Here is a 57,671-nt window from a genome sequence, read left to right as displayed (position 1 = left end):
GAGCTCAGGTTTCATTGATACCGGTCTTTTATTTATGCCGTCATCTAAAACCAACTGACCGCTTTCCGAGGAGATAATTTCATCTACCCATTTCTTGATCTGTGGCTTTTGTAGAAGTTCTTTTGACAAATCAATTCGATATAATTGATCAATATCGAGTAAAGACTTAGTCAAATTAGACAGTTCTCTCTTGTTCTCAAAATAGATCTTCTTGTAATTTTTTGCATTATAGATACATCCTCTATCTTGCTTTACCCATAAGAAAGTATCCGGGTATAAAATCAACCAATATTTTTTCATATTATTATCATCTTACTACAACGTTTTTTAAAATTTTGTTATAAAGCTCTGGATGTTTGTCCAAATAGTCTAAGCAATATTCTTTATGCTTTTCATGTTGCTTAGTCGAGCAATAACTGTTACATTTGGAGGTTTTATCATGTATATCGTCTATTTGGTATACACATTGCATACACATCTGCTTAACTCCACAAGTCTTGCATTGATTGATATATTGGAATATATATTCATTATGTTGTTGGGCTGCTTGCTCCAGATCTAGCTCCACTTTTTTATCAGTAATCTGTCCTAATGCAAATTCATGATTTATTTTTTCACATTGAAGAATACGCCCTTTTACAGTAATAAACATTTTTTTTGAAAAGGGAGGGCAAGTACCGGATGGTGGGTTTGGAATACCTGTTCTGCCTAGTATTAAATCATTGCAATTGTCAAATACGTTTCCTGTCATGTAGTGAATGTAATTAAGAAGTGCACTAGTTTCTGGCTCTTTAATAAATAATTCTTTTTTTAAAGCTTCGCAATTAGTTGCTTTTTTTATGCTCTCAGACATATTCTGATAAGTTTGATAAAACTCTTTCACTTTATCCTTGCGAATACCTGAGTTGTTTAATGGTGAAATTGCAGGTTCTTTTCCAAACTCATCTTTAATGAAACGATAAGCCGATTCCACTCCATTTCGATTATGTAGAACAGAATTAAACATCACCAAATGATCGAAATATGCAGGATACTTAGAACGCAATAACTGTATATTAGTAAAAACTTTATTGAATGAATTCTGACCTTTTGCATCTATGCGATAACTTTGACCTTTTTCGTCTCCATCTAAACTAATCAATAAACGGAATTCTTTTTCAACCAAAAAATCCATGTATTTATCGAGTAGCATTGCATTAGTAGTCATATTATAATGAAATTTTTTACCTATAGGATTTAAACTCTCCAGATAATCAATAACCTGTTGGATAAAGGGCACATTTAGCAATGGCTCTCCACCATAAAATCCTATTGAGATCGGCTTATTCACGTCAGCGCAATACTGTTTTTTCCAATATTCATAAAGATAATCAATGATTAGTTTTGCTTTGTGAAAAGGAAATTTCAAATTTTCTCTTTGATCGTAACCTTCATATAAATCTGCGTATCCACAGTATTTACAACGTAAATTACAGGCATCCGTTACTTCAAAGATCAACTGATTTAAGTTCATTAAATTATATTCTATATCCATCAGGGATATTCTTCTAAATTTATCCATTGTCTTATTCTTTGATTTTAACTAACATTAATATAGGATTGTCATCTTCTTTTAGCTTTGAGGCAATTTCTTTTAATTCTCCCTCTAATTTGCCAGTTTCATAATCTTTAAGTATTCTTTCAGCGCTTCTAAAAACAATACCTGTATTATGAGGTAAAGTAGTCTTATTGCCTTTCATAGGGAAGGATATAGGAAGACGTGTACCAAGCCGATAGAAATTGTTGGATTTTATGTCGTAAATTATACAAGTACCTATTGGGAATTCTTCAACGAATTCCTTTTTATATGCCATCATGAAAATGTATCTATCAGTGAATATATCAACTCCTACCAACATTGGGGGATTCATCTTATGTGCAGATGGCTTTTTTATCATTATTGGTGATAATTTTCCATCTTTTAAAGAATAAAGAGTGTCATCTGCAAATTCTGTGATCATAATATTATGAGTGTTTTGCGCTAAAGGAAATATGCTTATTTCGTGAGTCATTGTAATCTCCCCATTTTTTATTGTATAGGCTTGATTCCCCATTCTATTTGGTATGGTATAATTGAAAGGGGTCACTTTTCCTGTCTGTTTTGAAATAAAGAAATAAGGATTATCTCTGTTTTTGATATTTTCTTGATTCATATTTTCCTTTGGCATATTTTCTGTTTTATCCTCAAAATAACAATTATAACAAAAAAGATAATCTTTATCATAATTCATTAAACATTCAGGAATAAACATTCGAGGTAAGACTAACCTACGTTTAAATTTCCCATCGATCGAATAAACAAAAATCTTACTTGTGAAAATATCTTGAATATATAATTCATTTTTTTCTTCATCTAGAATGATGTTATGTATATGACTATACTCTTCCTGACTTCCTCCTCTACGGTTGAAAGAATATAGACTTTTTCCTTTGCGGGTGAAAATATTAATTTGACCGTTTGCATTATAATAAATAATATAACGGTCTGAAACAACATTTGGTTTCCCATCAACTAAAATACTATCATTCGTTTCTAATGGGATATATTCTATATTTTCGATGATATTCTCAAGAGCAATTTGCTTTTCAGGACGCTTCGTAATGTCAAGAACCGCAAGGGCTTTATTTGTAGGCTCATTAGAACAGTTTGTTGTAGATTTGGTAGAACAGCCTATAAATGCTAATATACATGTTATAATAATTGGATATTTCATGATACTTTATATAATAAAATTTAAGGATAAAGTAATTATTACCATATGAATACCTCTGAGAAGGTATGAATTTAAGACCTTCTTTTAAATGGGTTCATAAAATGATTAATAAGAGACAAGATAACTCTCTCTACAATATTGTAGAGAGAGTTAAAAAAATGTGCTCTAATTTATTGATTCATTAATAATCAAGTGGCTTGTTGGCTTATCACTTGCTAATAGCATTTCTTTCATTTGAGTCATGCGTGCTAGTTTTAGAACCGCCTTGATTCGCACTATTATTATCAGTTGTACTAGAACCTCCATAATACGTATCATCAGGACCTTGTTGTGAACCTTCGTATTTGCATCCACAAGTAGCGGAAGGACAACTGCATGTACAACCACAAATGTAAACTTCAGGTAAATCATAAGGACCATAAGTGCCATCACCACCTGTCAAAGCATTCATTTCCTTTCTTGTCATCTCGGCCTGACCAAGACGATGTAAATTCAAACTTTTTAAATTTTTCATCTTTAATTAGTTTTAAAAGATTAATAATAAGAAAAACTGTCGCAATACAATATCTTTCATTTCTCACTTCTTAATATTTGTCAATATCTTTTCAGCAATAAAATAGATGATTTAATTGATAAATACTAATACATAATTAGTTGTCAATAATGCACACACAGTGCGGTAATTGTGAAAACATCAACTAAATATCATCGGTAAAGTCATAAAAGAGATTGCTTTTTATATATCACCGACATATAGTCGGCTGCGAGAGTCAAACTTCCCTGTAAAGATTCAACATCTTTTCTCGGAAAATAGTCAGATCATATTTTTCCAGAAACCTGCTTCGAGCGTTTTCTGCTAGAATCTTTGCAAAGTCGGGGTGCTCAATCAGTTGTATCATTTTAGCAGACAATGCATCAACGTCAATAACCTGTTGTTTACTATCATTCATAACAGGTACTTTCAATCCTGAAATGCCATCTTCTACAATCTCGGATAAACCTCCTGTATCTGATACAATAACAGGTAGTTGATTCATCATCATTTCAATAGCAACGAATCCAAACTCCTCATGGAGAGAACTCATAATCCCTATATCTGCTATATGATAAAGTTCATATAGAACTTCCTTCTCTATTCTTCCGGTAAAAATTATTTGTGACCAGATATCTTTGGCTTCTTTCAGCCATCGATTAAAACTTCCATCGCCTGCTATCAGTAATCTGGCATTAGTATATGTTTCCAGCACTTTCCTGAATGCCTGAATAAGAAAAGCGATACCTTTCACTTCATCCAGACGCCCGGCAAAAATCAGTAGAGGGATTCCTTCCTGAATGTAATATTTATGTCTAAGGATTCGTTTGTGCTCTTCATCTACAGGTATATAGCAATCCTTTAGTGCGTTGTTTATTAATACGGTTTTCTTTGCATCTATCCGGCAGATACTTGTAAATGAGTCCATAGAATGACGTGCAATGCAAACAAACTTATCACATTGGGCAATCATTTTAGCATTTTCTTTCACGTCTTTGACAATGCTCTGCTCGCTATAATCGCGTTTTTTAGGCCTTTTTGCGAGAATCCGCTTGAGCTTGAGATTATCTCCCAACAAAGTAAAACTCCAATTGGAATAATGCGCGACTAATATGACTTTGCATCTAAACATTTTTTTTAGGTTGCTAACTAATGCCGGATTACCCATAAAATTCAGATGGAAGATATATTCAACGCCTTTCTCTACAGGAATGAATTCTTTTAGCAAATAAGCAATGTTTCGTGCATAATACTCACGACCTTGGGGATTACTGTAACTCGTACTCGGAATAGAGATTAATTGATATCCTTCTTGTTCTGTTACCGTCACTTCCTCCCCTTCTACATGAATATAGATGAGGCCAAATTCAATCTCTTCCTCTTTCAGACAATCGGTCAGTTGTGCAATATACGTTCCAATCCCATATACGGCAGCACGCGAACTACTGTTGAATATATAAACTTTCTTTTTCGTCATAAATTTTCCTCCTGCATCATTTTAAGTCCTATTCCTGCATGACCTCCTCTGATTCCTAAATTTCTTCCTACAATAAAATTGAGGGGATCTTTTATACGAATTTTAGCTATAAATCTGTCCAGAAAATCCGTTTCGTTGGATGTTTCATTCTTATTGATAATATCCTGTAGAATACCGGCGAGACGAAAACTTTCTTTATCATCTGGAGTGCTTGCTTGTAGAGCTTGTGCTAAATCAATGATATATCTTCGAAAATACATGAGTACTCTCTGCCTGCACAACGACTAATTACATAGGTTGCAATTCCTTTCAATCCATTTTCCATCGAAAAGTCCTTCACTCTCCTGACATCTCTCTCTAAAATTTGGTTATCCAATGCCTTCAGCACTTCGTCCGGATCTGCTTTTACGAAATGGTTTCTAATTAAATATTCCATTCCCCAGCCAATGCCAGCCAATCCATTCCCGAAATTAGGGGAACAGTCGATGTGTATTTCTGCATAAATTTCATCAATGAGTTCTCCCGCAAATTTTTCATATCTTTTGCACTTCGTATATCTGGAATAATTCATGAAAAATAAAATAATTCCCATTTTACCTTCAAACAGCCCGATATTGCTAGTAAAGCTACTGTGTAGCATTAAATACCTGGCGGTACGTTGTAATACTTCGTGTTTATTCATAAGCTTTCATTTAATATTTTCTTCATAGGTAATAATATACGTTCCAGCAGAGACAGATCATTTGTGATGATATCTGCCTGACCTTCCATTCCCGAGACGAAAGGCAGTACTTTGTCATAAGTAGTCGTTAGCCCATCCGGCAAATCGATTTCAACTACATAATGATTTTTAGCCTCTACCTTGACCGAAATGAGAGAGATATTTTGTATCTTTCCTTTTACCAGACCGAATTCGTTATCCGGGTAATTGCTGAATCTAATATTTACCTTCTGACCTACTTTTACCTTTCCTGATCGTTCGGCAGGAAGCAGGGCTTTTCCAATCAATTTATTGTTGGATGAAGGAATAACACTAAATGCGATATCACCTGAAATGATATTTTGGTTCTCAATCCAATAATTAGTGAATGTAACTTTTCCGGGTATGGGCGCAATCAATGCATAGCTTATTTCCCATGCTTGTATTTCTGTTAATAGCTGAATGGTCAATGACTTCAGCTGAGTGGTCAGTGTGCTCTCTTTATCGATGTATTGATATTCAGTATCCAGTAAATTTTCTTTCATTTCTGCTAATTGAATATGCAGATTCTCAAGTGTAGAATGCATATTCTCCATAGAAAGCTGTCCTCCGATATATTGATTGTAAGTAGTTTCCAATGATTTGCCCGAGACTGCCCCCTTTATGTGTAGAGTCGAATCTCTTTGATATTGTTTATATGCGATTGCCAGTTGTTGGCTCACCAGTTCTTCCTGATACAACATATCCCGGTAGCGTTTTTTATTTCTGCTGATCCGATCTTTCATTATATCTATCTTGTCCTGATAGTACCCTAGTTTTCTGAACTGAATATATTGGGATAATGCCAGGTAATAGGATGAATAAAGTGCTTGACAGAGCCCCAGATTCATATCTTTTAGTGGCAATGAAACGATTGAATCGGGATATGACATATATTTATGCAAGAATTTCTTCAGATAAAGAATGTCTGCTGTTTTAGCCGGATTCTCTATGACTGCAAGATAATCTCCTGTCTGTACAAGTTGATTGTCCTGTACAAATAACTCTTGTAGCTTACCAGATGACTTTGCTACGATGTTTGCAGCAGGCTTGCTTCCGGTAAGTGTAATGGTAGATGTGATGGTATCCGGGTATTTGAATATGCTACTGCCGATTAATAAAATAACGACGATGATAGCAACAGTGGTAATACCCCAGCGTAGTATCCATGGGGGGATACCACTCAGAACTTCTTGGAATTCTTCACTTCTGAGTTCTATTATATCTTCTTCTTTTTTTTCTTGCTCTTTCATCATATTATACTCCCAACTCTAACTGGTTTCTCACTAAGGTATAATAAGCTCCTTTCTTCTCAGTCAGTTCTTTATGTGTTCCTTCTTCGATTACTTTACCTTCATCCAGTACAATAATATTATCTGCATTCTGCACAGTACTAAGCCTGTGTGCTACAATTACTACCGTTCTCCCTTTATAGAATTCCTTTAGATTATCTAATATGATTCGTTCGTTGTTGGCATCCAGTGCATTGGTCGCTTCGTCAAAGAACAGAAACATCGGATTTTTATAAATAGTCCGCGCAATCAATAGACGCTGTTTTTGTCCTTGACTGACACCGCTTCCTTCCATACCGATTTTACTATTGTATTTTAAAGGGAGTGATTCAATAAACTCTTTGATATTGGCTGTTTCTACGGCATACAATAGTTTCTTTTGGTCAACAGTTTCTTCACTCAGTGCAATGTTATTTGCAATGGTATCGGAGAAAAGGAACCCTTCTTGCATCACAGCACCTGTATTCTGCCTCCATGAGTGGGGATTGATGTCTGTAAGCGAATAGTTGCCTACTTTTATTTTACCTTTTAGCGGTTCGTAAAAGCCTAATAATAACTTTATGATAGTTGTTTTTCCACTACCACTGGCCCCTACAATCGCTGTTACTTTATTTTGGGGTATAGTCAGGTTCAGATTTTCCAGTACATATTCCCTTTCAGCACCGTCATAACTAAAGCAAACATCTTCCAGTTTGATTGTTTTATCTTCCGGGAGTGTGTTTATTTTGCTTTCCACAGTTACAATCTCATCTTCTTTATTATTGATCTCATTCAGTCGCTCCAAACTGATTTTAGCATCTTGCAAGGATTGGCTGAAACCAATCACCTGACCGATCGGACCGGATAGCTGACCAATGATATAACTGATAGACATCATCATACCCAACGTGATTTCTCCGTCTACAACAGCTTTGGCTGCCAGGAATGAAATAAGAAGCGAAGTAGTCCGGCTGAAAAAGAGAGAACCCACTTGTTGAATTTGGCCCAAAGCAGTTCCTTGGATACTGATTTTAAACAGTTTTACCTGGATAGATTCCCATTTCCAGCGTTGCTGCTTCTCACAATTATTCAGTTTAATTTCCTGCATACCGGTAATGAGTTGTACCATATTGCTTTGATTGGCGGAAGCTTGGGCAAAACGGGCATTATCCAATTTGCGGCGATAACGCATAAAAGATAAAATCCAGGTGACATACAACGCATTTCCCACTAAAAAGACTACCAATATGGTCAGGTTATAATAGGCCATAATAAAGGCAAAAATAAAGAAATTGAAGAATGAGAATATAGTGGTTAGAGTGGTTCCTGTCATAAATGACTGGATGCGTCCGTGGTCTCCAATACGTTGCATGATATCTCCAATGTTCTTTGCGTCGAAAAAGCGGATAGGTAGCCTCATCAGTTTGGCAAGGAAATCGGAGATTAGAGTAATACTTATTCGGGTATTCATGTGCAGGCTGATCCAGCTTTGAATGAAGCCGACTCCCATTTGAGTGAATGATAAAACTAATTGAGCAATTAGTATCAGAGTGATAAAGTTAAGATTACGGTTCCCTATACCTTGATCGACCATTGCTTGCGTAAGAAAGGGAAGAATGAGTGAAAATACACTTCCCAATAGCATCCCGACTACAAGCTGGAAAAGCTGTGACCTGTAAGGAAACAAATAGCGGAGATAAAAGGATAAGTTCCTTTTCTGTTGCTCCTGGTCATCGATTCGCTCGTAGAAATCCGGCGTTGGAGTTAATACCAAAGCAGTACCGGAATCTTTTCCATCCTTTCGGGTGCTGATCCAACATTTCTCAATTCCGGATATGTCCATATCATACTTTCCTTTTCCCGGATCAGAGATTTTGAAAGTAGCTCCCGACTTTCTCTTTTTGATGTTATACAGTACCACAAAATGATTCTGATTCCAGTGTAGGATACAGGGTAAAGGTACATCTTCGATAAGTTGTTCCAAGCTGATTCGTACCCCTTGCGTCCTGAAACCGATACTTTCAGCAGCGTCACTAATACCTAACATGGAAACTCCTTGCCGGGTAATAAAGCTCCTTTCCCTCAAATTCTGTAGGGAATAACTACGACCATAGTATTTAGCAATCATGCGTAAACAGGATGGACCACAGTCCATGGAGTCAAGTTGCTGATAGTGAGGAAAGGGCTTAATCATCTCTTTTACTTTTTTAGCTATTCTAAAATAGTATAATGCTAAACTTTCTTATCTTTTATACCCAAGCATTAAAGAAATAATGAATGGAATATGCTTCATCTAATTTATTTTCTAATTCTTCAGATTCATATCCTTGCCTTATCAGCGAAACTTCGTTAGCAGTAAAAGGGGATACGTATTTCGAAGGAATTAGGTAGATAGAATCCTTATCGGGATATTCTTCATATAGTTTTATTATTTGAAGAGGACCAGTGGTATAAAAGATTTCTAATACTCTATTTTTTCGTGACAAATCATTCGGATCTGGTTTCTTATATTGAAAAACGGTATCTACAATTTTCTTCATAAAAGGATGTCCTGGTACGCATGTCATCATGGCATTATTAAAAAAAAGTTCACGCCCAAACCGTTTGCCATGTTCTTTAGGTTCCATTGAGAAACAACAGGTTTTACCTTTAAATAAATCGTTATGAGAAGCTAGACATTCTGTGTCAAAATCAACATACATTCCCCCTATCTTATCTAAAATAAGATAACGTATAGCGTCCCATCGCTGTATATTATATTGAAAACTACAATATATATCCCAATAGTTGGGATAATACTGTTTAATAAAAGATTTGATTCGATTATTGTCCCAGAATTCATAACTCCAGTCAGGATGACATTCTTTCCAAGTTTCACTTAATATTTTAAGATCTTCAGGTAAGGGTCTTTCTTCTCCAGACCATAATTGGTGAATTATTTTCGGAATGTTATTCATCGTATTAAGTTTTTCATATTAACAAAGTAGCTTTGTAAAAATGGTGTTTTTATATTTGATAAAGTAATTTATAAAATTGAGCTATCCGAAAGATACAAGAACTTTTGTTTGTTTCGATGCTGCAAGGTAAAGAGTTTGGGTAATTAAAACAAATAAAATGGCTGACCATTTCGGACCAGCATCGCTTTTGTTAAAAATAGCCCATTTCATCGAAGATTTTTTTTGAATTTCTCCTGTTTTTTTTATTTTTTAGGAATTTGATAAGTGTTTCTACAGTAAAATAAGAATGTATTATGAGTAATTTGTTGAATAGGTTCTGATTTTTACGGAAAATGGTGACCCTATCCGGTAATGATAGTGATGGTATCATAATCATATACTGTCACTATCTTGTGCATATAGCGTCACTCTTTTTTTATGATCCAAAATAAAAGTCGGCTTACAAACGTGAAAATGTTCACAATGTAAGCGACTATATTTATATAAGTCTTAGTTTTTTTCTATTATACGTTCTTCACTTTAATTAGGTACTCTGCAATCTGCACCGCATTCAGCGCGGCACCTTTTTTTATCTGATCACCTACAATCCAGAAAGTCAATCCGTTTTCGTTGGTCAGATCTTTGCGGATACGTCCTACATAAACAGGATCTTTACCTGCAAGAAATAAAGGCATCGGATATTCTTTTTCAGCCGGATTATCCTGAAGAACCAAACCTTCACCTTTTGCGAATGCTTCACGAGCTTCTTCTACAGAGACCGGACGTTCGGTTTCCACCCAGATACTTTCGGAGTGAGCACGTAATGCAGGGACGCGAACGCAAGTAGCACTAACTTTGATATCAGAGTGCATAATCTTACGAGTTTCGTTAAACATCTTCATCTCTTCTTTCGTGTAACCGTTTTCAGTAAACACATCAATCTGAGGAATCAGGTTAAATGCCAACTGATAAGCGAACTTCTCTACAGTAACAGGCTCGTTAGCCAATACCTGACGATATTGTTCGTACAGTTCGTCCATGGCAGCAGCACCAGCACCGCTAGCAGCTTGGTAAGTAGAAACGTGTACCGTTTTTATATGAGAAAGCTGTTCGATGGCTTTCAGTGCAACTACCATTTGGATAGTTGTACAGTTCGGGTTGGCAATGACACCACGTGGACGCTCCAATGCGTCGGCGGCATTCACTTCGGGTACTACCAAAGGTACATCAGCATCCATACGGAAAGCACTAGAGTTATCAATCATCACAGCACCATATTTGGTGATGGTTTTTTCGAACTCTTTAGATGTTCCTGCACCGGCGGAAGTGAAAGCAATGTCTACACCTTTAAAGTCATCGTTGTGTTGTAAGAGTTTGACCTCGATCTGTTTACCGCGGAAAGTATAAGTTGTTCCGGCACTACGTTTAGAACCGAACAAAACCAACTCGTCCAACGGGAAGTTTCTTTCATCGAGCACGCGCAGGAACTCCTGTCCTACGGCTCCGCTTACGCCAACAATAGCTACTTTCATCTTTTTCTTTTGTTAAATGTGAATAATTGGATTATCTCTCTATTCTACCGAATAGTAAAGAATTGGCTGCAAAATTATAACATTTTGCCATATAAACCGCATTTTATTCGAAGAATTATTATGTATTCTCTTTCTGTACGAATTGGAGGTGTGCGAACTTTTTTTGTTCCTTTGCAGTAAAATCCTAAAACCATGGACGTATGAATCTATTTGATTTTGATTTAACCATACCAATCACTGACCCGACCTGGGTGTTTTTTCTTGTATTAATAATCATTCTTTTTGCGCCAATGATTCTGGGACGTCTGCATATTCCTCATATTATCGGAATGATTTTGGCTGGTGTCTTGATTGGCGAACATGGTTTCCATATCTTGGATCGTGATAGTAGTTTCGAACTGTTTGGAAAAGTGGGACTCTATTATATCATGTTTCTTGCCGGATTGGAAATGGATATGGAGGATTTCAAGAAAAACCGGACGAAAGGTGTTGTCTTCGGTTTGTTTACTTTCGTTATCCCGATGCTGCTTGGCGTATGGAGTAGCATGAGTTTTCTCGGTTATGGTTTTACTACAGCCGTTTTATTGGCAAGTATGTATGCTTCCCATACATTGATTGCTTATCCTATTATTAGTAGATACGGGCTTTCCCGACTTCGCTGTGTAAATATTACGATTGGTGGTACTGCTGTAACCGTTACACTTGCTTTGATAATTCTTGCTGTGATCGGTGGAATGTATAAAGGCACAATTGACGGTATGTTTTGGGTGCTGTTGGTGGTGAAAGTTGCCTTCCTGGGTTTCTTGATTATATTTTTCTTCCCACGTATCGGCCGATGGTTTTTCCGGAAGTATGATGACAGTGTGATGCAATTTGTGTTTGTGCTGGCAATGGTCTTTCTGGGAGGTGGTCTGATGGAGTTTGTGGGAATGGAAGGGATTCTCGGAGCGTTCCTGGCTGGTCTTGTCCTGAACCGCTTGATTCCACATGTCTCTCCGCTGATGAACCGATTGGAGTTTGTAGGAAACGCCTTATTTATTCCTTATTTTCTGATTGGAGTGGGAATGATTATCGATATCCGTAGCCTTTTTATGGGAGGAGAAGCATTGAAAGTAGCGTTAGTTATGACAATTGTTGCTACCATTAGTAAATGGTTGGCTGCATGGCTTACTCAGAAGATTTATCATATGCAACCTAACGAACGGAGCATGATGTTCGGACTGAGTAATGCACAGGCGGCGGCTACGTTGGCTGCGGTACTGATTGGACATGAAATCATTATGGAGAACGGGGAACGGCTGCTGAATGATGACGTACTGAACGGTACGGTTGTTATGATACTATTTACATGCATCATCAGTTCTCTGGTGACCGAACGTTCCGCCCGTCGTTTTGCCATTAATGAAAGTGTTCAGGAAGAAGAAGGCGAAAAAAAATTGCAGGAACAGATTCTTATTCCGGTTGCCAATCCTGAAACGATTGAGGACCTGATAAACTTGGCTTTAGTTATAAAGGATGCCAAACAAAAAAATGGACTGATAGCGCTGAATGTGATTAATGACAATAACAGTTCCGAGAATAAAGAATTGCAAGGAAAACGTAATCTTGAAAAAGCGGCTATGATTGCTGCGGCAGCAGATGTACCGGTAACGATGGTGAGCCGTTATGATTTAAATATTGCTTCGGGAATTATACATACTATAAAAGAATATGAAGCTACGGATGTTGTTATCGGGCTGCACCGGAAAGCTAATATAGTCGATTCCTTCTTTGGAAATCTGGCGGAAAATCTGTTGAAAGGTACGCATCGGGAAGTGATGATTGCAAAGTTCTTGATGCCGGTGAATACACTTCGCCGTATCAATATTGCAGTACCGCCAAAAGCGGAATATGAAACCGGATTTCAGAAATGGGTAGAACATTTCTGCCGGATGGGAAGTATGCTGGGATGTCGGGTACATTTCTTTGCCAATGAACATACTTTAATGCGTTTGCAGCAATTGGTGAAAAAGAGACATAACGGTACGCCCACTGAATTTTCGATATTGGAAGAATGGGATGATCTGCTGTTATTGACAGGACAGGTGAATTATGATCATTTGTTGGTTGTAATTAGCGCTCGTCGCGGTTCTATTTCTTATGATCCTTCATTTGAACGTCTGCCGGGACAACTTGGGAAATATTTCGCCAATAATAGTTTGATTATCTTGTATCCGGATCAGTTGGAGAACCGCAGGAGATTGTTTCGTTCTCTGATCCACGCGGATATAATGAATCACAACATTATGATAAGGTAGGCAAATGGTTCTATAAATGGTTAAAGAAAAGTTGATGGAAGAGAGCTGGCAACAACGGACAGAACTCCTGTTGGGAGAAGATAAAATGAGACGCATCCGAGAGTCGCATGTATTGGTCGTAGGTTTGGGTGGAGTAGGGGCTTATGCTGCTGAAATGCTTTGTCGTGCGGGAGTGGGACGGATGACGATTGTGGATGCGGATACTGTACAGCCGACTAATATGAATCGCCAATTACCTGCCATGCACTCTACATTGGGTATGTCGAAAGCGGAGGTGCTTGCAACAAGGTATAAAGATATTAATCCGGAGATAGAGTTGGTGGTAATGTCTGTATATCTGAAAGATGAAAATATTCCGGAACTGTTGGATTCTACAAAGTTTGATTTTATTGTTGATGCAATCGATACCATTAGTCCGAAATGTTTTCTGATATTTGAGGCAATGAAACGTCGTATTAAAATTGTTTCGAGCATGGGTGCCGGAGCAAAAAGCGATATTACACAGGTTCGTTTTGCCGATCTTTGGGAGACTTATCATTGTGGATTGAGCAAAGCCGTTCGAAAAAAAATGCAGAAAATGGGAATGAAACGGAAATTACCTGTAGTATTCAGTACGGAACAGGCGGACCCGAAAGCAGTATGGCTGACGGATGACGAGCAGAATAAGAAGTCCACCTGTGGGACGGTAAGTTATATGCCGGCGGTATTTGGATGTTATCTGGCAGAATATGTTATTAAACGATTATAGAAGGTTATTATGATAAAATTAGAAGGAATAACCAAAAGTTTTGGTTCGTTACAAGTATTAAAAGGAATTGACCTTGAGATTAATAAAGGGGAGATTGTCAGTATTGTAGGACCTAGTGGAGCCGGTAAGACGACTTTATTGCAAATTATGGGAACGCTGGATGAGCCGGATGCGGGTACTGTTGAATTTGATGGTACGGTAGTGAGCCGTATGAAAGAGAAGGAACTCTCTGCTTTTCGTAATAAGAATATCGGTTTTGTATTTCAGTTCCATCAGCTATTGCCGGAGTTTACGGCTTTGGAGAATGTGATGATTCCGGCTTTCATAGCAGGGGTTTCGTCTAAAGAGGCCAATGAACGTGCTTTGGAAATATTAAAGTTCATGGGGCTGACTGAGCGTGCTTGTCATAAACCGAATGAATTGTCTGGTGGAGAGAAACAACGGGTGGCTGTAGCAAGGGCTTTGATTAATCATCCTGCGGTGATTTTGGCCGATGAACCTTCGGGAAGTCTGGATACTCACAATAAAGAAGAATTACACCAGTTGTTCTTCGATTTGAGGGAACGTTTAGGACAAACTTTTGTGATTGTTACTCATGATGAAAACCTGTCGAAGATTACCGACAGAACGGTCAATATGGTGGATGGCATAATTAAAAAAGTTTAATTAAAGAACCAAACTTCTAAAAAGCTATACCAAATGGCTAGAGGATGATCGCTGTTTTATCTTTTAGCTATATCTTTATATCGCTTCTCTACGGAAGTCTGTGAAGATGATAGTAGAGTGTTTGTTTTGTTTGTGTGTGATGCATTCTTATCTGGTGTGATGAGAATGCATCTTTTTTTTATTAATTCAAACAAATATAAGGGGAAATTCGCTCAAAATCTGCCGGAGTGAACTCTTCATATAATGCTAGTTCTTTCAAACTTTTTAAAGTTCCTTTTTTCTTTCTGTGTTCGGAGATGACTCTGGCTTGGTAGTAATTGATATATGGATGGTGCATCATCTGTTCTACACTCGCTTTATTGATATTGATGCGGTGTATATAGGCTGTATCGATGGAGAACCATGGACGGAGCCTCTCTACTTTCAGGTGAATATCCTGCAATTGCTCTATTCGGTAGAAAAAACCTAAACGATTGCGATAGTTTACAATCATCCGGGCAATACTGCTCCCAATTCCCGGAATTTTCTTGAGTTCGGTAGTGTCTGCCTGATTAAGGTCGATGATTGTACCTGACTGGTATTTGAATAATGTGTCTCTTTGTACCTTTTGCATTGTGAGTAGTTGAGCCATATCTTTGGGAATTACTTTTTCAGTAATTTGGATATAGGGAAGAAGTGTTTGATACTGTTCTTCTGTCAGCCCATATATTTTTCGAAAATCTTCGGGACGACGGAATTTACCTTGCCTTTCCCGATAATGTAAAATGTTCTTTGCCATCCACGAAGGTAGACCGAGAGTTAAGAAAGTGATAGAGTCTGCGGTATTGGGATCAAATACCGACAGTTTGATTTCTCTTTTGGGATAGGGAAGAGTGGGCTTTTTAGTGTACTTACTACTGTGCTTTACTTCTTTGAGCGAAGCCATAAATTCATCATATTCCTTTTCAAATTTTTCTTCTTCCGAATTGTACTCTTCAGCGGGAGAAAATAATTGATAGAGTTGGGGAATGGCAAATACCCCAATAATAAGAACGACAAGGACGATAATGCCTTGTCGTTCTGTTTTAGTAAAATAAAAAAAAGTCTTTCCACATTATTATAGTTTGATCAATCCTAATTCATTGATAAATATCAGTGATATGGCGATCGGAGCAATATATTTAAGTATAAAGATAATCAATTTATAGATTGGGACTTTAAGAGTACCATCGTTTGTAATCTCCGACCACACGATTTTCTTGTCCAGATACCAACCGGTAAAGAGAGAGATGAAGAAACCACCGAGAGGTAACATAATCTTAGCTGTAACAAAATCGAAGAGGTTGAACATATTTAATCCGAAGATAGTGAATCCTTTCATGACTCCGAGCGACAATGAACAGATAACTCCGAGACAGATACATCCTCCGGTCACAAATCTGGCTGCTTTTCCACGACTAAATTTGAACTCCTCATGCAGATAGGCAGTTACTACTTCATGCAAAGAGATTGTAGAGGTCAGTGCTGCCATCGCAAGTAATACATAGAACATGACAGAGAATATATAAGCTAGTACCGGTATTCCACTAAATGCCTGCTGGAATACATTAGGAAGTGTAATAAAGATGAGGCTCGGACCTGAATCGGGTTGTATACCTACAGAAAAAGCGGCAGGGAAAATAATGAATCCGGCTAATATGGCTACAAATGTATCAATGATTCCGACGCTAAAAGCTGTTTTTGTAAGGTTTGTTTCTTTACTGAAATAAGAGGCATAAGTACAAAGACAACCCATTCCCAGGCTGAGGGAAAAGAAAGCCTGTCCCATAGCTCCTAGAAATACATTTCCATTTACCTTACTAAAGTCGGGTTTCAACAGAAATTCTATACCTGCACCTGCTCCCGGAAGGGTTACGGAACAGATCACTAATATTAATATAATGATGAATAGGGTAGGCATCATAATTTTAGATGATTTCTCAATCCCTTTTTCCACACCTTTTACAATGATAAAATGAGTTGCCAATAAAAAGAGAACCAACCATAAAACAGGTCTCCATGGATTGCTGGAAAACTGCTCGAACGAAGAGATAAATTCACTCGACGTTTTTCCGGAGAATCCGTTGGTTGCGGCTTCGAAAATATATTCAAGTGTCCATCCGGCTACTACAGAATAGTAACTAAGAATCAGAAATCCTGCCAGAACTCCCATACGACCTACCCAACGCCACCGAGTACCAGGTGCTAATTTTTGATAGGCTCGGGCTGTATTGGCTCTTGAACGTCTTCCGATAAGAAACTCAGCGATCATGATGGGAAGTCCCAGAAGCAGGATACATCCCAAATAGATCAGAATAAAAGCAGCTCCTCCATGATTTCCTGTTTCGTAAGGGAATCGCCAGATGTTACCTAATCCTACTGCTGATCCTGCGGAAGCGAGTATGACACCTAATTTACTGCCGAAGTTCGCTCTATCATTTTTTGTCATAAATCTTGTTTTATCTTACAAATCGTTATAAAATACACATTATAGAATGCAAATATAGAAAATGATACGTATATTTGCACGAAATCTGTAATTTTATTTAGATATGCTATCTTATATTAAGAAATATCCAGTTTCTCTTTTTATTATTCTGGCAGTGATTTATCTGTCGTTCTTTAAACCTCCTCAGACGGATTTGAACGAGATTCCTAATCTTGATAAGCTAGTGCATCTTTGTATGTACTTCGGTATGTCCGGGATGTTGTGGCTAGAGTTTCTGCGTGCACATCGTAGATAATACTCCATTGTGGCACGCATGGGTCGGCGCATTTCTGTGTCCTGTACTTTTTAGTGGCTGTGTAGAATTGCTTCAGGAATATTGTACCGATTATAGAGGAGGGGATTGGTTGGATTTTGCCGCTAATACCACTGGAGCTGTGTTGGCCAGTTTGATTGCGTATTTTGTAGTCAGACCGAGGATGATGAAAAAATAAAATGGTGGATTATAAATAATCCACCACTGTATTAAGTTTAATTCCATTAGATCCTTTGATTAGGATGGTATATCCATTAGGTTCCTTATTTTTTATTTCTTCTATTACTTCTCCTGCATTTGCATAAGTTTTAAAAGAGTGTTGTGCGGCTGTAAACTGATCTCCTACAAGCCATACTTTTTCAAAATTACATTTTTTGATGTAATCCACTATCCTTTGGTGTTCTGCCGGACCTTCAGCCCCCAATTCACGCATATCTCCCAATATAAGCATTTTATGGGAGATAGTCATGTTCCGGAAATTCTCCAAAGCAGCCATCATGCTAGTTGGATTGGCATTGTAGGCATCTATAATAAGGGTATTATTTTCTGTTTTCTTTAGTTGCGACCGATTGTTTTGAGGCGTATATTCGGTTAAGGCTTTGTCAATCTTCTCGGGTTCTACTCCAAAGAAATAACCGATAGTAATAGCAGCTAACGCATTGGGGAAGTTATATTCGCCGATAAGTTGGGTTTCTACTTCGTGTCGTACACCTTCTTGCCCGGCTTTCCACTCAAAAGCAAGATATGGAGAATTTCCGGTCACATGTCCATTCACGTATAAACCTTCCTGACTGCCGTATGTTATTTGCTTTAATCCGTAAGCAATCTTCATTAAATAGGGATTATCATGATGAATGAAAATAGTAGAAGCTTCTTTTTCACGTAAGAAATCATATAATTCACCTTTGGTTTTAATGACTCCTTCGAAAGAACCGAATCCTTCCAAATGGGCTTTCCCGACATTGGTAATGAGACCATAATCCGGTTCCGCAATATCAACTAACTCTTTGATATCTCCGGGATGGCTGGCACCCATTTCAATAACAGCGAGGTCATGCTCGGCTTTCAGACGAAGCAATGTAAGGGGGACGCCGATATGGTTGTTCAGATTCCCCAGCGTATACAGTATCTTGTATGATTGAGACAGTACCGCAGAAATTAATTCTTTAGTAGTAGTCTTGCCGTTGGTCCCGGTAATTCCGATTACCCGCGTACCTAATTGGCGGCGGTGGTAATTGGCGAGTTGTTGCAGAGTTTGTAAACAGTCATCTACAAGTATATATCGTTCATCATCTTTCACGACAAATTCGTCTTCGTCGATAACGGCAAACGCACATCCGGTTTCCAAAGCTTTTCCGGCAAAAGCATTTCCGTTGAATGATTCACCTTTCAAGGCGATAAACAATGACCCTTTCGGACAGTTTCGGCTGTCGGTGGTCACAGATTGACAATCCAGAAAAATCTGGTAAAGCGCAGAAAGTTTCATATCCTGATCCTTTTTAAAATGCTGCAAAGATAGATTATTCTTTCGGATTTATTTCTCAATTTTAATGTGAATACTTGCTTTTTTTCTATACATTTGCAACGATCTAATTGGAATACAATCGATGATGAATCTTACTTCTCCTATTTATATAAATGTAAATGGACATTTGTTAGACCTGGCTACCCCGCAAGTGATGGGGATTCTGAATGTGACTCCCGATTCTTTTTATTCCGGGAGCCGGATGCAAACAGAAGAAGAAATAACAGCCAGAGCCCGTCAGATCATTGATGAAGGTGCATCTATTATTGATATTGGAGCTTATTCGTCGCGTCCCAAAGCTGAGCATATTTCGGCAGAAGAAGAAATGAGACGGCTTCGCACCGGGTTGGAAATTATCAACCGAATTTATCCGGATGCAATAATCTCTGTAGATACTTTTCGTGCGGACGTTGCAGAGCAATGTGTGAAAGAGTTTGGTGTGGCTATTGTGAATGATATATCCGCCGGTGAGTTGGACGAGCGAATGTTTGAGACAGTAGCCCGTCTGGGAGTTCCTTATGTGATGATGCATATGCAGGGTACTCCGCAAAACATGCAGAAGGAGCCTCATTATGAGAATCTGATTAAAGATGTTTTTATGTATTTTGCCCGTAAAGTGCAGCAACTCCGGGATTTGGGTATGAAAGATATCATACTTGATCCGGGATTCGGTTTCGGAAAAACATTGGAACATAATTATGAATTGATGGCACATCTCGAAGAATTCCGTATTTTTGAGTTACCTTTGTTGGTTGGAATTTCCCGGAAGTCGATGATATACAAATTATTGGGGGGTACTCCCCAGGATTCATTGAATGGTACTACCGTATTGGACACGGTTGCATTGATGAAAGGAGCAAACATTTTGCGGGTGCATGATGTTCGTGAAGCTGTAGAGACTGTCCGGATTGTGGAAAAGTTGAAGAATTGGTAATTTATAATACTTGTAGTTATAGTGTTAGAGTTTAGTATAAAAGATTTTATTGATATTTTTCTGGTTGCTCTCTTGTTGTATTATACATACAAATTGATGAAAGCGTCCGGTTCCATCAAGATTTTTACCGGTATTCTGGTCTTTATCTTGATTTGGTTGGTAGTGACTCAGGTCTTGGAGATGAAACTACTGGGCTCTATTTTCGATACGTTAATGAACGTGGGGGTAATCGCTTTGATTGTTCTCTTTCAAGATGAAATACGTCGATTTTTATTGACTTTAGGTTCTCATCGGCATGTCAGTGCTTTGGCTCGTTTTTTCAGTGGTTCTAAAAAAGAGTCGTTGCAACATGATGATATTATGCCTGTGGTGATGGCTTGCCTTAGTATGGGAAAACAAAAAGAGGGCGCATTGATTGTAATTGAACATAATACTCCTTTAGATGAGGTTATTCGTACGGGTGAAATTATTGATGCAGCAGTTAATCAACGATTGATTGAAAATATATTTTTCAAGAATAGTCCTTTGCATGATGGGGCAATGGTAATCAGTAAAAAACGCATTAAAGCAGCCGGATGTATTCTTCCGGTATCCCATGATTTGAATATTCCTAAAGAATTAGGATTACGCCATCGTGCGGCTATGGGGATTTCTCAGCAATCGGATGCACATGCTATTATTGTTTCTGAAGAAACAGGGGCTATTTCCGTTGCTTATCGGGGACAGTTCTATCTTCGTTTGAATGCAGAGGAATTGGAGAGCCTGCTTACAACAGAGAATTGAATCCGTTAAGGATAAAAGTGAAGTTTACATTATCCGATTTTGGTTTTGAGTATCACTTCTACATATTTCTTGATCTATCATTCTTTATGTATAAAGAAGCCATAAACTAAACTTTTACCTTGAATAAAGTAAGATGTTTGAGTGCGAAGATTAACTCGTAGAACTATAGTTCTACGAGTTAAATTATGCAGAGAAAAAGCTTATTCATTGAATCGTTTCAGATGAATTTTAGCTAGTTTAGCATCAAACTCATGTAGGGGTGTAACGGTTGGAGAAGTTTATTGGTTAAATCGCTTATACTCATTCGAATGGATACTTCGGGTAATTGTTCGGTACTAAACTCACACTCCCCTTTCTGTATATGATAATAACCATTGTTTATTGACAACTGGTTATCTGTTAATTCAAATTTCATGTTAAGTTCAGGAAAGGTTGTCGCGTACAGTTGCAGCACCTCTTTGGCATTGATTATTCTTGCCATACCGAATGATTGCTGAGACTGTTCATAATTGAGAGGTAGCAATCTGATTATCTGGTTGCAAACACTATGTTGTTTCAAATAATATAATAGGCTGTTTTCTATGTCATCTGTTTCGGCAAAAAGTTCATTAATAATCAGACTCTCATTCGCATTATATGCAATAGCTAATCCGTTGATTACGTTCTCCTTTTTGGCAATAACCAGAATTCCATCGCTAATGCCCAAATCGGTCATAATCACTCGAAAATCATCAGAGGTATGCTGTATACAGCAAGACCGTTCAGACAGTTTTTTATTTAGATATTGATATACTTCTTCCTGATAATCGGATATGGAGTTCATTTTTATTTCAGAAGAAGGGATATTGGAAGGCAATGTAATTTCTTCTACCGAATGTTGGAAGACAGGAGCATATCCCATTTGGGCGTAATAGTTGAATAACCAAGGTTCAGCCGGTATTAGTGTGCTGAAAGAAATGCCATTTTGAAACATTCGGTCGAAAGCCCGTCTGAGAAGTTCCCGCATAGTGCCTTTCCCACGTAAATCCGGATGGGTGCAAGCACCTGAAATATAAGAGGTTTGCACAGTATGCCCACAAAAAGTCATCGGGTAAGGAAGCATTTGCAGGGCGGAGATTACCTCCGTATCTTTTTGAATGGCAACATTTATTTCATCGGTGTAACGTAATTGAAAGTACATATCAATAAATGCTGCGCTATCATTGAAACATAATTTCCATAATGCCTTTACTTTTTCTCTCATAATGCTCCGTTTTACTGTTTAAACAAACAAAGATAGGTATTCGTTTTCATGTTGCCTAAATAATTTGTGACCAATAAGTAATTATGTAACGTTTATATTTTTATTACTGATATTAAAATGTTATATTTGTGATACTTGAAACATCCATGGTGAAACAACTTGCTAAAATAAATATATTATGAAAACGAAATTATTTTGCCTGATTTTAATTCTATGTGGTTGTTTGCCTGTTTCTGCACAACAGCATAGAAGATCTATGCCGAAGATTGATAAGAACGGAGTTTACTTCGTAGCCGAGAAAATGCCCGAGTTTCCGGGTGGACAAGATGCACTAATGAAATATTTGAGTATGAATGTTCGGTATCCTGCTGAAGCTCAAAAGAACGAAATTGGTGGTCGTGTGATTGTTCAGTTCATAGTAATGGAAGATGGGAGTATAACTCAGGAGAAGGTAGTAAGAGGGGTAGAAGAGTCATTAGATACCGAAGCGCTCCGTGTAGTAAGGCAAATGCCTAAATGGTCACCGGGAATGGAAAAAGGAGAACCGGTGAAAGTACGTTATAATATTCCTATCTTCTTTCGTATAACAGAAGGGAGTACTGCTCCTAAACCAAAACCGGAATTGGTGTTTCCTGTGGGACAGGAAGTGAAAAATACAACATTGGAAGGAGTGTGGCAGTCATGTTCGCTGAAAATGGTGGATGATAAATATCATGTAAGATTAGAACCCGTATTGAAAATATTGTCCTCTGATGGTATATTCATGAATGTCTTTACAGGTGATAATAAAGTTGGTGCAATGATTTCAGCCCAAGGAACTTATAACAAGGAATCGGATGATACTTATGTGGAATCGTTAGAGAAGTCAGCAATAAATCTTTTTAAAGAAGGCTCAAAAAATGCAATTACTTTTAATTTCCTGAATGATAATCTGGTGAAGTTCACGTTTGTAATTCCCGGAAGAGATGCGCTGTGGGAAGAATATTGGTTCAGAGTTCCTCTTCCTGAAATAAAGCTGATGGCAGAATAATTTAAATATGAATCGGAAGAATATGAAATGCATATGTTGGGTCGTCCCACATATGCATTTCGTATTATAAAGTATCTACCACTTCACCATATCCATTGGGTGTTCTTGCAGACAAGCCATGTACTTTTCAAGAATAGTAACCGGTTGATAAGAAAGTTTTGCTTTGCGTAACCCTTCAATTCCTAAATCTTCTTCCCGATTGATATAAATATATTGTTCAGGAATACGATTGGCAAATTCGTAATTGATCATTGCATATGCACCATCAATGTTTGTATCTGCCTTTTCTACATGTACTCCGAATGTTTCGTGATTGATTGGCATGCCAAAGGTGAAGGCAACTATTTTGCTATCTACATGTAGAATGCCACCGGTCAGGCCTAAGGCTTCAAAATTATGGAGCGCATAGATAAGAGCCCGACGTTCGTTGCCGGTTCCTTCCTGTTGGTCACAATTATTCGTTTTACACCATTCAGCTTCCAAATCTAAACATTCTTGAATACGGTCTGGAGTGATTGGCGCATATTCATAATTGGGATAAGTATTGCGGAATCGGTTGATGTGATTTCTTTTAGCCTGGAACTTCTTGCCTTTCAATGTGGCAAGATCACTTCTCAAATAAATATAATCGGCGTAGTCTCGATCTTCCGTAAAGATGAACTGTCCGGGTAGAATTTCTTCAAGATCAGCTCGCGTACAACTGCAAACTCCCAACATACAGAACTGTTGTTTTTCTTTTTGTGCATCCTCTATTAATTTCCAAAGAACAGCTTTCAAATCTCCTGTTCCTATGGGCATCATATAAGCCAGTTGCCCTTCGGCCCAGAATTTAAAAACCAGAAAGTTATCCACCACTGCAAATTGGGTGTCATATAAGAATCTCCAACTACAAAGATTAGAGAAGGAGAGATCGCAGTTCCGGCGATTGCTGTTCATCGTGAATGCGGTAATTGTGTTTTTATCAGCTAGCGTGATGTCTTTAAATGCAATCATGAGGTCGTTTTTTGAGTTTAACTTTAATATAACGGAAAATGGAACGATTTTGTTTTACAAGATTCCTAATAAATGAAGAATCGTTGGTGTTAATAAAGCTGTAAATATTCCATTTAATGTGAGTCCTAAACTCGCATAAGCTCCATATTTGCTACTGATATCCATAGCAGTGGAAGTTCCGACGGCATGAGCGGCTGTTCCCATCGATAGCCCTTGGGCAATCGGACTGCCAACATGCATGATTTTCATTGTTTTGAAACCGCATATGGCTCCAAGCAATCCCACTGCTACTACGACGGCAGCAGTTAATGAAGGAATACCACCAATTGTTTTGGTTACTTCCATTGCAATAGGAGTGGTTACGGATTTGGGAGCTAAGGAAAGAATCACTTCTTGAGAAGCTCCCATTAATTGGGCAATTAATACAACGGAAATTACTCCGACAATACAACCTGCCAGTTGGGAGAGAAGAATAGGTAATAATTGTTTTTTTATCATTTCTAATTGAAGATATAAAGGAACACCTAAAGCTACAACGGCAGGGCGTAACCAAAATTCAATGAGATGTCCTCCTTTGTTGTATGTTTCATAAGATACATTCGTCACCTTTAGAAAAATGATAAGAATCGCGATGGTAAGTAATATAGGGTTTAATAGTAATATTCCTGTTTTCTTCTGAAATATTTTGGTTAAAAAGAATATTCCGAAGGTAATAGCCAACAGGAAAAACTCATTTTCTAAAAAGCTCATTGATTTTTATGTGTTAAGTGGTTTTTTGATTTTCTAACAATCTGGTGAACCCATCCTGTGACGGAAAGAACAAGAATCGTGCTAACGATAGTGGCTACCATTATCGGCCAAAACTCTGCTGCGATCACATCAAAATACAACATTAATGCAACTCCGGGGGGAACGAAAAAGAATCCTAAATTTGCGACTAGGAAGTCGGATAATCCCTGTACCCATTGCAACTTAATCCAACCTATTTTTAAAAAGAGGGTGAGCAGCAGCATGCCTATGATGCTGGAAGGGAGTTTAATGCCCGTAAAATAAACGATTAATTCCCCCAAAGCCAAACAGCCAAATAAAATGGCGCACTGACGTATCATACTAATTACCTATTGATTATTTTGAAAACGGTGCAAAGGTAGGAAAAATAGAAGTACAGTGTTAAATATTATAATAATTTAGACTTGGGAATGAAAATAAGGCTGAATTGTAATGTGGATGTTGCAAAATTGAGTACTTTTGCGGCACTAAAGGCAAACAACTTGAAAGTTCAAAACATATTAGATATATAAATGCTTAATTTAATCAACCAAATTGTGGCGCGTGCGAAAGCCAACCGCCAACGTATCGTCTTCCGGAAGGAACAGAAGAACGTACACTAAAAGCTGCCAATCAGATTTTGACAGATGAAGTTGCTGATCTTATTTTATTGGGCAAGCCAGACGAAATCAATGAGTTGGCTGTAAAATGGGGATTGGGAAATGTCAATAAAGCTACCATTATTGATCCGGAGACTTCTCCAAAACATGAAGAGTATGCACAATTGCTGTGTGAACTTCGCAAGAAGAAAGGGATGACTATAGAAGAGGCTCGTAAATTGACGAGTGATCCTCTGTTTTATGGATGTTTGATGATTAAAAACGGTGATGCAGATGGGCAATTAGCAGGTGCACGCAACACAACTGGTAATGTATTGCGTCCGGCTTTGCAGATTATTAAGACAGCTCCGGGCATTACTTGTGTTTCGGGTGCTATGTTGCTCCTGACTCATGCTCCTGAATGTGGAAAGAATGGCATTCTGGTAATGGGAGACGTTGCTGTAACTCCAGTTCCTGATGCAAATCAATTGGCTCAGATTGCTATCTGTACAGCTCAGACTGCTAAAGCAGTGGCTGGTATAGAAGTTCCTAAAGTAGCTTTATTAAGTTTCTCTACGAAGGGTTCTGCGAAACATGAAGTAGTAGACAAAGTGATAGAAGCGACCAGGCTTGCTAAGGAAATGGCTCCTACATTAGAATTGGATGGTGAAATGCAGGCAGATGCTGCTTTAGTACCGGAAGTGGCTGCAAGCAAAGCTCCCGGATCATCGGTTGCCGGAGAAGCAAATGTATTGATAGTACCTAGTTTGGAAGTCGGTAATATTTCGTATAAGTTGGTTCAACGTTTGGGACATGCTGATGCTATCGGACCGATTCTTCAGGGCATTGCTCGTCCGGTGAACGATTTATCTCGTGGATGCTCTATCGAGGATGTATATCGTATGATTGCAATTACGGCTAATCAGGCTATTGCTGCAAAAGCTAACAAATAATCTTAATCATAAATCAACGAAAAAATGAAAATTCTGGTATTGAACTGTGGTAGTTCATCTATTAAATACAAATTATTTGATATGACCACTAAAGAGGTTATCGCTCAAGGTGGTATCGAAAAAATAGGTTTGAAAGGATCTTTCCTGAAATTGACTTTACCGAATGGTGAAAAGAAAATTCTGGAGAAGGACATTCCGGAACATACTGTAGGCGTAGAGTTTATCCTGAATACGTTGATTAATCCTGAATATGGAGCTATCAAATCTTTAGATGAGATCAATGCAGTAGGTCACCGTATGGTGCATGGAGGTGAACGTTTCAGTGAGTCTGTGTTACTGACAAAAGAAGTGCTGGATGCATTCGCTGCTTGTAATGATTTGGCTCCATTGCATAATCCTGCCAACCTGAAAGGTGTGAATGCTGTGGCTGCTATCCTGCCGAATATACCGCAGATTGGTGTATTCGATACAGCTTTCCATCAGACAATGCCTGACTATGCTTATATGTATGCGATTCCTTATGAACTATATGAGAAATATGGTGTACGCCGTTATGGTTTCCATGGAACTTCTCACCGTTACGTTTCTCAACGGGTGTGTGAATTTCTGGGAGTTAAACCGGATGGACTGAAAATCATTACTTGCCACATTGGTAACGGTGGTTCTATCGCTGCAATAAAAGATGGAAAATGTATAGATACTACGATGGGATTAACCCCGTTGGAAGGTTTGATGATGGGGACTCGTAGCGGTGATATTGATGCGGGTGCTGTTACTTTCATTATGGATAAGGAAGGACTGAATACAACTGGTGTTTCAAACTTGTTGAACAAGAAAAGCGGTGTATTAGGGATATCCGGAGTATCAAGTGATATGCGTGAATTGGATGCTGCTTGTAAAGCAGGAAATCCGAAAGCCCTTTTGGCAGAGAAGATGTATTATTACCGAATTAAAAAATATATTGGTGCTTATGCTGCTGCATTAGGTGGTGTAGATATCGTGTTGTTTACAGGCGGCGTGGGTGAGAATCAGTGTTCATGTCGTGAAGCTGTTTGTGAGAACTTGCAATTTATGGGTATCGAAATAGATAAGGCTGTGAATGCTAAAGTTCGTGGTGAAGAAGCTGTTATTTCTAGTTCTAATTCAAAAGTAAAAGTCGTTGTTATTCCGACAGACGAAGAATTGTTAATTGCATCAGATACAGTTGCTATTCTAGATAGATAACTGATAAATACTATTTGTCATAAAGAAAGGGATGGACTCTGTGTTGAGTTCATCCTTTTTCTCATCATTTAACTCAATAATCACATGAAATTGTCATTCATGTATTTGTTTTATCCTTGCATCACTTTCCTCAGTCATATGAAATGTTTTCTCGATGAAAGGAACATGAATGAGGTTGAGGTAAAAGAGACTTAGGTTAATTTTTCTTGATATTCAGGCGGATGTAGTTGGGGTAATGATCGGAAAGTGCATTCGTTGTCTTTTCACGAAGTATATCCGAATAGGTACAATTATTCGCCAGATTATTGTTCAACATAATATAATCATATCTACATCCCTTATTTTCCGGGAACTCGGTGGTGCTGACCGGAATACTTTGTTTGAAGTGACCATTACTGTACAGTGTAAAGGCATCCTTGAAACCATTTTCCAGCAAGAAATCCGTTACTTCATAGCTGAGAGCAACAGTTGGAGAGAATTTCAGTCTTTCCGTTTCGAATTTCGGGCTATAGGCTTTTGCGTCATAAGCATTGTAAGAGTTAAAGTCTCCTGCTACCAATACTTTTGCGTTTGCTGGTAGCTGCTTAAGCTTTTCATCCACAATGTTTGTGATTTCAGCAATACGATCTTTTAGCTCAAATGGTGAGAGATGGATAACGAATATGTCTATTCTCTGACATTTGGCATGGATAAATTCATGGTAGGTATATATGTTGGGATCGCTGCCTCTAAGAATCTTTTTAACATCAGTAATAGGATATGTGCTACTAAGAAAGTGAATGAGTCTAATATGAGAGGAGAAATGAATGAGTATATGCTTTACCTGCCTCTTTATGATGGAGTGACGGAACTGAAAATAGGAGTAGATGAAAAAGCTGAAATGAAGCAGCCGCAGATTGAATCTCCCGTAACAGACCGTCCGGTTATTTGCTATGGTACTAGTATAACTCAGGGAGGATGTGCTAGGCGTCCGGGAATGGTTTACACAAATATTCTTTCTCGTATGTTGAATCGCGAAGTAGTAAATCTGGGATTTAGTGGATATGGACATTTGGAATATGAGATTGTAGCGTTGATGACACTTAGAAATCCTTCTGTTATCGTGATGGATTTTATTCCGAATGTTAGTGCTGCTATGTTGCGTGAACGTTTTGATTAATTTATGGATATAATTGAGAGTAAAATACCCGGAGTACAAATCTTATTTATTGAACATGTTCCTTTTCCTTTGACAGAGTTTGATCTAAAGAAAGGTAAATGGGTAGACGAAAGTAATGAAGCGTTGCGCGAAGCAGTTCAGAAATTAAAAAAGAAAGGTTATAAGAATTTTCATTATTTGAAAGCAGATGGTTTGATAGGAGAAGATGGAGAAAGTACCGTTGATGGTGAGCATTTTACAGACTTAGGTTTTTATCGGTTTGCCGAAGGGGTATATCCTATGGTAAAGAAACTGATAAAACGTGCTGAAAGATAGTGCCTATAATTTTGATAAACAGATTTCTAGGATTAAGGTAATCATCTGCAAGCTGCTGCTATAAAAACTCTGAAAAAGTTTATGGGGGAGCCGTAAGGCAATGGCAGACAGCCGCAGATGATACTTGTGATAAGTCAGAATTTATCGTTTAATAGTTGAAATATATTGCTCATATAATGTTTGGTAACAACTAACCAAATCCTTAACGTCCGGATATTGGGATTCGTACATGAATGGACCTTTATAGTTGACTTCATTAAGTGCAGAAAGTATATCTATCCAATTATTTTCTCCTTTGCCTGAACAGGGAAAATAATGACACTCTTTCTTCCCATCACCATCAGAAACATGTACAGACTTTAATCGTTTCCCTAAAGCGCGAATCAATTTTTCCGGGTTCTTGATGTGGTTCATATCAACGGCTGCATAAATATTTTTAGGAAGGCGATTCATAATTGTCATCATTTCGTCTACTGTTCTGCAAAGTGGGCGTTCTCGGTTTTTGTCTCTTAAAAGTTCGTATCCTAACATATTCTCGATTACCATTTTAGCTCCGATCTTTTTAACTTCCTTATTCAGTTCGATGGCAGACTGGATCATTTGATTCATTCTGACCCCTCTTTCGTTCAGTCCAAGGTAAAAGCTAGGGTGAAAAAGAATAATTTTAGGCTTTAATATCCGGCAATATTTTAAGACAGACTTATGATATTCAACAACACTTTTTCGTTCATTCTCATCTGCTTTAGACAAATCCCCATCATTTCCGAAAGGCATGTGGATAGACCATATTTGAATGCCGGCTTCATCGGCGATTGCTTTGGCTGCTTTGACACGACGGATGATTTCTTCTTCGCTATATTTCCCCTTTTCTACTATAGCATTGAGTGATGTCTCAATACAAGTAATACCGACTGCTTTTGCATATTTCATTTTTTCAGCCGTGATACCGTTAATTCCTACGGAGTAACCAACTTTTAAAGGTTGGGGAACTTGTTTTGATTTGGACTGAGTACTTTCGGATATTAAAAGTAAACAGAATAATAGCAATGTTTGCAAATAAATCTTTTGTTTCATAGTTATATTGATTTGTTTATACAATATGGACGAAAGGAAAAATCGACTATTCATAATTATTGTTTTATTAAAAAGTAACAAGTCTATCATCTGTTAGTTTCACATTTAGACGACTATAAAAGTCGTCTAAATGTAATTTTAGAAGGATTATTCTTCTGGTGAAGAATTTGAATGGTAGATTTAATAAAATCAGCGTCTTCGCATGTATATATATTCACAAACTGTTGTGGATTACGATCTATGAGAGGAAACCAGGTACTTTGTATTTGTACGACAAGTCGATGTCCCTTTTGGAATGTATGGGCAATATCCGGCATTGTGAAACGTACTTTTGTTGGTTGTCCCGGAACGAAGGCTTCCGGATGTTCAAAGCTGTTTCTGTATCTTCCACGCATGACTTCTCCGCGTACTAACATTTGATAACCGTTCATCAAATAACGGTATCCGCTTCCTTTTCCATCCTTTTGATCGTTGTATGCAAAATCTTCAGGAAATTCGTCGATGACTTTGACGACAAAGTCTGCATCTGTTGTAGTTACAGTTACTTCTAGTTCTACTTCCACTTCACCACCAACTGTCAGAGGCTGTTCCAATGTTTCAGTTTTGAAACAGAGTACGTCAGGACGACGTTCGGCAAAGCGTTGGTCGTCGGTCATATATTCTTTAGCCCGGGCGTATGTTGTTTTGTCCGTATAAGGGACTGGTTTCGCAGGATCGGAAACATATTCCGAATAAGAAATCGTTTTATTGGGAGTATTGGTACTAAGAGTTCCTTTTTCATCTAAATAATAAGATACTGCCTGTGCTTTTTTGTCTGGCCAGGATTCAAATTCTTTCCATTGGTTTTCTCCGGAGAAGAATATATTAGCTTTGCGTGAATCGGTTATTGGAGTCCCTTTCCCATTCAGATAATATTGTAAAAAAGGATATTCTATCTGCTCCTGATAATAAGGTACATTTTTTGAACCGAAGCGGATATTACCTAGATAACTACCGTCGTTCCCTCCCCAGGCACCATGATACCATGGACCTACAATTAAATGCAAGTCAGTATCCGGGCTTTGTTTATGAATAGCTTTGTATAATTCCCAGGCACCGTAGCAATCTTCAGCATCAAACAATCCTCCTACAACTAATATAGCCGGTCGAATATTGTAGCAGGAACGACGTGTGTCTCTTTGTTGCCACCAACTGTCATAATTAGGATGAGCCATTAAGTCATTCCAATAAGCAATACTATCACCTAAAAGGCGAGTGAGATTTTTCAATGCGCCTGCTTTCAGGAAGAAAGAATATTCATCTGTTTGATAATAAGGTTTTGCCGGAGTACTTACTTCAGTTGGTACGGGGCGAGGGCGATTCATAGAAGCTGCAAATCGAAAACCGTCACAAAGCATGAAAGCACCATTGTGGTGGTAATCATCCCCTAAAAACCAGTCTGTAACCGGTGCTTGTGGGACAGCAGCTTTGATCGCAGGATGTGCGCTCAATGCTCCCATGATTGAATAGAAACCAGCATAGGATGAACCGATGATTCCAACATTTCCGTTATTTTTCTTGGTATGTTGCAGAAGCCATTCAGTGGTGTCGTATACATCACTTGCTTCGTCAATGTCTTTTTTCTTTTTCTTATTGATAATAAAAGGACGTATATTTACGAATTCTCCTTCACTTTTCCAGCGTCCACGTACATCTTGAATAACAAAGATATATTTTTCCCGCGCATAATTTTGCCAGGAACCCCAGAGGCGACTATTCATTTTCTTTCCATAAGGAGAAGCTTTGTACGGAGTGCGGGTGAGCAGGATAGGAGATGGCTTTTCTTGATGAACAGGTTCGTAAATTGCAGTATACAGATGTATACCATCCCGCATTGGTATCATTTCCTCTCTTTTGGTGTAGTTTTCTTTTATCCATGCTTCAGTTATCTCCTGTGCCGACAAGCAATTCCCAATAAAAAAGAGATAAAGAAGTGGAACAAAGCAGAAAACTTTGCTCCACTTATTAATATAATAAGTCATTGTGTTTTTCAAATAGAAAGTAAAGAGTTATACGATCATCAGCTCTATACCCATCTCTTCAATGGATTGAGCCATAGATTTAGATATACCGGAGTCAGTTATAATAACGTCTATCCGGTCCAGATTACAGATCTTACCGAAACCTCTACGTCCGAATTTGGAGGAATCTGCAAGAATGATTGTACGGAGAGAAGCTTCGATCATTTTTTTATTAAGAATTGCTTCTTCTATGTTTGAATTGGTGATACCATATTCCAGATCAATGCCGTCTACTCCCAGGAAAAGTTTAGAACAAGTGATTTGTTCAAAGAATTGTGAAGTATAATCACCTATAACGGAGAATGAGTTTTTTCGAACAGTTCCTCCTAGCTGTATGACTTCGATGTTATTGACGGCGTTTAATAATAATGCCGTTTTAAGAGAAGCTGTCACTACTGTCAAATGGCTGGTCGGTACAATTTGCTCAGCGAACATATGTACTGTAGATCCCGAAGCGATAATGATAGAATCATTTTCTTCGACTAATTTAGCCGCTTCAATTGCGATTCTTTTCTTTTCGTCTTTCCGTAGTTTCTCTTTTTCCTGAACATCTATGTCAGAAGTCAGCGGATTAATAGGACTTGCACTTCCGTGAGTGCGGTACAATAGCTTCTTTTCTTCCAGATATTTTAGATCCTTACGGATAGTAACTGGAGTTACATCCAGCTCCTTGGCGATGTCAATCACTTTGATGAAGCCATTCTTGGCTAAACTTTCAAGAATATACTTGTGTCTTTCTGCTATACTTGTCATACTCTCATATTTTTTCTTACAAAGATATATTAAATATTGATATGTGGCAAATGAAAGTCGGAAAAGTTTCATTATATAATGAAAATAGTTGTTTTAGTTAAGGGAATATCTCGTAAAAGAAAAATAAATTGCATATTTTATTGCATTGTATTTCTTTTTATGTATATTTGCGGCAATGTATGATGATAAAGAAAAGAAAACGAAAAGTAAAGAGCGGTAAATTGTTAGTTTTCTTTAGAGGTACGGAAGGAGATGGTTGTTGCTTTGATAAAGAAGCATAAAGCAGGTGAATATGTCATGCAAACTGTTTATGCTGGAGCTATGGCAGAATATGATTGCTTGTGTGAGACCTGTTATCACTCCGGAAAATCAGAAGGTATGTGAAATTCTTCGTGCGCGTGGAGTGCATTGTATGATTAGTGTGGCTTCGACACATGATAAAGTGAAGACGAAGGAAGAACGCGCAGCGAAATATAAAGAAAAGATTAATAAACGACCGGATGTTATAGAATCTGATATACTAACTGAGGTATGAAAGGTTTTACAATCGGGTAAGTAAATTTTGATACTGTGAAAATGTCAAGAGTAGAAGAAGCTTTGAAGGCTGCGAATGAGACACGTGCCCTTCGTATAGGCAATGGAATATTAGAAGAAGTTGCCGAATTATTTAAAGAACAGTTTCCGGGAAAGAAAGCGGTTGTAGTCGCTGATGAAACAACCTATCGAATTGCCGGTAAAAGAGTGGAAGAAGAATTGAAACAAGCAAACATAGAAACTCTTCCTTCCTTTATCTTTACGGATTCTGATTTATATGCAGAGTATTCATATATAGATCAGTTGGTGGATTCATTGAAACAACATGCTGCTATTCCAGTAGCTGTAGGTTCCGGTACAATTAATGATTTGACAAAGTTATCATCTCATCTTACGGGAAGAAGATATATGTGTGTGGCAACAGCTGCATCCATGGATGGATATACCGCTTTTGGTGCATCTATAACAGCAGATGGTGCGAAGCAGACCTTCAGCTGTCCTGCGCCACAGGCTGTTTTGGCGGATACATCGATTATAAGTAAGGCACCCGGTCCTATGACAGCTTCCGGATATGCGGACTTGTTTGCAAAGGTTACTGCCGGTGCAGACTGGATTTTGGCAGACGCGTTAGGAGTGGAAGTTATTGATAAAAAGGCATGGTCTATCGTTCAGGATGGTTTGCATGATGCTTTATCCTCTCCTAAAGAGGCGGCTGAAGGGGAAGAAACAGCGATTTCTCAACTGATTGAAGGGTTGATGTTAGGCGGTTTTGCTATGCAATGGTCGAAATCGAGTCGTCCGGCTTCAGGAGCCGAACATCAGTTCAGTCATCTTTGGAATATGGAACATCATCTGAATAATGGCGAGCATATTTCTCATGGCTTTCAAGTGAGTATAGGTATGTTAGCTATTACAGCGTTTTATGAACAAGTATTGCAGACTTCATTCGAACAGTTGGATGTAGATGCTTGCTGCGCAGCTTGGCCGGAACCTGAAATAGCAGATAAAACAGCCCTTGATATGTTTGTGGGTACTGACTTCCCGAATATCGGTTTACAAGAAACAAAAGCAAAATATGTGAATCGCGAACAGTTAAAAGTTCAGCTTTTACAATTGAAAGAAAACTGGCCGAAGATAAAAGAGCGTTTGTCCGGGCAACTCATTCCTTATAGTGAGGTTAAACAGAGACTTCAATTGGTGGGAGCGCCGACGGAGCCGGAAGAGATTGGTATAACAAGAAAGCGTTTGCGTGAGACATTTATTCGTGCACAATTTATTCGTCGCAGGTTTACTGTTCTTGATCTTGCTGTACGTACAGGGTATATGGAAGACTGGCTGGAAGGACTATTTAGTAAAGGTAAAATCTGGGAAATAACAGACTAAATACGAAAAAGATGGAACTACAAGGAATGGCGCCTGAAGTGGCAAAGAAATTTAAGTATTGGCAGACGCGGACCATTATTGCGAGTATGATAGGATATGCATTATTCTATTTTGTTCGCAAGAATCTTAGTATTGCCATGCCTGCTATGCAGGAGGATTTGGGTATTACAAAAGGAGATCTGGGACTATTTTTAACATTGCATGGCCTGTTGTATGGTGTGTCTAAGTTTGCGAATGGTTTTATAGGTGACCGAGTGAATGCCCGTTATTTTATGGTGACTGGTCTGGTACTTTCCGCTGCCTGTAATATCCTGTTCGGATTTAGTTCGGCAGTGCTAATGTTTGGAATCGTGTGGATGTTGAATGGTTGGTTTCAGGGAATGGGTTTTCCTCCTTGTGCCCGCTTGCTGACACATTGGATTCCTCCTACACAACTGGCTACCAAAATGTCCGTATGGAACACTTCGCACTCCATCGGTGCTGGGCTGGTGGTAATTGTCTGTGGCTATATTGTTAGCATGGGATGGCGTTGGTGTTTCTGGATTCCTTCTATTATAGCTTTGGTAGGTGCTGCCGGATTATGGTTTGCTTTACGCGATACTCCACGTTCGGTAGGTTTGCCGGAGTTAAATCAGAAAACGTCAGGTGATGAGAAAGAGGATACTTCTGCCGAGTTTAAACGATTTGTACGCAAGAAAGTTTTTGGTAATCCTGCTATTTGGGTATTGGCCATTGCTAACTTCTTTGTATATACAGTGCGTTATGCAGTACTCGATTGGGGACCGACCTTGTTGGGAGAATGGAAAGGAATTTCTATCCAGCACGCCGGATGGATGGTTGCAGCTTTTGAAATCTCCGGAATTGTAGGAATGCTTGTAGCCGGATGGGCAACCGACCGTTTCTTCGGTGGACGTGGTCCGCGGGTATGTGTCATTTGCATGGCATTAGCTACGGTCTTCATTGGTTTATTTTGGGGAGTACCTCATCCTCCGATGTGGTTAGCTGCTTTGTTGCTGGGAGCAGCCGGATTCTGTATTTACGGTCCACAGGCGTTGGTCGGTATTGCTGCGGCTAATATTGCAACGAAAAAAGCGGCGGCAACCGCTGTCGGATTTACCGGATTGTTCGGATATGCCAGTACGCTGGTTTCTGGCTGGGGATTAGGACTTCTGGCACAGCATTACGGTTGGGATTATGCAATCGGAGGATTAATTTTGATTGCTATTATGGGAACTTTGATATTTTTAGCTGCATGGTCAGCAAAAGCAAATGGGTATGATAACGATTGAAAATAAGGTAGAAGAGCCATTGAATATGGAGATGGCAACACGTTTAAAACAAATAAAACATATTGCGCTGGATATGGATGGCACAATCTACAATGGAAGTACGCTATTTCCTTTTACTGTCACCTTTTTGAATAAGATGAAGGAATTGGGAATTGGTTATTCATTTCTGACTAATAATCCTTCGCGCAGTACTGCTGATTATTTGTATCACCTGAAAGAAATGGGAATTGAGGCGACGGCTGATGAGTTTTATACTTCTGCGCAAGCGACTATTGATTATATACACACGCATCATCCGGAGTATAAGAGACTCTTTTTGCTGGGTACTCCAAGTATGATCCGGGAGTTTGAAGAAGCGGGCTTTATTTCTACATCAGATGATGCTGAAGATGAACCGGATGCAGTGGTAGTTAGTTTCGATATGTCATTGGTGTATTCAAGATTGTGTCGTGCGGCCTGGTGGGTGAGTCGGAAAAAGTTTTATATAGCAACCAATCCCGACCGGGTTTGTCCTACGGATAAACCGGTTGTACTAGTAGATTGTGGTTCCATTTGTTCTGCATTGGAATATGCTACGGGCCGTAAACCGGATGTGATAGTAGGCAAACCTGATCCGCGTATGTTACATGGAATTATGGAACGTCATGGATTGCGTGCCGAACAGATCGCTATGGTAGGAGACCGTATTTATACGGATATTTTGATGGCTAACAATGCCCAGGCTCTTGGTGTATTGGTATTGTCGGGAGAGACAACTTACGATACAGCCATATCTGTTCAGCCTGGTCCGGATTTAATCCTACGGGATTTGGCTGAACTTCAGGAATTAATTATATTTGCTCAAAATATAAGTTAGTGAATGCGAAAGTTAATTATTTGTGTCCTGCTATTTTTACTTGGTAGTGGTGAAGGTAGCATGTTGCGGGCGACAAAGTCGTCCGCAACAGTTTTTTTGAAAGCTTTGCAGATGAATATCTGGAAGGGAGGTTCCGGAGTGGAAGGTGCTGTCGATATGATTGCGGATGAAATCATTCATTCGGGTGCAGACGTTGTATTTCTCAATGAATTGAGTGATTACAAGGGCGAGAATTTTATTCTTTATATGATAAAAGAGTTGAAGCAACGTGGACATACGTTTTATGGAACGGAGACATCATTGTCTGTAGGTATATTAACTCGTTATCCGATTGAAGAACAACGGATTGTTTGTCCTCCCGGAAAGGGAAGCAATGGAGCCGTTGTGCGTGTACTGTTATCAGTTGCCGGGAGAAAAGTAGCTGCCTATGCTACACACTTAGATTATCGTCATTACGCTTGTTATATGCCTCGTGGTTATAACGGGAGCACATGGAAAAAGATGGATGCTCCGGTGACCGATGAAGCAACTGTTTTGGAGATGAACCGAAAAGCTTATCGTGAAGAAACAATTGCTGATTTTCTGCAGAAAGTACAGCCGGATATCGAACAAGGTTATGCTGTATTGCTAGGAGGGGACTTTAACGAACCTTCTCATTTGGATTGGCAAAACGATACGAAAGACTTATGGAACCATAATGGAGCCGTAGTGAATTGGGATTGTTCCAGATTGCTTTATGAGGGAGGATTTAAAGATGCCTATCGGGTGGTTCATCCTAATCCTGTTACTCATCCGGGTTTTACATTTCCAGCCGGTAATAAAGCCGTCTCGGTGGATAAACTGACATGGGCTCCTGAAGCCGACGAACGTGACCGGATCGATTTTATTTATTATTATCCTACCACTTTTATGACTCCTGAAAAAGCTTGGGTAGTTGGACCTGAATATTCTGTAATAAAGAGTGAGATCAGGAAAGAGAAAACTCGTGACCGTTTTCTTCGTCCGAAGGGTGGGTGGCCGACCGATCATAAAGCGGTAATGGTTTCTTTTAAGTTGAAACCGGATTTGAATGCTGGCAAAGAGAAAACAAAAACTAAACCTCTTACAGCAGGGGCTACTACTTTTAAAGCTAACTATTTCGATAAGTTATCTGCTCCTCTTTCCAATGGATTGCTTTATAGCAAAGCGGTGTACTTAAAGCGAAATAGAATTATTCAGTGTATGGATGTGGCTACAAACGGAGAAATTTATTATGTACAGATTGCCGGAACAGACGAACATCAGCTGAATGTACTGAAAGCTGCTCCTAATGTAACAAAACCGACGAACTATATGGTGCTAGAATATTTCGGACATGGAACCAATATGGCTATTGAAGAAACGGACGGAGAAACCTATGTTTGGATAGGAAGTCATGGGAATAAGGGAAAGGATGGGGCATATGGAGGTTCTCAAACTGTTTCTCGTGTAAAATATGAACCGGGGAAGAAAGTACAATTGGCAGGCGGCGATATCTTTCATTTGAAAGGAACACGTAACATACATCCTGCTGTGAATCCCGGAAAAGATTTGTTAGGTGTGCAATACTCTAAAAATATATCGGGGGTTAATACACGTTTCTTTGTGATATACCGGTTGAGTGAAGCAATGAAACTACCTTTGACAGATGTTAAACTGAGTTCTTTGAAATATGGAGGAGAGCTTTCGGGAGATGTACCTGAAACTTCGATGGAATTAACTGTCAGAGCTAAAGAGTTGTCTCAACTTCAACCATTATATGAGATTTCTGTGCCCGATGGAGAACTTTATTTTCAAGGATATGATATAGACGATCAGTTTGTTTATTATTATGAAGGTATAGGTAATGATAATAAAGTGGATACTCCTTCAAGAGCTTGTGTGAGGGTTTATGATAAAAACGGGCAGTTGTGTGGACAGAGGAAAGTGGCAGCTATCGCAGATGTAAATAAACTCAAAGAACTAGGTCTTGCAGATAGAGGGTACATGGAGGCAGAAGGAATCAAGATTAAAGGAGATGTGATGTATATAGGTTTTGCTTCTAGAAAAATGAATGGTAAGTCGGACGAGCGTTTGGCTAATGTTTTGAGATACACCAATGACTGACTAAAGAAATGCCTCTCAGATCATCATGCGATATGATTTGAGGGATTTTGCTTGTATAACTTTCTTCTATTCCGTTTTTTTATTTTAATTTGCAATCTGAATCTAAAGTGAGGCAAATCATTATGCGTTATTCTGTTATTGTTCCTGTTTACAATCGTCCTGATGAGGTGGATGAATTACTTGAAAGTCTTACCAGACAGCATTTTAAAGATTTTGAAGTGTTGATTGTAGAAGACGGATCTTCCATCCCTTGTAAAGAGGTAGTAGAGCGTTACGCAGACCGATTGAAGATTAGTTACTTCTTTAAATTTAATTCTGGACCGGGGCAGACGCGCAACTATGGTGCGGGGCATAGCGAAGGCGATTATCTTATTATATTAGATTCGGATGTTATTTTACCCGAAGGGTATTTCGAAGCAGTGGAGAAGGAACTCCAGACTTCTCCTGCCGATGCATTTGGCGGTCCCGATCGTGCGCACGATTCATTTACGGATATTCAAAAAGCGATTAATTATTCGATGACCTCTTTCTTCACGACGGGTGGTATTCGTGGTGGAAAAAAGAAAATGGATAAGTTTTATCCTCGTAGTTTCAATATGGGTGTTCGTCGTGAAGTGTACGAAACTTTGGGTGGCTTTTCTAAGATGCGTTTTGGTGAAGATATTGACTTTAGTATTCGAATCTTTCGAGGAGGATACATTTGCCGTCTCTTTCCTGATGCCTGGGTATATCATAAACGTCGTACTGATCTGAAGAAATTCTTTAAGCAAGTTTGCAACTCAGGGATTGCCCGCATTAATCTTTATAAAAAATATCCTGATTCACTGAAACTAGTGCATTTGTTGCCGGCTGTGTTTACATTAGGTGTGGCTCTATTATTGCTTGGTACTCCTTTTTGTCTGTTTAGTTTTATCCCGATTATGATTTATGCATTCTTAGTATGTATCGATTCTACCATTCAAAACCAGAGTTTTAAAATCGGTATATATTCTATAGCTGCTGCTTTTATTCAGTTAATAGGATATGGTACCGGATTTTGGTATGCGTGGTGGCAGCGTTGCATTCGAGGAAAAGATGAAGTTGAGGCTTTCCGTAAGAACTTCTACAAATAAGTCCAACTCTCCCATAGAGATTTTTTTCATAATTTACCGTCACCATCACATAAATGAAGATAATGTATTAATTATAAGTGTATAAACATGTGATGGATAGGTGTGACGGCAGTGTGATGGAAAATTAGTCGTCACACTTTGTATCGTTTTGATATTACTTGTCTGCATTAGATATAAAACTAACATTGGTGGTTGTATTGTTCTTTAGTCAGTCGAGTTGTTTCTATTTCAATATAGCACTAAGATAGTTTCATACTGTGAAACCTTTTGTTTCACCCTATGAAACCAATAGTTTCATGCCTTGAAACCAATAGTTCCGTTCTATTGAAACTAATACTTTAAGCGGTTAGTATCTCCTATGAACCTAAAAAAAAGAGAGACACCTCACGTGCCCCTCTTCCGTTAATGAGAAATTCTATCTTATTTAATACTATTGGATATTATTTATGATGAACACCAATCGGTTGTTTATAATGGGGTGCATAATTCAGATTATAATATCTCCATCTTTCGAACTGTTGTTGCAACCTTTTGGTATAATCTTCCCAACTTCTGTTTTCTAAGAAAGTCCATCCAATCTCGGCCACTGCATTGGCGCGAGGATAAGTCATGTATTCTACCATTTCCGTAGTGCGTAGATATTCACTCCAAACATTGGCTTGTATGCCTTTAATATGTAAAGCCTCTTCAGGAGTCAGTTCATTCGGAATAGGATCGTAACTATATGTCCATTCTAAAGAAGCTACTCGGCCGTTACCTAAAGGAGCTATATCCATATTTGTCTGATAATGATCCAGATATACATGCGTATTGGGAGTCATTATCACAGGATGACCTGATTTGGCTGCTGTGATACCAGCTACAACGCCGCGCCATGACATCAGGGTAGCATTCGGTGCTATTCCACCTTCTAAGATTTCGTCCCAGCCAATCAGTTTCTTTCCGTTATCATTGAGGAATTTTTCCACTCTTCTGATTACATAACTTTGCAGTTCATGTTCATCCTTCAAATTTTCCGTTTTCATCTTAGCCTGACATTTTGGGCATGCCTTCCAACGGGTTTTAGGGCACTCATCGCCTCCGATATGTACATACTCGCAAGGGAACAGTTCGAATACCTCTTTTAATATATCCTCAATAAACGGATATATCTTTTCGTTTCCGGCACAAAGAACATCATCATAAATACCCCATCGGGTTCCTACTTCGTATGGACCTCCTGTACAACCCAATTCAGGGTATGTGGCCAGTGCAGCAAGCATATGACCCGGAAGATCGATCTCAGGAATAACAGTTACATACCTTTCTTTAGCGTATTGAACGATTTCTTTTATTTCCTTTTGGGTATAGAAACCTCCATAAGGTGTATTGTCGAATAGGAGGGGACCCTGAGCTGTATAACGGTTCTTTATCGTTTCTTTTCTTATCGAACCGATTTCCGTTAGTTTAGGATATTTTTTTATTTCGATTCTCCACCCCTGATCATCAGTTAGATGCCAATGGAAACGATTCATTTTCTGCATGGAAAGCAAATCAATATACTTTTTGATAAACTCTACCGGATACAGATGACGACCAACATCCAAATGAAGTCCGCGATATTCAAATCTGGGTACGTCTTTAATCTCTACAGCCGGTACATCCCAGGTACTATAATCTTCCCGTTGAGAAGAGTAAATTTGACTGGGGAGAAGTTGTAATAAGGTTTGGACGGCATAGAAAAAACCGGATGGTTCATTCGCTTCGATTTGTATATTCCGTTTGGTAGCGCGAAGCGAATAACCTTCTTTGCCAAGACCGGGGTCATTGGTCCGACTGAAGATGATGGTATTATTATCATCTTTGGTGGTTTTGGCAACGGGTAGTGTTAAGTTGGCAACTGTTCCTAATCGGTCAGTGAGGAAATGAAGAGGTTCTTTGGCTTTGGGGGTTCTTGCGATAATACGTGTTTGTTTGTCGATGGTGAACCATTCTTCATTTTTAATGGGGGTAATTGAGTTAGGTTGGGGGATAATGGATAATCTATTTGTAGGAATAGTACCTTCCAGATAAAGAGTACCCGGTATCCGGAAAGTGTATGTTAGTTGTTTACCGTCCGTAAGTCGTGTATTCTGTACTTTTGTAGAAATCAAATATTCATATTGGTCGATTGGATTTCCTGTAAAGTAGATGATTGTTTCTTTCTTCCCGTCCAAAGACAGGGTGTTTTGTTCGGTTTGCAATCCGTCTGTCTTTTTGATGGAAAGTGTATATGGAAGACTGCTTTTATTGGTGATGCTGACCATCAATTTACGATTGTTACTGATCAGTCTGGAGTGTATTTCTAAAGAATTATCGATGAGCTTTTTTATCCATTGAGGACTACCATAAAGCGTGTCGCAGGCATACTCAACAAAGCATTGGTCAATAATGGCGTTGCGGGTATAACCATCGCTGCGTTCACGAGCGAATACGAAGGTAGTGATTGGATGATTTTTATAGGGAACGATTGATTTGTATTTTGATAATGTATAGTTACTCAGGGGGATTATTCCTTTACCGTTTGCTTGCTCAACCAATGTACGGTCGTTGGCAGTATAGATAGCATTGAAACCTGATTGAAGTGCATCTTCTATCTGTTGTTTGTCTTTTATTTTAGTATTAAAGTCACACCTCATTAAAGTGAAATCCATCAATTCCGGGATGAGAAGCGGATTATCTTTGGTTTGCGCATTGGCATAGGGAGTGATCAATAAGCAATACATTATAAATAATAATATGCTTTTCCTGCTTGTACTTTTCATATATTAAACTTTTAATGATTGTATTTATTTTGTTTTCTTTCTGTTTGAGTTGCAAATATATTTAAAAAGAAAACAATATGAAATATTATCCTCTTTTATTTTTCTTTTTGTGATAATATTATATTCGTTAAACGAAAGAGAATAAAAAGTTATGTATCAACTCTTCTTTTATAGTACATATTCCTATAATAAAGGTTATCTTTGTAGACCTAATTTTATAAGAATGGAAGTTAAACACAAACTATCCATCAATCAATGGGCACTGGAGGACCGCCCACGTGAGAAAATGATGGAAAAGGGAGCAGCTGCCTTAAGTGATGCCGAGCTACTTGCTATATTGATAGGTTCCGGAAATACTGATGAAAGTGCTGTCGAACTGATGCGCCGAATGTTGCTTTCTTGTGATAACAATCTGAACTCGCTTGCAAAGTGGGAAGTGAAGGATTATTCCCTTTTTAAGGGGATGGGACCGGCAAAGAGTGTGACCTTAATGGCAGCTCTTGAACTCGGTAAACGACGGAAATTGCAAAATATCAAAGAGCGGACTCGAATAACCTGCTCAAAAGACATTTATGCTATTTTTCAACCTATCATGTGTGACCTGGAGCAAGAAGAGTTCTGGGTTTTATTATTAAATCAGGCTACCAAAGTGATAGATAAGGTACGTATTAGCACAGGGGGCATCGACGGAACTTATGCGGACGTGCGTACTATTCTTCGGGAAGCTATTTTGCAAAGAGCTACACAAATAGCAGTTGTACATAATCATCCTTCGGGCAATTCCCGTCCAAGCCAAGCGGATAAAACCTTGACGGAATACATCCATAAGGCAGCCGATACAATGAACATTCGATTGATAGACCATGTTATTGTTTGTGAAGATAAGTTCTATAGTTTTGCTGACGAAGGACTGCTCTGAATAAATTTATTCTTATATTTGCAATGTGTTAAAAAGAAAGCCCTATGGAAAAATTTGAAATAGAAGAAAAGATCGTGGCTATGCTGAAGACTGTATATGACCCGGAGATTCCGGTAAATGTATACGATCTCGGTCTTATTTATAAAATTGATGTAACCGATGACAAAGATACTGTAATTGATATGACTCTGACTGCTCCTAATTGTCCGGCTGCTGATTTTATAATGGAAGATATCCGTCAGAAGGTGGAATCGGTGGAAGGAGTACGTTCTGCAACCATTAATTTGGTGTTTGAACCGGAATGGGATAAAGACATGATGAGTGAAGAAGCCAAATTGGAACTTGGGTTCCTCTAAATAAGTATTATCTTTGAGGAGTAATCCCTTTTGCTGATTGTAATAAGGAAGCGGCAGCTTCTAGATGTTTAGTAACTAGTAATTTGTAAAATTGATGAAGAACGTTTATTTCCTTTCCGATGCTCATCTTGGTTCGCGGGCAATAGCTCATGGACGCACCCAGGAACGACGTCTGGTGAATTTTCTTGATAGTATAAAGCATAAAGCTTCTGCTGTCTATTTATTAGGAGATATGTTCGATTTCTGGTATGAGTTCAAGTTGGTTGTTCCCAAAGGATATACCGTTTTCTTGGAAAAATCTCCGAACTTACAGATATGGGTGTGGAAGTGCACTACTTTATTGGTAATCATGATATCTGGTGTGGTGACTATTTAACCAAAGAATGTGGAGTCATTATTCATCGTGAACCATTGACTACTGAAATTCATGGGAAAGAGTTTTATCTGGCTCATGGCGATGGTCTGGGCGACCCGGATAAGAAGTTTAAAATCCTTCGCAGGATGTTCCACAGCCAAACGTTGCAAACATTATTCTCCGCTATTCATCCTCGATGGAGTGTTGAACTAGGATTGAACTGGGCAAAACATAGTCGTGAGAAACGAATCGATGGGAAAGAGCCTGAATATATGGGAGAAAATAAGGAATTCTTGGTGCTCTACACGAAAGAATATCTGAAAGGTCATCCTAATATCAATTTCTTTATTTACGGGCACCGACATATTGAATTGGATTTAATGCTAAGTGTGACTTCGCGTGTGTTGATTTTGGGAGATTGGATCAATTATTTTTCTTATGCAGTGTTCGATGGTGAGAATCTCTTCTTGGAAGAATATATAGAAGGGGAAACGCAGGTTTGATTTTTACTAATTAATATAGGATGTGCCAATTGTTTGACGGATTTTACCGCGTAACAATTGGCACATTTTTTATAATCTAACGGGACTTGGCCGTAAATTATTTCTTGGATACCATCACTTTGACTTTCACTTTATTAAAGTATAATTTGATGGTGCATATCCTTAAAAAGATTTTGTTATAAATACCTATTGAAAACGTATCTTGTTGAAGAGTTCTATTTATTATAATTTTCTTAGTCCTTTGCTCTCTGAATTATCTTTTACCTCTTTAATACTGATTGCATATCCTCCACCGTTAGCGGCACGCAAGTTCAGTTTGCTCTTACTTGTCAGGATTCCTTTTTTGATGGTGTATGCTTGTGGGTTTTCTTTCCAGTCAGCGTCTTTGGCATCTGCATAAACTGTGGCGATGTACTGTTTACCCGGAGTCAGGAAGTCGAAGACTAGTTCAGAGATATGACCGTTTTCACCCGCTGTACAACCGACATACCAATCGTCAGTATCTTTTGCTTTACGAGCGATAGTGATGTATTCTCCCGGTTCTGCTTCCAGATATTTGCTTTCATCCCAGTCCATAGCAACATCTTTTATAAATTGGAAAGCGTCCATAAAACGTTCGTAGTTTTCGGGAATATCAGCTGCCATTTGCAAAGGGCTGTACATAGTGACGTACAAAGCCAGCTGGCGAGCCAGTGTTGAACGTACCTGGGAATTATTGTCCGGGTTCATCTTGTTACAATGAGTTTCGAAAATACCGGGAGTATAATCCATCGGACCGCCAATCAATCGTGTGAAAGGTAGGATTGTAGTATGATATACTTTATTTCCTCCGAATGATTCATATTCGGTTCCACGTGCCGATTCGTTGCCGATCAGATTGGGATAAGTGCGGCAGATGCCTGTAGGACGAGTTGCTTCGTGTGCATTCACCATAATTTTGTAGTCGGCAGCTTTGGTTACTGCATATAGGTAGTGATTGTTCATCCACTGTCCGTAATGGTGTTCTCCACGAGGGATCATGTTACCGACATAACCGCTTTTTACAGAGTTGTATCCATTGTCTACCATAAACTGATAAGCTTGATCCATGTGACGTTCGTAGTTGCGGACAGATGCGGAGGTTTCGTGGTGCATCATCATCTTGATACCTTTACTTGCGGCATAACGTTGAATTTCCTGTACGTCGAAGTCAGGGTAGGGAGTAACGAAGTCGAAAACATAGTCTTTGCTGTTGCCAAACCAGTCTTCCCATCCTTCATTCCATCCTTCTACCAGTACAGCATCGAATCCATGAGTTGCTGCAAAGTCGATGTAACGTTTAACATTGGCTGTATTGGCTGAGTGTTTGCCATTCGGTTTAGTTTTTGAATAATCTGTTTCACCCAGTTTCACACTGGTCAGTTCGTCTGTATAAGCCCATGAACCTTTTCCGGTGATCATGTCCCACCATACACCGACGTATTTAACCGGTTTTACCCAGGATGTATCTTCAATCTTGCAAGGTTCATTCAGGTTTAATGTGATTCGGGAAGCGAGGATGTTGCGTGCATCATTGCTGACGATAATGGTACGCCAGGGAGTGTTGCAAGGAGTCTGCATATAACCTTTGTCTCCTTGTGCATCGGGTGTCAGCCATGATTCGAATATCATGTTCTTATCATCCAGATTCAGATGCATACAAGAGTAATCAATTAGTGCAGCTTCATGAAGATTGATGTATAGCCCATCGTCTGTTTTCATCATCAATGCAGTTTGTACGCCTGTTGGTGAGAATGGGGTTTGCGATGTGTTGGGAGTAATGGCTTGTTTCATCAAACCTCTGATTTCAGATAGGCGGGAAATAGTATAATCATACTCTTGTGTGTCATAGTCGCCCGGTATCCAATAAGCAGTATGGTCACCTGCCATTGCGAATTGAGAATGTTCTTCTTTTATCACGAAATAGTTCAGTGACTTCTGCTGCGGAAATTCATAGCGGAAACCTAATCCGTCATTGAACAAACGGAAACGTAGAAGCATGGAGCGGTCATTGGCTGGTTGATACAGGGTTACTGCTAACTCATTGTAGTGATTGCGTATTTCTTTTTCTTCACCCCAAACTGGTTGCCAAGTTTCGTCGAAAGTGGAAGCTTGGGTATCTTTCAATTCAAATCCGTTATAAAGGTTTGTCTTTGAATCGAGTGTGTTCATATCCCTACGGTCTACCCAGTCGAAGTCTGTTTTAGTCGCATTCTCTTTTTTCAGTTCCAAACCTAATTTACTTGGTTTGATAACTGTCTTTTCATTGTAAGTCAATTCGTACGTTGGGGCACCTTCTTTATCTAATTGGAAGGTCATTACCAGATTTCCATCCGGTGAAGTCAGTTTCTGTTGTGCATTCGCAATAAACGAAATACAGAGTAAGGCAATAGTTAATAAATTCTTCTTCATTTTATTTATGGTATTAAATTATCATTCAATTCTCAATAATCGTTTTCTAAGGTCCTGTAGGGCGTTTTAACCCGCTCGTTGAGTATTAATAGTCTACTTCTCTGCTGTTAATAGTCTATAAATCAGTTGTTAATAACTGACAACTCAACTATAAATGGTCTATAACTTGATTATTAGTATCCTTAAAAATAGGTTGTACCTGTTTCGAAAGATCGCTTGGTGCACTTATAAAAATTGAAGGTCGGTAATTGGGGAGCTTCACTTTTCTGGCACTTTATGTAAGGGCTATCACAAATATAGATGGTATCTTTTCTGTTAGAATTGACTAGAGAGAATATATAAGTATATATAAGAGATAATTGTTTGATATATAATGTATTATGTTTTACATTTCTCTAGTAAATATAAACTTTTGTGAACTTTTTCAGAACGAAAATACCCATATCCCCCGACTTTGAAGAGTAAGTTTTTCTCCAAGTTTTACGTTTTCATCAGTCAGTACACTGTAAGCGGAAGAAGCGGGCAGTATTTCCTTGTAATTTGCTAAATCTATTGTTTGTTCCCGATTGTTTCCATTCATGAATACAACTACCGATTTGTTTCCATATTTACGTTCATATACGTAGATTCCTTTATGAGGAGTAAAATGTTTAAGTTTGCCTTTAGCAATCACTTCATTCCCTTTTCTCCACTGAAGCAATTTCTGTAAAAAGGAGAAAGCTTCGTTCTGTTGTGGTGTACGGTCAGTCGCATTAAAACAGTTGATTGTGTCACCTTTCCAACCACCAGGGAAATCACAACGGAGGAGCCCGTCACCATTTGCTTTGTCTCCAACCATCAGGATTTCAGTTCCGTAATATATCTGAGGGATACCACGCGTTGTCAGTAAGAAAGTCAATGCCTGTTTGTATCGATCTAGATTCTTGGTAGCTTCGTCGGAACGATAGAAACGCGATGTATCGTGATTATCAAGGAAAGTAAGCAGATTCATTGGATCGGCATATACGATGTCTTGCGCCAAATAATCATAAAGGCGGCAAAGACCTCCGTTCCAGTCTGTTGTTTCTTCGTCGAAAGCACTATTCATCTGGTCCATCAATGGAAAATCCATGACGGTACGTAAGTTTGAATTTTTAGGAGCAGAAACTTTGCTGTCTTTTTGCCAATAAGAAACAAGTACATTGCTGCCTATCCAGGTTTCTCCAACAATATTGAAATCCGGATATTCATTAGTAACAGCTTTGCACCAGTTGGACATCATATCAAAATCAGCATAAGGATGTGTATCTTGACGGATGCCGTTGATACCTGCATACTCGATCCACCAGATACTACTTTGTATTAAATAGACAGCTACATGACGGTTGCGTTGGTTGAAGTCCGGCATACATTGGGTAAACCATCCATCTACGACTGTTTTCTTTGCTTCTTCTGAGGTATAAGGATCTGATGGAGTAGCTGTTTTGAAAGTAGTCTGCACATAGTTTCCTTTGAAATTGAACCAATCTTTGGATGGCATGTCTTTGAAAAGATAGTTTTCATCTCCACAATGATTGAAGATCATATCCATTACGACTTTTAAACCTTTGTCATGAGCTTTTGTCACTAGATTACAAAATCCTTCATTACTTCCGAAGCGGCGGTCTATCTGATAATAGTCAGTAATGGCATAACCATGATACGAACCTCCTTTCATGTCATTTTCCTGAACCGGATTGAGCCATATACTTGTTGCTCCTAATTCTGCAATATAGTCCAAATGGTTCTCTATTCCCTTCAGGTCACCACCATGGCGGGCATAAGGATCGTTACGATCAACTCTTGCTTCCAACATTCCGGGTATGATATCGTTGGAAGAATCACCGTTGGCAAAACGGTCTGGCATGATGAGATAAAGTACATCTCCGGAGTTGAAACCTTCTACTTCAGAAGCTTTTGATTTTCTTTCTTTTAGTTCATAAGGAATCTCAGTACTTTTTTTCCCTTCTTTCAGAGTAATAGAAAAGTTTTGTGGAGTAGCTTCCGAAAGGTCCAGATATAAAAGTAGATAATTGGGATTTTCCAATTTTACCACTTCTTGTAGAGTGATTTCTTTGGAAGAGATACTGACTTCTGCAGATGATATATTATCACCGTATAATAAGACTTGTAGTTCGGGGTTTTTCATTCCCGCCCACCAAAAAGTAGGAGCTACTTTCTTAACGATCGATGTAGCAAATGTCTGATGACAACTAAATAGTACAAGCAAGATTGCAAATAAAAAATTCCGTTTCATGGTAGTATAGATTTTAAATGTTTGCTCGGAAAAACGACATGACAAATGTAAAGGGTTGAAGAGTGGTAAATTGGGATTAGAATATAAATATAAGACTCTGATTTATTTATTATATTGATAATTATGATATTATCTGTTTGTGGAGAGCTGGAAAATATAAGTGATAATGAAAATAGTAATTCATATATATTTCATTATCATTACTATATTCATTATATTTGTGACATCTTTAAAAAGTTCTTTATGAGAAATGTGCCCTGTTATATTCTCTTTTTCTTATTAGTTTATCCGCTTTTGTCTTTTGCAGAACATACGGATAAGAAGGCAATACTTAAAAGGCTGGACGATGTCATAAGCAGAAAAGAAATATTTCAAAATTTAAAAGAAAGGAAAGTAGATAGCTTAAAGGTACAATTAGCTCATGCTACCGATCCTTTTGATAAGTATCGGTTATATGATGCTCTTTTTGATGCCTATGTTCATTATCAGGCCGATTCTGCACTCCATTATATCTATGAAAGAATGGATATCCTACCTCAATTGAACCGCCCTGAACTGGAAGATGAAATTAGGCTCGACCGGGCAACAGTCATGGGAGTGATGGGTATGTATATGGAGGCTATAGAGCAGTTGAAAAAGATTAATTCTAAGATATTGAATAAAGAAACTTTGTTATCTTATTATCAAACCTGTCGTACTTGCTATGGATGGCTTGCTGACTATACTACTAGTAAAGAAGAGAAAAAGAAATATCTGTTGAAAACGGAATTATATCGAGACTCTATTATCAGTGTGATGTCTCCGGAAACAAACAGAACCATTGTTGCTGCAGAAAAGTGTATTGTTAACGGAAGGGCTGATACAGCTTTGATTATGTTGACCGATGCGTTGAAAGAGGTCGTTAATGAACGTCAGAAAGTCTTTATTTATTATACAATGTCCGAAGCGTATCATATGAAAAAGGATACGGAAAAAGAGATTTACTATCTGATACTGACTGCTATTGCTGATTTGGAATCTTCTGTTAGGGAATATGCCTCACTGCAAAAGCTGGCATATTTAATGTATGAACAGGGAAATATTGATCGCGCCTATAAATATTTGAATTGTTCGATGGAAGACGCTGTTGCGTGTAATGCTCGCCTGAGGTTTATTGAAGTGACAGAGTTTTTTCCCATCATAGACAAAGCCTACAAATTGAAGGAAGAAAAAGAACGCGCAGTTTCCCGTATTATGTTGGTTAGTGTGAGTCTGCTTTCTTTATTTCTTCTTATTGCCGTTTTCTTCTTGTATCGTTGGATGAGAAAACTGTCTGCTATGCGTCGTGACCTGAGTTTGGCAAACGAACAAATGTTAGTGGTGAATAAAGAACTGGAACAGACTGGTAAAATAAAAGAAGTATATATTGCCCGTTATTTGGATAGATGTGTGAACTATCTGGATAAACTGGAAGCTTACCGTCGTTCGTTAGCAAAGTTGGCAATGGCATCCCGCGTAGAAGATTTGTTTAAAGCGATTAAGTCCGAGCAGTTTATACGGGATGAACGGAGTGAATTTTATAATGAATTCGATAAGGCATTTCTGAAGCTGTTCCCAAACTTTATTTCTTCCTTTAATAAATTATTAGTAGAAGAAGGAAGGGTATATCCCAAATCGGATGAATTATTGACCACCGAACTCCGTATTTTTGCTCTTATCCGTCTGGGAGTAGTAGATAGTAATCGAATTGCACATTTCTTGGGTTATTCTTTAGCAACTATCTACAATTATCGTAGCAGGATGCGTAATAAAGCTGTCGGAGACAAAGAGCAATTCGAACAAGATGTTATGAATTTATAAAAACATGCCAATTACTTACAGATATAAATCGTGTAGTAATTGGCATATTCATGATTGATATAATTTTTATTATTTATATCCTGCCGCTTTGGCTATTCTTTGAGGTATTTCTGTATTGTCGATTTTGTTACCGAACAAATGAGAACCAGCACCAATAACAAATACTGGAACATACCCGGCAGAATGTCCGCCGTTTGCCCAATTTATCATAGCAATATCATTTATTATCTCCTTAGCACGAGCAGCTATTGGTTCGCTTTTTGAATACATACTTTCTGCAAATACTACTTTATTCTTTACGAATGACTCTTCGAACTCATCACGCAGTTCTCTTTCTTGTTTCCATGAAATGGGTACTTCTTTCCAGAATCCCATTTCTTGACCAAGAAATTCTTTCATTTCTTCCCAAGTTACCTTATTGTTTTTTGACTTTCTCAGTTCGCTGATACGTTTTGAAAGTCCATCCGTAGACTTTTTCTGGTACTGAAGAGCTTTCAGATTCAAGTCATATCTTCCGCTTCCTAATACGATTCCACCTGTCTCGTGGTCTGCAGTAATAACAATCAGGGTTTCTTTCGGATGTTTCTTGTAAAATTCATAGGCCACTTTCACAGCTGCATCCATATCTTTTATTTCATTGAATACTGTTGCTGCATCATTACCGTGCGTAGCCCAGTCAATTTTTCCTCCTTCAACCATAAGGAAGAATCCTTTGTCTTTTCCTTTCTTCAAGAAGTCAATTGCACTTTCTGTTATTTGTGCTAATGTCAGGTCATCTTCCTCTTGATCAATAGCGTAAGGTAAACAGCCCGGATTTTTACCCTCTTCTTGTATCAGAATCATTTTTTGAGCTTTATCCGCTTTGGCTTTGTAATCATTATAACCGCGTGCTACGGTATATCCTGCTTCTTCGAAAATAGGGAAGATACTAGGCGCATCTTTCTTATCATGAGTTTTTGTCGGTTTCAGGAAGCCACCTCCTGCATAAAAATCGAAGTTAGCTTTAGGGAGATCTAAGGCTATCTCATAATACATATTTCTATTAGGCTGGTGTGCATAAAATGCAGCCGGAGTTGCATGGTCCACGCTAACGGAAGTAGCTATCCCTACTTTTTTTCCAGCTTTTTTGGCTTTCTCGGCTATAGTTTCCATCGGCTTTTTATCTTCTCCTACAGAAATAGCATTGTTATAAGTCTTTTTACCGGTGGATAGAGCTGTACCCGCAGCAGCAGAATCTGTCACCGAGTTGGTTGCAGAAAAGGTAGTAGCCATAGTCGCTACTGGAAATTGGGTGAATAACAATGGCTCAACGCCGATTCGTCCATTTTGTAATTCCGCATAATACATTTCAGTACCATTTACTTGATTGACTCCCATTCCATCCCCGATGAAATAGAATACGTATTTAGCTTGTCCGTTAGCTACAACGGAAATGAGTACGAAAAATAACGTATAGATTAGCTTTTTCATTTTGAATATTAATATTGAGTTAGTGATTGTGCAAAAATAGTGAAAAAAGAAAAATAGGATATGAATATTCTGTGAATAAAATCACTACTTCTAGGTATTTTATATACTTATTTTTGGTTTTTTTGCTGTTTTTTTTGCTTTTTATATCAGAATAAGTATCTTTATGCGCTTTTTATTGAATAAAACGTTAGATAATGCTCTATGTGTAAAAGAAATATAAACTTAAAGAGTTGAGTTTACTATTAAGGAGAAATAGAATGAAAATAAGACCATTAATTTAGAAGAGAGTTGTACATGTTGAGAGTTGTAAATTTATTGTGTGTGGTTATGTTTGTGACTGCTTCTATGTTTGCCCAAGACAATAGTGCAAAAAAGAAAGAAGATAAACAAGTACATGAGCGCACATTAATGGGGGTTGTTAAAGAAGCCTCTGGTGAACCGTTGCCGGGAGCGACGGTTTATGTAAAAGGAGCTATGCAAATTGGTGCTGCAACCGATCTGTATGGCAATTTTGTTCTGAAAAATATTCCTGCAGGTAAACAAACTATTCTGATTTCTTGTATTGGAATGGAAGGGAAGGAAATTACTTATACCGGACAAAAATCTGTACTTGTAATTCTCCAAGAGAAAGTTACAGAAGTTCAAGATGTAGTTGTGACAGGAATATACGTACGTAAGAAGAATAGTTTTACCGGTTCGGCTACTACTTATTCTAAAGATGATTTGAAGAAGATTGGAACAAAGAATCTGATTCAGAGTTTAAAAACGCTTGAACCGGCTTTAAATGTTATTGAAAATACTAGTTGGGGCTCGGACCCGAACCGTATGCCGGACATGGAAATACGTGGAAAAACCAGTATTGTGGGAGAATTGTCTTCCGACTATGATAATACTGCCAATCAACCTTTATTTATCTTGGACGGAGTAGAAGTGGATATTGATGACATAATGAAACTTCCGATTGACCGTATTGCCAGTGTTACAGTGTTGAAAGATGCTGCTTCTACTGCTATATATGGCTCTAAATCCGCTAATGGAGTTATAGTTGTAGAAACCGTACGACCTGAACCGGGACGTCTGCGTGTCTCATATTCGGGGAACTTTACTTATCAAACACCTGACTTGACGGATTATAATCTTATGAATGCTTCCGAGAAGCTGGAATTCGAACGGTTGGCAGGACGCTATACAGCAAAGACAATTTATGATAGCCAAGATGAGTTGGATGCACAATATTATAGTCGTTTGAAGGAGGTTAGACGTGGGGTGGATACTTATTGGTTATCTGAACCTTTGCGGGCTGTTTTGAATCATTCTCATAATTTATACATTGATGGCGGTGATGAGGCTATGGTGTATGGTGTGGGAGTTTCTTATAGTAATGAAGATGGTGTGATGAAAGGCTCGGATAGAGAAACGATGAGTGGTAATCTCAAATTAAGTTACCGGGCTAAATCATTGATTTTCACGAATGATTTTAATATTGATGTAACTAATTGGGATCGTGAACCTGTAGATTTCTCCTATTTTGCACAAGCGAATCCTTATTATCGTAAATATAATGATGACGGCACGGTTCCTGAGTTATTGGAATCTATGGATATTGCTAAGAATACCATTTATAATCCCCTTTATCTATATAATATTGTCAATACTAACAAGACTGCTGAAATGACGTTGAGAAATAATTTCAGTGTTGTATGGCGTTTTTGGGATGCTTTTCAATTACGTAGTAGGATAGGAGTTAATAAAAGTATTGCTAAAAATGAGATGTTCAAGTCACCCAGTCATCCTGATTTTTTGAGTGAAACTCGTAAAGGAACTTATAGTCGTGAGGATAATGATAACTTCTCTTATAACGGTGATTTTACATTGACATATGGTAAAGTATTTAAGGATGTACATTTAGTAAACCTTGTCGGTGGTTGGACCTTCAGTCAGAAACAAACACAAGAAAATGGCTTTATGGTATCAGGATTTACTAGTGATTTACACCAGAATCCACAGTTCTCGGCTGGTTTTAATCAAGGAGATAAACCAACATATCGTAATACGGTCAGTCGTTCGACCAGTTTTTATATGAATGGTAATTATTCATTTCGTAACCGATATATGCTGGATGCCAATTTGCGTTGGGATGGTTCCTCAGTATTTGGAGCACAGAAAATGTTTACAGGTACATGGGCCATTGGTTTGGGATGGAATATTAATAACGAACGTTGGTTCCGTGCCGAATGGGTTGATTTGTTGAAACTTCGTTTTTCTATCGGTAATCCGGGTAATCAGAATTTTGATGCTTATCTTTCTTCGGGTACTTATATCTATAATTCAGATTATACCAACCATTTTGGAACAAGTGCTATTATTGAAAAGTTTGCCAATAGGAATTTAGCTTGGCAGAAAACAATCGATAAGAACTTTGGTCTTGACTTTGAATTCTTTGATAGCCGCTTACGTTTATCAGGAGATTATTATCATAAAGTGACAGACCCGTTGCTGGTTTCTGTTGCGATGCCTCCTTCTGTAGGTCTTAGTAATATTTATACCAATTTTGGCGGTCAGGTATCCAAAGGATTTAATGGAAGTGTAATGTTCAATGCCATAAAACGTAGTGATATGCGTTTGAATTTGAATTTAAACTTTCGTCATGGTACAACCGAATATCGTAATATAGGTGATAAACTTGATTTTATGAATGAGAAGGGTAGTGGTAATTCATATCGTCGTTATTATGATGGAGGTAGTCCTGATGATATTTGGGCAGTCCGTTCGGCAGGAATTGACCCGGCTACCGGACGGGAGATATTTATAAAGAAAGATGGTACATATACTTTCCAATACGACGCGAATGATGAAGTAGTTGTAGGATCTACCGCCAGTAAGTTGGAGGGAGTATTCGGAGTATCCATGTATTATAAGCAATTTTCTGCCAGTATCAATTTGCGTTATGTGTTGGGAAGAAAGGTATTTGCTTCTGCTTTATATAATAAGGTGGAAAATATTACGGAAGACGGCATGTATTATAATCTGGATAAGCGTGCATTGTATGACCGCTGGAAAGAACCAGGAGATGTAGCTCGGTTTAAAGCTATTGACAACTTTGAAAGTACACCTATGTCATCCCGTTTTGTAGTGAATGATAATGTGATTAGCGGTGAATCAATTAGTCTGGGATACGAAACTGCTGCGAAATGGTTACGTAGTATTAGAGCATCAGGTGCTTCTATTCGATTGTATATGAACGATATATTCCGGCTTGCTTCTTTCAAGGAAGAGCGAGGGCTTGAGTATCCTTTTTCCAGAAGTGTGTCATTGTCAGTAGATATTAGATTCTAAAAAAGAACAGGATTATGAAACAATATGCAATTATATTTTCTTTTTTTCTTCTTTTACTTGGTACTTCGTCCTGTAAAGAATGGTTGAGGACTGATTCGGAAGACCGGATTATGGAAGATGCTTTGTTTAGTAATGAAGAAGGTTTTAATACAGCACTGAATGGGGTATATATCGGATTATTGAATACTAATCTTTACGGTCAGAAATTAACAACAAGTACTTTTGATATTCTGGCTCAGTATTATGATACCTCTAAACCGCTGAATACTCATGTCTATCGCAATTTGACAAATTTTGATTATCAGACAACGAAAGATGCAGTGAAAGATATTTGGACTCAGGCATATGCAATGATAGGAAATCTGAATACAATCTTGGAACATTGCGAGACAAACCGAGTTGTGTTGTCCGAAAAAGGTTATCATTTAATAAAAGGTGAAACTTTGGCATTGAGAGCAATGCTTCATTTTGAAATGCTCCGTATTTTCGGTCCTGTTTATAAATATGAACCTGGTAAAGAGTGTATACCTTATAGTAATGATACAGAAAAAGAGGTGAAACCCTTGCTTGCTGCTACAACGATTGCTGAATATATTTTGAATGACCTGAAAGATGCATTGGACTTGTTGACAGGATTTGATCCAGTCATAACAGAAGGCAATGTGATTAATGATAAAGGAGATAATAGGTACCGTTATAGAGGGCAGCGATTGAATTACTTTGCAGTGAAAGCTTTGATGGCGCGCGTATATCTTTATATCGATGATACCGAGAATGCAGGTATATATGCGAATCAGGTGATTGATGAGGCTGCAAAGTTCTTTCCTTTTGCAACCCGCGAGCAAGTAAATGGGCAAGCTGCTTCGGGAGCTGTGAGCCAAAGTTCTGAGAACCGTATATTTTCACCCGAAATTTTATTTGGATTGTATAACTCTAAGCGACTGACAGACACATTTGATAAGT

Annotated in this window: 43 protein-coding genes and 6 pseudogenes (2 of these 49 cut by a window edge); 22 read left to right on the top strand and 27 right to left on the bottom strand. The window is 38.4% G+C overall.

Translation table 11 applies throughout. The features are described 5' to 3' along the window. From JCM17102_RS21830 to JCM17102_RS03335, 12 genes are all read right to left on the bottom strand, one after another. Nucleotides 1-300, bottom strand: partial view of a hypothetical protein gene (locus JCM17102_RS21830; RefSeq protein WP_033886493.1) — the 5' portion only. Its footprint begins 252 nt before the window's first position; 300 of the gene's 552 nt are visible here — the first part of the coding sequence; its start codon is at nt 298-300; its stop codon lies beyond the left edge, outside the window. Between the two features lie 7 nt (nt 301-307). Next, on the bottom strand, nt 308-1,561 hold the full coding sequence (locus JCM17102_RS03375; protein ID WP_025073987.1) for a radical SAM peptide maturase: 1,254 nt from the start codon (nt 1,559-1,561) through the stop codon (nt 308-310). A gap of 4 nt (nt 1,562-1,565) precedes the next feature. After that, the gene (locus JCM17102_RS03370; RefSeq protein ID WP_025073986.1) at nt 1,566-2,753 is read right to left on the bottom strand and encodes a DUF4934 domain-containing protein; all 1,188 of its coding nucleotides are present in this window, start codon (nt 2,751-2,753) and stop codon (nt 1,566-1,568) included. A 208-nt stretch (nt 2,754-2,961) separates the two neighbouring features. Next, on the bottom strand, nt 2,962-3,267 hold the full coding sequence (locus tag JCM17102_RS03365) for a TIGR04149 family rSAM-modified RiPP (RefSeq protein WP_025073985.1): 306 nt from the start codon (nt 3,265-3,267) through the stop codon (nt 2,962-2,964). Between the two features lie 256 nt (nt 3,268-3,523). Continuing rightward, on the bottom strand, nt 3,524-4,762 hold the full coding sequence (locus tag JCM17102_RS03360; RefSeq protein ID WP_025073984.1) for a TIGR04157 family glycosyltransferase: 1,239 nt from the start codon (nt 4,760-4,762) through the stop codon (nt 3,524-3,526). Then, entirely contained in the window at nt 4,759-5,022 is a 264-nt protein-coding gene (locus JCM17102_RS21825; protein WP_033886492.1) for a hypothetical protein, read from the bottom strand. Before JCM17102_RS21825 ends, JCM17102_RS03360 begins: the two co-directional genes overlap by 4 nt. Then, nucleotides 4,992-5,444 (bottom strand): lanthionine synthetase LanC family protein, encoded by a 453-nt coding sequence (locus JCM17102_RS21820; RefSeq protein ID WP_033886511.1) that lies wholly within the window; start codon nt 5,442-5,444, stop codon nt 4,992-4,994. Before JCM17102_RS21820 ends, JCM17102_RS21825 begins: the two co-directional genes overlap by 31 nt. Next, the gene (locus JCM17102_RS03350; RefSeq protein WP_025073983.1) at nt 5,441-6,757 is read right to left on the bottom strand and encodes an HlyD family secretion protein; all 1,317 of its coding nucleotides are present in this window, start codon (nt 6,755-6,757) and stop codon (nt 5,441-5,443) included. The genes JCM17102_RS21820 and JCM17102_RS03350 overlap by 4 nt, the downstream gene beginning before the upstream one ends. Nucleotide 6,758: 1 nt before the next feature. Continuing rightward, nucleotides 6,759-8,966 (bottom strand): peptidase domain-containing ABC transporter, encoded by a 2,208-nt coding sequence (locus tag JCM17102_RS03345; protein ID WP_025073982.1) that lies wholly within the window; start codon nt 8,964-8,966, stop codon nt 6,759-6,761. Between the two features lie 55 nt (nt 8,967-9,021). Further along, a complete protein-coding gene (locus JCM17102_RS03340) occupies nt 9,022-9,729 on the bottom strand; it encodes a glycosyltransferase family 32 protein (protein WP_025073981.1) in 708 nt (235 codons plus the stop codon). A gap of 81 nt (nt 9,730-9,810) precedes the next feature. Continuing rightward, nucleotides 9,811-9,939 (bottom strand): hypothetical protein, encoded by a 129-nt coding sequence (locus tag JCM17102_RS31205; RefSeq protein ID WP_275564313.1) that lies wholly within the window; start codon nt 9,937-9,939, stop codon nt 9,811-9,813. Between the two features lie 293 nt (nt 9,940-10,232). Further along, entirely contained in the window at nt 10,233-11,240 is a 1,008-nt protein-coding gene (locus JCM17102_RS03335) for an aspartate-semialdehyde dehydrogenase (RefSeq protein ID WP_025073980.1), read from the bottom strand. Between the two features lie 200 nt (nt 11,241-11,440). Between JCM17102_RS03335 and JCM17102_RS26000 the strand changes: the two are divergent. The 3 genes and pseudogenes from JCM17102_RS26000 to JCM17102_RS03320 all read left to right on the top strand — a co-directional run bounded on the left by JCM17102_RS26000 (nt 11,441) and on the right by JCM17102_RS03320 (nt 14,951). Continuing rightward, nucleotides 11,441-13,572 (top strand): annotated as a pseudogene (locus JCM17102_RS26000) (cation:proton antiporter domain-containing protein). Next, complete coding sequence (locus JCM17102_RS03325; RefSeq protein ID WP_025073979.1) at nt 13,554-14,285, top strand: tRNA threonylcarbamoyladenosine dehydratase; 732 nt, start codon at nt 13,554-13,556, stop codon at nt 14,283-14,285. Before JCM17102_RS26000 ends, JCM17102_RS03325 begins: the two are co-directional and overlap by 19 nt. 9 nt (nt 14,286-14,294) lie before the next feature. Next, nucleotides 14,295-14,951, top strand: coding sequence for an ABC transporter ATP-binding protein (locus JCM17102_RS03320; protein ID WP_025073978.1), 657 nt, complete (start codon nt 14,295-14,297; stop codon nt 14,949-14,951). A gap of 181 nt (nt 14,952-15,132) precedes the next feature. Here the strand turns inward: JCM17102_RS03320 and JCM17102_RS03315 are convergent. Beyond that, a pseudogene (locus JCM17102_RS03315) lies at nt 15,133-16,045 on the bottom strand (ComEA family DNA-binding protein). Nucleotides 16,046-16,047: 2 nt separating this feature from the next. Continuing rightward, nucleotides 16,048-17,418: a sodium-dependent transporter gene (locus JCM17102_RS03310; protein WP_025073976.1), complete on the bottom strand. Its 1,371-nt coding sequence runs from the start codon at nt 17,416-17,418 to the stop codon at nt 16,048-16,050. Between the two features lie 103 nt (nt 17,419-17,521). On the opposite strand from JCM17102_RS03310, the pseudogene JCM17102_RS29445 reads away from it, so the two are divergent. Beyond that, nucleotides 17,522-17,909, top strand: a pseudogene (locus JCM17102_RS29445) (VanZ family protein). Between the two features lie 9 nt (nt 17,910-17,918). Here JCM17102_RS29445 and JCM17102_RS03300 read toward each other — a convergent pair. After that, on the bottom strand, nt 17,919-19,217 hold the full coding sequence (locus JCM17102_RS03300; protein WP_025073975.1) for a UDP-N-acetylmuramoyl-tripeptide--D-alanyl-D-alanine ligase: 1,299 nt from the start codon (nt 19,215-19,217) through the stop codon (nt 17,919-17,921). A 121-nt stretch (nt 19,218-19,338) separates the two neighbouring features. On the opposite strand from JCM17102_RS03300, the gene folP reads away from it, so the two are divergent. Further along, nucleotides 19,339-20,190 carry a dihydropteroate synthase gene (folP, locus tag JCM17102_RS03295; protein WP_025073974.1) on the top strand — a complete coding sequence of 284 codons (852 nt, stop codon included), beginning with the start codon at nt 19,339-19,341 and terminating at the stop codon, nt 20,188-20,190. 18 nt (nt 20,191-20,208) lie between these two features. Next, a complete protein-coding gene (gene cdaA / locus JCM17102_RS03290; protein ID WP_051572724.1) occupies nt 20,209-20,973 on the top strand; it encodes a diadenylate cyclase CdaA in 765 nt (254 codons plus the stop codon). A 232-nt stretch (nt 20,974-21,205) separates the two neighbouring features. Here the strand turns inward: cdaA and JCM17102_RS03285 are convergent, their stop codons facing one another. Continuing rightward, nucleotides 21,206-22,216 carry a GNAT family N-acetyltransferase gene (locus tag JCM17102_RS03285; RefSeq protein WP_033886490.1) on the bottom strand — a complete coding sequence of 337 codons (1,011 nt, stop codon included), beginning with the start codon at nt 22,214-22,216 and terminating at the stop codon, nt 21,206-21,208. Nucleotides 22,217-22,394: 178 nt separating this feature from the next. Here JCM17102_RS03285 and JCM17102_RS03280 point away from each other — a divergent pair, with 178 nt between their 5' ends. After that, nucleotides 22,395-23,246: a TonB family protein gene (locus JCM17102_RS03280; RefSeq protein WP_025073971.1), complete on the top strand. Its 852-nt coding sequence runs from the start codon at nt 22,395-22,397 to the stop codon at nt 23,244-23,246. Between the two features lie 75 nt (nt 23,247-23,321). Here JCM17102_RS03280 and JCM17102_RS03275 read toward each other — a convergent pair whose 3' ends face one another. The 3 genes from JCM17102_RS03275 to JCM17102_RS03265 are packed head-to-tail and all read right to left on the bottom strand — an operon-like array spanning nt 23,322 to nt 25,348. Further along, on the bottom strand, nt 23,322-24,239 hold the full coding sequence (locus tag JCM17102_RS03275; protein WP_025073970.1) for a DUF2156 domain-containing protein: 918 nt from the start codon (nt 24,237-24,239) through the stop codon (nt 23,322-23,324). 54 nt (nt 24,240-24,293) lie between these two features. Further along, nucleotides 24,294-24,989, bottom strand: coding sequence for an LrgB family protein (locus JCM17102_RS03270; protein WP_025073969.1), 696 nt, complete (start codon nt 24,987-24,989; stop codon nt 24,294-24,296). Continuing rightward, the gene (locus JCM17102_RS03265) at nt 24,986-25,348 is read right to left on the bottom strand and encodes a CidA/LrgA family protein (protein WP_025073968.1); all 363 of its coding nucleotides are present in this window, start codon (nt 25,346-25,348) and stop codon (nt 24,986-24,988) included. The genes JCM17102_RS03270 and JCM17102_RS03265 overlap by 4 nt, the downstream gene beginning before the upstream one ends. Before the next feature lie 192 nt (nt 25,349-25,540). On the opposite strand from JCM17102_RS03265, the pseudogene pta reads away from it, so the two are divergent. Both pta and JCM17102_RS03255 read left to right on the top strand, forming a co-directional pair. Then, nucleotides 25,541-26,559, top strand: a pseudogene (gene pta, locus JCM17102_RS25995) (phosphate acetyltransferase). A 24-nt stretch (nt 26,560-26,583) separates the two neighbouring features. Continuing rightward, a complete protein-coding gene (locus JCM17102_RS03255) occupies nt 26,584-27,783 on the top strand; it encodes an acetate kinase (RefSeq protein ID WP_025073967.1) in 1,200 nt (399 codons plus the stop codon). A 196-nt stretch (nt 27,784-27,979) separates the two neighbouring features. On the opposite strand, the gene JCM17102_RS03250 is transcribed toward JCM17102_RS03255, so the two are convergent. Then, nucleotides 27,980-28,384 carry an exonuclease/endonuclease/phosphatase family protein gene (locus tag JCM17102_RS03250; protein WP_025073966.1) on the bottom strand — a complete coding sequence of 135 codons (405 nt, stop codon included), beginning with the start codon at nt 28,382-28,384 and terminating at the stop codon, nt 27,980-27,982. A gap of 48 nt (nt 28,385-28,432) precedes the next feature. Between JCM17102_RS03250 and JCM17102_RS31200 the strand changes: the two are divergent. Next, a pseudogene (locus JCM17102_RS31200) lies at nt 28,433-29,257 on the top strand (SGNH/GDSL hydrolase family protein). Between the two features lie 141 nt (nt 29,258-29,398). On the opposite strand, the gene JCM17102_RS03240 reads toward JCM17102_RS31200, so the two are convergent. The 3 genes from JCM17102_RS03240 to JCM17102_RS03230 form a co-directional block, all read right to left on the bottom strand. Further along, on the bottom strand, nt 29,399-30,331 hold the full coding sequence (locus JCM17102_RS03240; protein ID WP_025073965.1) for a sugar phosphate isomerase/epimerase family protein: 933 nt from the start codon (nt 30,329-30,331) through the stop codon (nt 29,399-29,401). Between the two features lie 113 nt (nt 30,332-30,444). Continuing rightward, nucleotides 30,445-32,352: a CocE/NonD family hydrolase gene (locus JCM17102_RS03235; RefSeq protein ID WP_025073964.1), complete on the bottom strand. Its 1,908-nt coding sequence runs from the start codon at nt 32,350-32,352 to the stop codon at nt 30,445-30,447. A gap of 27 nt (nt 32,353-32,379) precedes the next feature. Next, entirely contained in the window at nt 32,380-33,144 is a 765-nt protein-coding gene (locus tag JCM17102_RS03230; RefSeq protein ID WP_025073963.1) for a DeoR/GlpR family DNA-binding transcription regulator, read from the bottom strand. A 292-nt stretch (nt 33,145-33,436) separates the two neighbouring features. On the opposite strand from JCM17102_RS03230, the gene JCM17102_RS03225 reads away from it, so the two are divergent. The 6 genes from JCM17102_RS03225 (at nt 33,437) to JCM17102_RS03195 (ending at nt 40,442) form a co-directional block, all read left to right on the top strand. Then, nucleotides 33,437-33,679 carry a hypothetical protein gene (locus JCM17102_RS03225; RefSeq protein WP_025073962.1) on the top strand — a complete coding sequence of 81 codons (243 nt, stop codon included), beginning with the start codon at nt 33,437-33,439 and terminating at the stop codon, nt 33,677-33,679. Between the two features lie 41 nt (nt 33,680-33,720). Beyond that, on the top strand, nt 33,721-35,061 hold the full coding sequence (locus JCM17102_RS03220) for a sn-glycerol-1-phosphate dehydrogenase (protein ID WP_025073961.1): 1,341 nt from the start codon (nt 33,721-33,723) through the stop codon (nt 35,059-35,061). An 11-nt stretch (nt 35,062-35,072) separates the two neighbouring features. After that, a complete protein-coding gene (locus tag JCM17102_RS03215) occupies nt 35,073-36,350 on the top strand; it encodes an MFS transporter (protein WP_025073960.1) in 1,278 nt (425 codons plus the stop codon). A gap of 25 nt (nt 36,351-36,375) precedes the next feature. Then, nucleotides 36,376-37,206 (top strand): HAD-IIA family hydrolase, encoded by an 831-nt coding sequence (locus JCM17102_RS03210; RefSeq protein ID WP_369897700.1) that lies wholly within the window; start codon nt 36,376-36,378, stop codon nt 37,204-37,206. Between the two features lie 3 nt (nt 37,207-37,209). After that, nucleotides 37,210-39,330: an endonuclease/exonuclease/phosphatase family protein gene (locus JCM17102_RS32340; protein ID WP_073349186.1), complete on the top strand. Its 2,121-nt coding sequence runs from the start codon at nt 37,210-37,212 to the stop codon at nt 39,328-39,330. Nucleotides 39,331-39,452: 122 nt separating this feature from the next. Beyond that, the gene (locus JCM17102_RS03195; RefSeq protein ID WP_025073958.1) at nt 39,453-40,442 is read left to right on the top strand and encodes a glycosyltransferase family 2 protein; all 990 of its coding nucleotides are present in this window, start codon (nt 39,453-39,455) and stop codon (nt 40,440-40,442) included. Nucleotides 40,443-40,882: 440 nt separating this feature from the next. Here the strand turns inward: JCM17102_RS03195 and JCM17102_RS21790 are convergent, their stop codons facing one another. Continuing rightward, on the bottom strand, nt 40,883-43,225 hold the full coding sequence (locus tag JCM17102_RS21790) for a beta-N-acetylhexosaminidase (RefSeq protein WP_136498258.1): 2,343 nt from the start codon (nt 43,223-43,225) through the stop codon (nt 40,883-40,885). Nucleotides 43,226-43,448: 223 nt separating this feature from the next. On the opposite strand from JCM17102_RS21790, the gene radC reads away from it, so the two are divergent. The 3 genes and pseudogenes from radC (at nt 43,449) to JCM17102_RS25985 (ending at nt 45,358) form a co-directional block, all read left to right on the top strand. Then, the gene (gene radC / locus JCM17102_RS03185; protein WP_025073956.1) at nt 43,449-44,144 is read left to right on the top strand and encodes a RadC family protein; all 696 of its coding nucleotides are present in this window, start codon (nt 43,449-43,451) and stop codon (nt 44,142-44,144) included. 44 nt (nt 44,145-44,188) lie between these two features. After that, on the top strand, nt 44,189-44,500 hold the full coding sequence (locus JCM17102_RS03180; RefSeq protein ID WP_025073955.1) for an iron-sulfur cluster assembly protein: 312 nt from the start codon (nt 44,189-44,191) through the stop codon (nt 44,498-44,500). A 94-nt stretch (nt 44,501-44,594) separates the two neighbouring features. Next, nucleotides 44,595-45,358, top strand: a pseudogene (locus tag JCM17102_RS25985) (UDP-2,3-diacylglucosamine diphosphatase). 222 nt (nt 45,359-45,580) lie between these two features. Here the strand turns inward: JCM17102_RS25985 and JCM17102_RS03170 are convergent. After that, nucleotides 45,581-47,788, bottom strand: coding sequence for a glycoside hydrolase family 97 protein (locus JCM17102_RS03170; protein ID WP_025073954.1), 2,208 nt, complete (start codon nt 47,786-47,788; stop codon nt 45,581-45,583). 424 nt (nt 47,789-48,212) lie between these two features. Next, complete coding sequence (locus JCM17102_RS03165; protein WP_025073953.1) at nt 48,213-50,063, bottom strand: glycoside hydrolase family 13 protein; 1,851 nt, start codon at nt 50,061-50,063, stop codon at nt 48,213-48,215. A 243-nt stretch (nt 50,064-50,306) separates the two neighbouring features. Here JCM17102_RS03165 and susR point away from each other — a divergent pair, with 243 nt between their 5' ends. Continuing rightward, nucleotides 50,307-51,902 carry a SusR family glycan utilization regulator gene (gene susR / locus JCM17102_RS03160; RefSeq protein ID WP_025073952.1) on the top strand — a complete coding sequence of 532 codons (1,596 nt, stop codon included), beginning with the start codon at nt 50,307-50,309 and terminating at the stop codon, nt 51,900-51,902. Between the two features lie 69 nt (nt 51,903-51,971). Here susR and JCM17102_RS03155 read toward each other — a convergent pair whose 3' ends face one another. Next, nucleotides 51,972-53,372: an alkaline phosphatase gene (locus JCM17102_RS03155; RefSeq protein ID WP_025073951.1), complete on the bottom strand. Its 1,401-nt coding sequence runs from the start codon at nt 53,370-53,372 to the stop codon at nt 51,972-51,974. A 294-nt stretch (nt 53,373-53,666) separates the two neighbouring features. On the opposite strand from JCM17102_RS03155, the gene JCM17102_RS03150 reads away from it, so the two are divergent. Both JCM17102_RS03150 and JCM17102_RS03145 read left to right on the top strand, forming a co-directional pair. Next, nucleotides 53,667-56,708, top strand: a complete 3,042-nt coding sequence (locus tag JCM17102_RS03150) for a SusC/RagA family TonB-linked outer membrane protein (RefSeq protein WP_245798451.1) — start codon at nt 53,667-53,669, stop codon at nt 56,706-56,708. Nucleotides 56,709-56,722: 14 nt separating this feature from the next. After that, nucleotides 56,723-57,671, top strand: the 5' portion of a protein-coding gene (locus JCM17102_RS03145) for a RagB/SusD family nutrient uptake outer membrane protein (protein ID WP_025073949.1). The gene runs 500 nt beyond the window's last position; 949 of the gene's 1,449 nt are visible here — the first part of the coding sequence; its start codon is at nt 56,723-56,725; the stop codon falls past the right edge of the window.

Source organism: Bacteroides faecichinchillae JCM 17102, from assembly GCF_000614145.1.
GTDB lineage: Bacteria > Bacteroidota > Bacteroidia > Bacteroidales > Bacteroidaceae > Bacteroides > Bacteroides faecichinchillae.
This window is presented reverse-complemented; position numbering and strand designations above follow the sequence as displayed.

Bases quoted from the DNA above. Each gene is read 5' to 3' on its own strand.
- JCM17102_RS03280 (WP_025073971.1), top strand. From the start codon at position 22,395: ATGAAAACGAAATTATTTTGCCTGATTTTAATTCTATGTGGTTGTTTG.
- JCM17102_RS03350 (WP_025073983.1), bottom strand. From the start codon at position 6,757: ATGATGAAAGAGCAAGAAAAAAAAGAAGAAGATATAATAGAACTCAGA.
- JCM17102_RS03325 (WP_025073979.1), top strand. From the start codon at position 13,554: ATGGTTAAAGAAAAGTTGATGGAAGAGAGCTGGCAACAACGGACAGAA.
- JCM17102_RS03310 (WP_025073976.1), bottom strand. From the start codon at position 17,418: ATGACAAAAAATGATAGAGCGAACTTCGGCAGTAAATTAGGTGTCATA.
- JCM17102_RS21825 (WP_033886492.1), bottom strand. From the start codon at position 5,022: ATGTATTTTCGAAGATATATCATTGATTTAGCACAAGCTCTACAAGCA.
- JCM17102_RS03375 (WP_025073987.1), bottom strand. From the start codon at position 1,561: ATGGATAAATTTAGAAGAATATCCCTGATGGATATAGAATATAATTTA.
- JCM17102_RS03180 (WP_025073955.1), top strand. From the start codon at position 44,189: ATGGAAAAATTTGAAATAGAAGAAAAGATCGTGGCTATGCTGAAGACT.
- folP (WP_025073974.1), top strand. From the start codon at position 19,339: ATGATGAATCTTACTTCTCCTATTTATATAAATGTAAATGGACATTTG.
- JCM17102_RS03300 (WP_025073975.1), bottom strand. From the start codon at position 19,217: ATGAAACTTTCTGCGCTTTACCAGATTTTTCTGGATTGTCAATCTGTG.
- JCM17102_RS03210 (WP_369897700.1), top strand. From the start codon at position 36,376: ATGGAGATGGCAACACGTTTAAAACAAATAAAACATATTGCGCTGGAT.
- JCM17102_RS03170 (WP_025073954.1), bottom strand. From the start codon at position 47,788: ATGAAGAAGAATTTATTAACTATTGCCTTACTCTGTATTTCGTTTATT.
- JCM17102_RS03165 (WP_025073953.1), bottom strand. From the start codon at position 50,063: ATGAAACGGAATTTTTTATTTGCAATCTTGCTTGTACTATTTAGTTGT.
- JCM17102_RS03360 (WP_025073984.1), bottom strand. From the start codon at position 4,762: ATGACGAAAAAGAAAGTTTATATATTCAACAGTAGTTCGCGTGCTGCC.
- JCM17102_RS03215 (WP_025073960.1), top strand. From the start codon at position 35,073: ATGGAACTACAAGGAATGGCGCCTGAAGTGGCAAAGAAATTTAAGTAT.
- JCM17102_RS03285 (WP_033886490.1), bottom strand. From the start codon at position 22,216: ATGAGAGAAAAAGTAAAGGCATTATGGAAATTATGTTTCAATGATAGC.
- JCM17102_RS03155 (WP_025073951.1), bottom strand. From the start codon at position 53,372: ATGAAAAAGCTAATCTATACGTTATTTTTCGTACTCATTTCCGTTGTA.
- JCM17102_RS03335 (WP_025073980.1), bottom strand. From the start codon at position 11,240: ATGAAAGTAGCTATTGTTGGCGTAAGCGGAGCCGTAGGACAGGAGTTC.
- JCM17102_RS03195 (WP_025073958.1), top strand. From the start codon at position 39,453: ATGCGTTATTCTGTTATTGTTCCTGTTTACAATCGTCCTGATGAGGTG.
- JCM17102_RS03365 (WP_025073985.1), bottom strand. From the start codon at position 3,267: ATGAAAAATTTAAAAAGTTTGAATTTACATCGTCTTGGTCAGGCCGAG.
- radC (WP_025073956.1), top strand. From the start codon at position 43,449: ATGGAAGTTAAACACAAACTATCCATCAATCAATGGGCACTGGAGGAC.
- JCM17102_RS03345 (WP_025073982.1), bottom strand. From the start codon at position 8,966: ATGATTAAGCCCTTTCCTCACTATCAGCAACTTGACTCCATGGACTGT.
- JCM17102_RS03235 (WP_025073964.1), bottom strand. From the start codon at position 32,352: ATGACTTATTATATTAATAAGTGGAGCAAAGTTTTCTGCTTTGTTCCA.
- JCM17102_RS03225 (WP_025073962.1), top strand. From the start codon at position 33,437: ATGTCATGCAAACTGTTTATGCTGGAGCTATGGCAGAATATGATTGCT.
- JCM17102_RS03275 (WP_025073970.1), bottom strand. From the start codon at position 24,239: ATGATTGCATTTAAAGACATCACGCTAGCTGATAAAAACACAATTACC.
- JCM17102_RS03150 (WP_245798451.1), top strand. From the start codon at position 53,667: ATGTTGAGAGTTGTAAATTTATTGTGTGTGGTTATGTTTGTGACTGCT.
- JCM17102_RS03240 (WP_025073965.1), bottom strand. From the start codon at position 30,331: ATGAAACAAAAGATTTATTTGCAAACATTGCTATTATTCTGTTTACTT.
- JCM17102_RS21790 (WP_136498258.1), bottom strand. From the start codon at position 43,225: ATGAAAAGTACAAGCAGGAAAAGCATATTATTATTTATAATGTATTGC.
- JCM17102_RS31205 (WP_275564313.1), bottom strand. From the start codon at position 9,939: ATGAAATGGGCTATTTTTAACAAAAGCGATGCTGGTCCGAAATGGTCA.
- JCM17102_RS03255 (WP_025073967.1), top strand. From the start codon at position 26,584: ATGAAAATTCTGGTATTGAACTGTGGTAGTTCATCTATTAAATACAAA.
- JCM17102_RS03265 (WP_025073968.1), bottom strand. From the start codon at position 25,348: ATGATACGTCAGTGCGCCATTTTATTTGGCTGTTTGGCTTTGGGGGAA.
- susR (WP_025073952.1), top strand. From the start codon at position 50,307: ATGAGAAATGTGCCCTGTTATATTCTCTTTTTCTTATTAGTTTATCCG.
- JCM17102_RS03220 (WP_025073961.1), top strand. From the start codon at position 33,721: ATGTCAAGAGTAGAAGAAGCTTTGAAGGCTGCGAATGAGACACGTGCC.
- JCM17102_RS21820 (WP_033886511.1), bottom strand. From the start codon at position 5,444: ATGAATAAACACGAAGTATTACAACGTACCGCCAGGTATTTAATGCTA.
- JCM17102_RS03370 (WP_025073986.1), bottom strand. From the start codon at position 2,753: ATGAAATATCCAATTATTATAACATGTATATTAGCATTTATAGGCTGT.
- JCM17102_RS03270 (WP_025073969.1), bottom strand. From the start codon at position 24,989: ATGAGCTTTTTAGAAAATGAGTTTTTCCTGTTGGCTATTACCTTCGGA.
- JCM17102_RS03230 (WP_025073963.1), bottom strand. From the start codon at position 33,144: ATGACAAGTATAGCAGAAAGACACAAGTATATTCTTGAAAGTTTAGCC.
- JCM17102_RS32340 (WP_073349186.1), top strand. From the start codon at position 37,210: ATGCGAAAGTTAATTATTTGTGTCCTGCTATTTTTACTTGGTAGTGGT.
- JCM17102_RS03320 (WP_025073978.1), top strand. From the start codon at position 14,295: ATGATAAAATTAGAAGGAATAACCAAAAGTTTTGGTTCGTTACAAGTA.
- JCM17102_RS03340 (WP_025073981.1), bottom strand. From the start codon at position 9,729: ATGAATAACATTCCGAAAATAATTCACCAATTATGGTCTGGAGAAGAA.